We start from the raw sequence: 57,671 nt of genomic DNA, 5'->3' as shown, positions 1-57,671 counted from the left end.
ATCAGATAGAGTAGCATGAACCATTTTTTTTATAAATGGGAACAAAATCAGCTCTTCTTTTTTCATATGTTGTGCCAATTCTCCTGCGCAGCCTTTAAAAAGCTCATTTATTAATAATAGTTCAGGATGTTTTGCGCCATGCACTCTGCTGAGCTTATCTAAAAACTGCAGCAGTATTGGTGTTTTTTCTGATACATATCTGTGATGCGTTTTTTCAATATAATCAGCCAATAAATCAATCGGCCAGGCATTGTAATCAATTCCTGAATCGCTTTTTGATGATAGAACTGTTTCAATTTCCTGTAATAAAACATCTGCAGTCACTGCTTTTTTCTGGCAGGCTTCTTCAATGCTTCTGTTTCCGTTACAGCAAAAATCTATTCCGTATTTTGAGAACAAGGCTGCTGTTCTAAAATCTTTTGCCACGTATTCTCCGATTGTAATTTGTTCTAAAGTTTCCATAATTTTTATTTAGATTATAATTTGTAAATGATTAAACGATGATGATCTTAATAAAAGAGTATTTTGTCTTTTAATTAAACACACTTCATCATTTATTTTGTTATCCAGTTGTCTTATTATTATTTAATGTATTATTTGATATTGTAAAATTCGTATAATTATAAAATGCAGAATATGATTTAAATCATAAGACTGCATTTTTTTAAATATTTTTTTAAAGTGACCTTAACCATTTTTATTTTTAAAGGAAAATAGTCAGCTGTAAATATCTTTTCTTTTGGAGTTTTTTAAAAATAGTGAATATGACAAATATCATAATAAAGGATATTTTTATCCTTTATTTTTACACTATAAATTTCAAACCAAAATAATATGAAAACCAGTGTTAAATTAAACAGACAAATAAGGGGGTTTTTTATAATGTTGCTTGTTTTAGTCGGATTTTTTTCTTGCAAAAGAGGAAGCGATGAAGCAAAAAATTATCAAAATATTGAGGCCAAAGGGCAGCAAACTGCCGAACTCACGGCGCCTCCGTTTGTTCCGAAAGCAGTAGGAGACCGTGAAGCTACAAAATTAGTGGTCAATATGGAAATTAAGGAAATTGAAGGAGAAATGGTAGATGGTGTAAAATATACTTATTGGACTTTTGGGGGTTCTGTTCCCGGAAGTTTTATCAGAACCAGAGTGGGTGATGAAGTAGAATTTCACCTAAAAAACCATCCGGATAACAAAATGCCTCACAATATTGATTTACACGCGGTAACCGGACCAGGAGGAGGAGCAACCTCATCGTTGGTTGCCCCAGGTCACGAAAAAGTGTTTAGTTTCAAAACCTTAAATCCCGGTTTATACGTGTATCATTGTGCTACAGCACCAGTTGGAATGCATATTGCTAACGGAATGTATGGGTTGATTTTGGTTGAACCAGAAGGAGGCTTGCCACCAGTTGATAAAGAATATTACATCATGCAAGGTGATTTTTACACCAAGGGCAGTTATGGGGAACAAGGTTCTCAACCTTTTGATATGGATAAAGCCATTAAGGAACAAGCTGATTATGTGGTCTTCAATGGGAAAGTTGGAGCTCTCGCCGGAGATAAGTCTTTAACGGCCAAAGTTGGTGAAACTGTCCGTATTTATATGGGAAATGGAGGTCCTAATTTGGTCTCATCTTTCCATGTTATTGGAGAAATTTTCGACAAAGTGCATATTGAAGGAGGGGATATGATCAACGAAAACGTACAAACTACCTTAATACCTGCAGGTGGTTCGGCCATTGTGGAGTTTAAAGTAGATGTTCCGGGAACTTTTATACTGGTAGACCACTCGATTTTTAGGGCCTTTAATAAAGGAGCACTTGGAATGCTGAAAGTTGAAGGCGAGGAAAATAAAAAATTGTATTCTGGAACCATACAAGATGGAATTTATTTACCAGAAGGTGGGACAATTCAAGGTATGCCAAAAGGCAAAGCAGTTCCTAAAACTACTGTTGCAAAAACTGTTCCTGAACAAATTAAAGCCGGTAAAGATTTATTTGACCGTACCTGTTATGCCTGTCACCAATCTGAAGGGCAAGGTATTCCGAATGCTTTTCCTCCATTGGCAAAATCAGATTACCTGAATGCGAATCCAGATAGAGCTATTGGCGCGGTATTGCACGGATTAAGTGGAGAGATCACCGTTAATGGCAAGAAATTCAATAACGTGATGACCAGTCAGAACCTAACTGACGAGCAAGCTGCTGATGTTCTGACATACATATACAACAGTTGGGGCAATAATAAAACAGTAATAACTCCGGCAAAAGTAAAAGCTGTTAGAGCCAAACCTGCTCCAAAAGTAGCCCAGGAACATTAGAATAAATCAAAAAAAGTAAAAGATGGCAGTATTTAAAACAATATCAATCCTATTTATATTCTGTGTAAGTTCTCTTTTTGCTCAACAAGAAAAAATGGCATCCATAAAGGGCGGTAGTTTTGTGCCCCTTTATGGTGCTACTTCTGAAAAACCGGTCAACATACCTTCTTTTACTATTGATGTGTATCCAGTTACCAATATACAATTTCTTGCTTTTATCAAAAAATACCCAGAGTATAGTCGCTCTAAAATCAAAGGAATTTTTGCAGATCAAAGTTATCTGGCACAATGGACAAGTGATTTCGATTATGGTTTAAAGAATTTAAACAATGCCCCGGTTACCAATGTTTCCTGGTTTGCTGCCAAAAAATATTGCGAATGTCAAGGCAAAAGACTGCCAACAATGGACGAATGGGAATATGTAGCCATGGCCGATGAAAAACGTATTGATGCACGTTCTAAAAAAGAATTCAATAAATACATTTTGTCGTGGTATGAGAAGCCAAAAACCTATTTAAACCCTGTAGGTCAAACATTCAGGAATTACTGGGGGGTTTATGACATGCACGGTTTGGTGTGGGAATGGACAGGCGATTTCAATAGTATCTTTCTGTCAGGGGAGTCCCGAAAAGATAAAGCTACAGATAAGAATCTTTTTTGCGGCAGCGGATCCGTAAATGCCACCGATTTAATGGATTATGCGGCTTTTATGCGCTATGCTTTCAGAAGCAGCCTGAAAGCAAATTATACAACCAAAAACTTAGGTTTTCGCTGTGCCAAAGATTTAAAATAGATTCTAAACCATTTATATAAAAAAATGAAAAAACTGTTCCTGGGATTAACATTAGTCCTTTTAGTTTTACAGGGATGTAATACTAATAAAAAATCCGAAGATAAACCGGTTTCAGATTTATCCATATACAATCTGCCTTCAAAATGGACCAATCAAAATGGGCAAAATCTTGAAATGAAGGATTTAAAAGGCAAAGTGCTCGTTATGGTAATGATTTATACTTCCTGCAAGGCAGCTTGTCCCAGACTAGTGGCCGATATGCGAAATATAGAATCTCGTTTGTCTGAGAAAATCAAACCCGATGTAAAGTTCCTATTGGTAAGCATAGATCCGGAAGTTGATACTCCGGCACGATTAAAAGAATTTGCTATTGCTAATAAAATGGATGGGGGACAATGGGAATTTTTGAGATCTACAGAAGAAAATACCCGAGAGTTTGCAGCGGTTTTGGCAGTCAACTACAAGAAAATTGCTCCTTTAGATTTTTCGCATTCTAACATAATAAGTGTTTTTAATGCCGAAGGGGAATTAACATTTCAGCAAGAAGGTTTGGGTGTAAATTCTGAGGCAACGATTAAAAAAATCACTGAAGAAGCTACAAAGATAGAGTAAACTTATTCCTTAAAACTTACAAAATGAAAATCTTGAAAATTATTGTTATAACACTTTTACCAGTGTTCAGCAGTATTGCTTTTGCTCAGGAACTGGATGCAAATTTACAGATCAGACCTCGTTACGAGTTTAGAAATGGCTATAAAGCCCCAATTCCTTATGGAGAAACGGCAGCTCAATTTGTTTCATCCAGAACTCGTTTGAATCTGAACTTCAGGCAAGATCAATTTATTACCAGACTTAGTATGCAAAATGTTCGTGTTTGGGGAGATGTGCCCACAAATACCAAATCAGATGTAAACGGGATTCAGTTATATGAAGCCTGGGTGCAATATAACTTTAGTGAAAAATGGAGTGCGCGTTTAGGCCGTCAGGTGATTTCGTATGACAATCAACGCATTTTTGGTGAAGTCGATTGGGCACAACAAGCGCAAAGTCACGATGCTGCGATAACAACTTTTAAAAGTAACAAAAACCATCTGGATGTAGCAATTGCATATAATGCAAATGCTGAAACCGAACTTGCAACACCTTATACGGTACTAAATTACAAATCGATGCAATATGCCTGGTACCATACTGAATTAGGAAAAATAAAGATGAGTTTCTTGTTTTTAAATACAGGTTATGAAAATAAATTAACAGCTCCGGTTCCAACACCAACACCCGAATTGAAAGTAGATTACATGCAGACTTTTGGGACGTATTGGAAAAGCAAAGGAAAATCCTGGGACGGGGATTTATGGTTTTATGGACAAACAGGAAAAAATGCAACTAATACAGTAAATGCTTTTGACGTAGCTCTTAATTTTAATTATAAGCTGACCGATAAGTTTACAGCTGGTTTTGGATACGAATATCTCTCCGGAAAGAGCCAGGAAAATACTAGTTCAGCAATAAAATCCTTTCATCCTGTTTTTGGAACCAATCATGCCTTCAATGGCTATATGGATTATTTCTATGTCGGAAATCATAAAAACTCGGTTGGTTTAAAGGATGCTTTTTTGAAATTTGCATACAATGTCAACAAATGGAAATTTGCGTTATTTCCCCATGTTTTTAATGCTGCGAATACCGTTTTGGATGCTAATGGAAATGAAATGAAAAATTATCTTGGTACGGAAATCGATTTTACATTTGGCTATTCAGCGCATAAATTTGTGAATGTAACGGGAGGTTATTCCCAAATGTTTGCTACCGATGCCATGCAAAGATTGAAAGATGGCCACGTTGATCACGTTAACAATTGGGCGTGGGTAATGATTAATGTAAATCCTCAGATTTTTTCTCATAAAAAATAATTTTTAATTCACTTGAAAGCTGTCTAGAATACTTAATTTTAAAAAGTTTTGCATAACCCCAATGGCTGATTGGATTAGTATTTGTTTTTTTTTATTTTGTGAAATGCTGGGTTTTATAGCTTATTTTTATTACTTTAATCTTTATTTTCTGGTTATTTTGAGTTGAAAACAATAAATGATTTATATCATGTTTTAGGATTACGGACTATTTTATCTTTGTTTAAGAATTAATTAAAGTAAGTATGAGCAATTTATCACAATCACACAGAATATTATTTTTAAACACACTTGCTTTTGCAGTCTGTTTTGCCTGTTGGACTTTAAATGGTGTTTTAGTCACATTTTTAGTGGATCAGGAAATTTTTGATTGGAATGTAGTTCAAATCGGGTGGTTACTGGGAATTCCAATACTTACAGGCTCGCTCATGCGGTTACCAATGGGGATTTTAACAGATAAATATGGAGGTCGCGTGGTCTATTCTGCTTTGCTGATTTTGGCATCTATTCCATTGTTTTTGCTTCCTTTTGCTGCTAATTTTTGGATGTTTGCATTATTGAGCTTTATGTTCGGAATGGTAGGAACAAGTTTTGCTGTTGGTGTGGCCTATACTTCACTATGGTATCCTAAAGAATGGCAAGGACGTGCCTTAGGAATTTTCGGAATGGGTACCGCAGGAGCTTCTATTACTCCCTTTATAGCACCCAGTATGCTGAAATACTTTTCAGAGTCAGATCCCGTAAATGGGTGGAAATATTTGCCTGTTATTTACGGTGTAGTACTGTTGACGATGGGTATTGTTTTTATTCTTTTTTCGAAAACTAAAAAAATAGAAGCCAAAGCAAAAACAGTTAAAGAACTTTTACAACCGCTTAAAGAGGTGCGTGTGTGGCGCTTTGGAACCTATTACTTTTTGCTGTTTGGTTCGTTTGTGTCATTTTCCCAATGGTTGTTGCCTAATTTCATGAATGTTTATCATACAACTTTAATTTTAGGAGGGCTGTTTACTACTTGTTTTAGTTTACCAGCTGGTATTATTCGTGCTTTTGGAGGATTTTTATCCGATAAATTTGGAGCAAGAAAAGTGATGTATTGGGTATTGAGTACTTCGGTAGTGTTGAGTTTTTTACTCTTATTTCCAAAAATGAATATTACTACTTCCGGTAGCGGCTTGATGGCAGCAAAAGCAGGAACGGTTAAACAAGTTTCACCATCTAAAATAGTTATTGGAGAAAAAGAATATTTAGTTACTTCAAAAGATGTTAATGCAGAGCACAATCCGTTTTTTCCATCTAAAAAAACATGGCAGGAAGTTGTTGTAGCAGAAAATCAAAAAGTTCAGAAAAAAGAATTAATTGCAGACGGAATCACGCAAATTCATTTTGAAGCGAATATGTGGGTTTATCTTGTCTTGGTTATTTTAATTGGGACTTGTTGGGGAATTGGTTCGGCAGCAGTTTATAAACACATTCCTGAATATTTTCCAAATCAGGTAGGGGTTATAGGAGGAATGGTTGGAATGATTGGTGGTTTGGGTGGATTTATTGGTCCGATAGTTTTTGGATACCTGCTTGCTTTTACTGGATTTTGGACCAGCTCATGGCTCTTTATCTTTGTTTTATCAATTATTTGTTTGATTTGGATGCACCGTGTAATTGTAAAAGTTACTAAAGAAAAACTACCTGAATTTGCTCAGGATATGGATAGAAAAGACGTTATAGAATAGCCAATGAATAAAATATTTATTAATTTTTATTATAAATTAGAAAGAAATTAATCAATTGATCTTGCAATCGATTAGCTTTTTCCATTTTTTTTGTAAATTAACCGTCTTTAGTAGTACACCATTTTTAAAAGCTGTTTTTATAAATAGTCAGAAAATGAAACCTATTTCATGTATTTGGTTCGGATTGTAATTTGTAAATTAACAGTTATTCTTTAATAATTAAGGTTTAAAAGTGACTTGAAGTAATGATAATTTAAAATGAAAAATAGAAACTACAATATAAAGGCTTTACTAATTGCCGCTTCCATGTCCGTGCTAATGATCATATTAGTATTTTATGGATCCAGAAAACTGCAAAATTTTGATGCGGCATTAATTACGTATTTATTTGGGACAGTATTTGCTTTTTTTGGTATTGTATACCGTTATTCTGTTTGGCTGCAAAGGCCGCCAACGTGGATTTATTTCAAAAGAGGAGTAAGTTACTTGTTTACGGGAAAAGTGTTTTCTCACTTTTGGTTTGCTTCAAAAGAAACAATTGAAAATATTGCTTTCCAGAAATTTATTTATCCCCGGGGCAAATATCGGTGGATGGCGCATTTTATGATTGCCATAGGCTGTACTTCCGCTTTTTTAATTACGATTCCACTGACTTTTGGTTGGATTCATTTTACTATGGCCCCCGATTCAATATCGGTTTACGAAGCACATTTTTTCGGTTTCAAGGTCATGGAATTTAAATTGGGTTCCATTATGGCTTTCCTGACCTTTCATGCCCTGAACTGGTCTTCTTACCTGGTTATATTTGGTTCATTATATTATTTGAGAAGACGTTTGACTAATCCTGGTTTAATTGCTACTCAAACTTTTGAAGGCGATTTATTACCCCTAATTTTATTAATTGCTATTTCCGCTACAGGATTGGGGCTAACCTATTCCTATCAGTTTATGAAAGGTTTTGCATTTGATTTCCTAGCTGTTTTGCATGCAGTAACGGTAATTATGTTCTTAATCTGGATTCCGTTTGGAAAGTTTTTTCATATCATTCAGCGTCCGGCACAGATCGGGGCACACATATATAAAAAGCAGGGAATGAAAATGGGAATGGCAGTTTGTGAGCATACCGGAGAGGAATTCGCTACCAATTTGCATATAAAAGATCTTAAAACGGTAACTAAGGAATTAGGTTTCAATTTTGACAGGCCGGATGGAACATCACATTTAGATTTAAGCCCTGAAGGAAAAAGATCCCGTTTGGCACAAGCCCACTTAAAAGCAAGGCTGGAAGGCGGAAATTTATTTGGCTAATTTTTTTTAGTTGAATTGAAAATTAAAAACAACACTGGCGATTTTTTTATCGCATCGGTTAAAAAATATAAAACATGGCAAAATTACCTGTTTCGGAACAAAACATTATCACGCAATTTGGACCTCATAAAAACTACACACCGAAAGATGGTTATGAGGGCAGGGATGAGCCAGATGAATTGGTAAAAACACATTGTTGTTTTTGTGGAATGCAGTGTGGTATTCAATTGTCGGTTAAAGACAACAAAGTAGTAGGTTTTGAACCCTGGATGGAATTTCCGTTCAACGAAGGCCGATTGTGCCCTAAAGGGGTTCAGCGCTATTTACAGAACAATCATCCGGACCGTCTCTTGTCCCCGCTAAAAAGAGTAGAAGGGCAAGGATTTGTACCAACGTCCTGGGATGATGCGATGGGTAAAACAGTTTCTGAAATTAAAAGGATTCAGGCGCAATATGGAAACGATGCCTTCTCAGTCCTTTCGGGTGTTTCGCTCACCAATGAAAAAAGTTATTTGATGGGTAAGTTCGCCCGTGTCGCTTTAAAAACAAAAAATTTGGATTATAATGGACGCTTGTGTATGGTAAGTGCAGGAGCAGGAAATAAAAAAGCATTTGGTCTGGACCGGGGCTCTAATAACTATTCGGATCTGGAATATGCGGAAGTAATTATTGTGGCTGGTGCCAATGTTAGTGAAACTTTCCCAACATTAACCCACTGGATTTGGAAAGCCAGAGACCGTGGTGCAAAATTGATAGTTATTGACCCAAGAATGATTCCATTAGCCAGAACAGCCGATCTTCATTTGGATGTCCGCCCGGGAACAGATTCGGCTTTGTATGGTGCAATGCTGAAATATTTGGTGGATCATGACATGCTGGATCACGATTTTATTGCCAACCATACCTCAGGTTTTCAGCAGACTATAGATTCCGTAAAAGAGTATACCCTGGAATGGGCAGAGGAAGTTACAGGGATTAAAAAAGAAAAAATTCAACAGGCAGCCGAATTATGGGGCAGAGCCAAAACCAGCTTTTTGCTTCATGCCCGTGGTATTGAGCATCATTCTAAAGGCGTAGATAATGTGTTGGGATGCATTAATTTGGTACTCGCAACAGGAAGAATTGGTAAGCCATATTGCGGTTATGCCACTATTACCGGACAGGGAAATGGGCAAGGCGGTAGAGAGCACGGTCATAAATGCGACCAATTGCCAGGAAATAGGGATATTGAAAATCCGGAACATCGTAAATATATTTCAGAAGTTTGGGGTATTAATGAGAAAGATCTTCCCGGAAAAGGGTTATCGGCTTACGAAATAATCGAAGCCATTCATCGTGGGGAAATCAAAGGGCTATTATCGATTTGTTTTAATCCGTTGGTTTCTTTGCCCAATAGTAATTATGTTCGGGAGGCTTTAGAAAAGTTAGAATTTTATGTTTGCATTGACTTTTTCTTGAACGAAACGGCCCGTCATGCCGATATTGTTTTAGCGGGATCATTACAGGAAGAAGAAGAAGGTACGACCACTTCTGCCGAAGGGCGTGTTATCCGCATCCGTCAGGCAGTAACTCCTCCGGGAGATGCCAGAACCGATACTTCCATTATTTTGGAATTAGCCAAACGCTTAGGCGAAGAGGATAAATTTACCTATGATAGCAGCGAAGCCGTTTTTAACGAATTGCGGGTAGCCTCAAAAGGAGGAACTGCTGATTATTATGGAATTACCTACCAAAGAATTGAAGACGAAATGGGTGTTTTTTGGCCTTGTCCTGAAATAGGACATCCCGGAACACCGCGTTTATGGGAAGATAAAAAATTTAAAACCTCAGATGAAAGGGCTCATTTTAATCCGGCACCGTACAAAGTTCCAGGTGAGGTGCCAGATGCCGATTATCCAATAATTTTGACGACAGGACGTGTGGTTTCTCAATATTTGAGTGGTACACAAACACGAAGAATTGGAAAATTGGTTGATCAGTATCCGGAGCCTTTATTGGAAATTCATCCAAATTTAGCCCAACAATACGGCATCAAACAAAGGGAATTAATAAAAGTTACTACCCGGCGTGGTGAAGGCATTTTTCCTGCAAACATTGTAGAAACGATTCGCGAGGACACGGTTTTTATACCGTACCACTGGTCTGGAAAAAAATCAGCAAACCAATTAACTCCCGGAACATTAGATCCTATTTCTAAAATTCCGGAATTCAAAGTTTGTGCCTGTCATCTGGAACCTTTGCGTGAAATAGCACCACCTTCGAGCGAATCTATGGCTTATGCTAGTGTTTAACAACTAAAAAACAAAAAATGAATTATACCAATTTTAATAAAAATGAAGAGTTTTTTGTAGATATGCAACGTTGCATTGGCTGTAAAGCCTGCGAAATGGCTTGCGCTGAATGCGAAACCAATGGTCAGGAATCTTTAATTCACGTAAATTATGTCGATAGGGCATCAACTGTGCAAACTACTGTACAGGTGTGTATGCATTGTGACGATCCTGTTTGTGCAAATGTATGTCCTGCTGATGCTATTTCAAAAGACGAATTCGGAATTGTTCATACTGCCAATACGGAAAGATGTATTGGTTGTTCGAATTGTGTGATGGCCTGTCCATTTGGCGTGCCTAAAAAAGAAGAGTCCTACGATTTGATGATGAAATGTACGATGTGCTACGACAGAACAAGCGTGGGCAAAAAACCTATGTGTGCTACGGTTTGTCCAAGTGGGGCTTTGTTTTACGGCACCAGAGAGGAAATACAGGAAATGCGTCCAAATAGTTCGCCAGTAAATACTTTCCTTTTTGGAGAAGAGGTAGTGAATACAAAAGTTAATATTATGATGCCAAAAGGCAGTAATCAATTAATAATTTATTAGAATTCATGTCTAAAGAAGATAATTTAAATAAAAACTGGAAAAAAGATTTTCCAATCGAAAAACAACAGGCAACCAATGTGAGCCGCCGTGACTTTGCTAAATTCCTCACACTAGTTTCAGGCGGGTTAATGGTTGGAAGTGGTCTGGTGGCAGCCAAAGCGCACCTATTTCCAAAAGATGACCTGGATGGAGAGCACTTTGTATGTAAAAAAGAAGAGGTGCCTGTAGGGGGTACACGTGCTTTTGTTATCGAAGGAAGTACAATCCCTTATATATTGATTCATCTGGAGACGGGAGAATTCAAAGCGTATGAACAAAAATGCACCCATCTTTCCTGCTCTGTTTTTTATAAGCCTGGCACGGGAGTTATTCATTGTCCTTGTCACGAAGGTTCTTTTGACGCTCAAACCGGAGATGTTATCGCTGGCCCCCCGCCCAGAGCTTTGCCTAAATTGGAAGTGCTTTTTAAAGAGAATGCCATTTATGTAAGAGCATCAGAGAATCTGGAAGAGAAACCAGGATAAATCCCTAAAATAAAAAACCATGAGTACTTTTAGAACTAGTCAGAATCAAGCCAATCCAAATAAATTAAACGCGATACTTTCTACTATTATTTTTATATTAATACTAAATGTGACTATTCAAATTTGGTTATTATATGCCGCCTTGAACAATGCTTTGGATAATAATAAAGAAATCCTTATTCCTGCATTTATAGCTTCATTGATATTATTTCTGATAGGAATCGGTTTGCTTTATTACTTACCAATTGGAAATTTGAAGAATAAACGGTTATAAATTTATTTTAGAGTTTCAAATTAATATTTTCTTTAGATGTGAAGCAAAGTGATGTTGCTTATTATAAAAAATATGGTTTGTGACCGCTGTATTATGGTGGTGCAGAATGAATTGGGAAAGTTAGGCTTAAACCTAAAGAGCATAAAGCTGGGGGAGATTACACTTAGCAGCGAACCTACGACTCAAGAATTATTTAAATTGGAAAAAACGCTGCTTACATTAGGATTTGAAATCATTGACGATAAGAGAAACAGAACTGTAGAAAGAATAAAAATATAATTATTGATTTAGTACATCATCAAAAAAATGGTGTAAAAACCAATCTTTCCGATGTATTAAGCGACAAACTTCAACATGATTACAATTATTTGTCCAACCTGTTTTCCGAAGCGCAAGACACCACCATTGAAAAGTACTTCATCGCCCAAAAAATAGAAAAGATAAAAGAACTATTGGTTTATGACGAATTGTCCCTCAGTGAAATTGCATTTCACCTTAATTACTCCAGTGTTGCTTATCTAAGCAACCAGTTCAAAAAGGTAACCGGGCTTACTCCGAGCTATTTCAAGCAAAGACGGGAGGATAAAAGAAAACCATCGGATAAGGTCTAAGTAAATCTTACAAATCCATTTCATAATTCCACAACGCTTCCCACCCATATTATCCCAATTTTGTATTGTTAATTAAAGCAAAAAAAAATGGCAACAGATAAAAAGAAGCAAGTCATTTATCTTCCCTTGGAAGATGTAGAAAGCGAACATTGTGCACTCATCGTTGAAAAGGGACTGGCAAGATTGAAAAGCATAGAAACACACCAGGTAGAGCTGAACAACCGCAGGGCTGTTATCACGGTTGACAACACACAAGCGGTAGCGGAAGCGATCAAAGCAATCAAGGACTTGGGGTATGGCGTTTCGACCGTAAAAAACACGTTTCCAGTATTGGGCATGACGTGCGCCTCTTGCGCGGGCAGTGCTGAGAGCATTGTTACATACGAGCCAGGAGTGGTAAGCGCTGCTGTAAATTTTGCAACGGGTAATCTTACCGTTGAATACCTGCCCAATATGACCGATGCGGCCAAACTGCAAAAAGCGGTACAATCTATCGGTTACGATTTATTGATTGAGGATGAAACCAAACAACAGGAAACTTTAGAAGTAATCCATGCTCAAAAATTCCAGAATCTAAAAATCAAAACCATTTGGGCAACTATCTTGTCTTTTCCTGTGGTTGTTATTGGGATGTTCTTTATGAATATGCCCTACGCAGACCCTATAATGTGGCTGTTTTCTACACCTGTTGTCTTATGGTTAGGCAAAGATTTTTTCATCAATGCATGGAAACAAGCTATACACCGTTCAGCCAATATGGATACACTGGTGGCACTCAGTACAGGCATTGCATATCTGTTCAGTGTATTCAATATGTTGCTGCCTGAATTTTGGCACAGGCGCGGATTACACGCCCATGTTTATTTTGAAGCGGCGTCTGTTATTATTGCATTCATTCTGCTGGGAAAATTACTGGAAGAAAAAGCCAAAGGGAATACCTCTTCAGCAATTAAAAAGCTGATGGGCCTACAGTCCAAAACCGTCATCGTGATACTACCGGACGGAACCCAAAAACAGACTGCTATTGAAGAGGTAGCTACAGGTGACGTTATTCTTGTAAAGCCGGGCGAAAAAATTGCAGTGGATGGTATAGTAACCTCAGGGAGTTCCTATGTTGATGAGAGTATGCTTAGCGGCGAGCCGATACCAGTACTAAAAAAAGGAAGTGAAAAAGTATTTGCAGGAACGATTAACCAAAAAGGGAGCTTTCAATTTAAGGCCGTTAAAGTAGGAAAAGAAACGATGCTTGCCCAAATTATCAAAACCGTACAGGATGCGCAGGGAAGCAAAGCACCTGTACAGAAATTGGTAGATAAGATTGCCGGTATATTTGTTCCTGTTGTGATAGGAATTGCCATCCTGACATTTATGTTGTGGTTTGTTTTGGATGGCGATAACGGAGTGGTACATGGATTGCTCGCAGCCGTTACGGTATTGGTTATCGCCTGTCCCTGTGCCTTGGGTTTAGCAACACCAACCGCTATTATGGTAGGTGTTGGTAAAGGTGCTGAGAATGGCATCCTGATTAAAGATGCTGAAAGCCTTGAACTGGCAAAGAAAGTTGACGCTATTGTTTTAGACAAAACCGGAACCATTACTGAGGGGCGGCCAGAGGTTACGGGTTTCAAATGGCTGAACAATGATGATGCAGCCAGCAATGTTTTATTGAGCATTGAAAAACAATCGGAGCACCCATTGGCAGAAGCCGTAGTGAAACATTTTGACGGCATACCGACACCCGCATTGTCCGGTTTTGAAAGTATAACCGGTACAGGTGCAAAAGCCGGCCATGACAATGACACCTATTATGTGGGCAATAAAAAGTTATTGGCAGAAAACAATATCATTATTGATGACCAATTACAAATCCAGGCCGAACAATGGGGCAGCCAGTCCAAAACTGTTATTTGGTTTTTAAACAGCAGACAAGCTCTTGCTGTAATTGCAATATCTGACAATATAAAAGAAAAATCAGCACAGGCTATCCAGGAAATGCAGGCTATGGGCATTGACCTTTATATGCTTACCGGAGATAATGAAGCCACTGCGAAAGCCATTGCTGAGCAAACAGGTATCAGACATTATAAGGCAGAGGTGCTGCCCCAGCATAAAGCCGCTTTTATAAAAGAACTCCAGCAACAAGGAAAAATCGTTGCAATGGTGGGCGATGGAATCAATGACAGTACCGCCCTTGCAACTGCCGATGTTAGTATAGCAATGGGTAAAGGAAGTGATATTGCAATGGATGTAGCCAAGATGACCATTATATCATCGGATCTTACCAAAATTCCACAGGCAATAAGATTATCCAAACAGACAGTAGCTACCATAAAACAAAATCTGTTTTGGGCATTTGTCTATAATCTGATTGGTATTCCCATTGCAGCGGGCATTCTCTATCCGATAAACGGCTTTTTGCTTAACCCTATGATTGCAGGCGCTGCAATGGCATTCAGCAGTATAAGTGTGGTAAGTAACAGCTTGCGTTTAAAATGGAAAAAGTAAAACAGTAAATCTCACAAATCAATAAATAAAACAATACATGGGGCATCATACCGAAATTTGTATTTATAAATAACTTTCTAAAAAAGTAAAAAATGGAGAATAATAATCTTCAATTAAACAAATATCAATTGGCTGCTGAGTAGCCCGGATCTTTAAACTAATAAAAATAAAGTGAGATTATAAAAAAAATTGGCGTCAATTGTCTTCAATTGACGCCATTTGGCTTGTTGTGACAGGAACAGGACAAATTTCTATAAAATTTATGGACGATTTAAAGAGATTGGCTTACTACTGGTAGTGGCTGTCTTTCATTGGCTTTATAAATTTGGTTTAGATGTCCTGTTGGGGATTGATGCAAAAAAATATAAAAACTCAATTGGTTTATGGCATTAAAATAATATACAATTCTACAAATATTATGAAGGATTTAAAAAGATTGCTATAGTTAAGGTAGAATTGTCTTTCTTTGGCTCTACGAATTACTGTCTGGGATTTAAAAATAAATTTATTTGATTTTCGGAACTTTTAACAAAATATTTTTTTTTTTGATTAAATAGCCTTACTTAAGTTTTGCAGCAAAAAAATCATAGGAAAATAGTTATTAAAAAAAAAATCGTTTTAACTTTTTGGATGAGAAAAAAGTATGAAGTCAATACTTATTGATTGCTGTTCAAACGGTGTTAAAAAGTGGTTTATTTCTGCTTAGAGACCAGAGATTAAACGGCTAACCTCCGAAGACAAAGCGTAGGGTGCCAAAAACATTTTTCTTTTTTCATTTTTTTCCAAAAATAACTGCCACTCAAGTATTCTATCTTAATTTGCGGCTTTTTTTTGCGGCAAATTGATTTTAATCAAGTTTGGCAATGGGCAGAAATCTGATTTGGGCGCTCTATGCAGGATCATTGGACATTGTGAGCAGGATCATACCCATGGGCATGCTGAAGCCTGTTTTATATCACTTTATGGCAGACCGGTTAAAATTGATTTCTCTTTGAGACAAAAATGAAAGGTCAGTGCATATCTGATCCCATAAATGGTAAACACTATGAAGCGGACGTTTTGTTTCGCAGCTGAAGGATTTAGAGATTTTGCTAAAACATTAAAAATGTTGCCGATACGTTTGTCTTGAAAAATATTTACTTGATTTAAATCAAATTTTTTGCAAAGTATTTAATTGTATTTTAGTCTCTGGAGACTCCTAGAATTGAGTAGCGGCTATTATCAGGATTTTAGTAGGATTTATTTGTTATGGAATTTTAGGGACAGAGATTAGCCGCTAAATCTCGGGTTTTTTATTTGGACAAAATATGATATTGATTTTTTAACATGACTCGGCTATTTTAATTCAGCGCAGTGCCAATATTCGCCAGAAGGTTTTTTTTCAATTGCAGCAAGCTATTTGACTTTCTGTGGATTTACTGTCTGCCGGCATTAAAGGGGGCTGCATTAAACAGATCAAAGAGAGGGTACCATTTTAAAGATGATAGGCTGATCTGGATGGAAGGCAGAAGGATACAACTGTTCAATTTTTCGCAGCTTGCCTATGCTGCTAACTTTTAGTCCGAATAAAGCGGAAGATATCAGAATGTAAATATATATAAGCCTATAACGGTTTTGAATTTTAGAAATATATGAATCAAATGAGTATTGGGAAGGAGCAAGGCAGGTGCGAGTTTTTAGATCAGATTTTGATCGCTCTAGGGCATGCGTATCCCTGCAGTCTGGCTTTTGAAGAAATGGCCGAAATGTATTGTGGCCCTGGCAGCGGTGCGTCTTTATCGGGGAGCAGCATCGAAATTGAGGCAAGAGTCATGGAAGCCTTATTGGAATTGGAAAGTTTAGGCCTTGTGGCTATAGATTCTAATAGCGATGAAAGCTCTCTCAACCTTTTAGGATTGGAGCGGATTGCTGGAAAAAGATTTTTTTAGCGGCTTGTATGATTTTTTTTATCGGTCTGTCTTTCCATCTGTAATGCCTTTCTGAAATGACATGCAGACACAGTACTCTTTTGCATAAGAAAAAGTTGAAATGGAGAATGGGAATGGGAAATATAATGTGGTTTTAATCAAGATGCATATGTGGAGAATGCGTGCAATATAAATATAAGGTGAAGGGTGTGTGGGAATGTCAGTGGGCTTAATAAAGGATAAAGATTTTTATAAGCGAAAACAGAAAAAAAAGCAAAAAAGATCTTAAAGATTCAGGGCAGGAAAAAAGTAATGACTACTATAAGATCCTACTTCATTTTGATTGAGAAGATGCTTTGCGTTTTGGCGCCATAATTTAGGCAGCTCTTATATCGTTCCTGATTTATAATTGAAATCGGAATCCTTTGAACGGAATTCTTGATTTAAATCAAATTTTAGAAAGATATTAATCAGTTAAATATATTGGGACTCTCTATATTTTTACCACCTGTTAAATTATTCCATTTAGCAAGGAAAATTAAGCCAACTGCAGCAAATGCAAAAGTATTTATAAAATGATTTTTGAACATCTCAAGCAAAATAAATCTATTGATGATAACGAGTTTAACCAAGTGTACCCTATTAGGATAAAGAAGCTGGCCTCCCGCCATTGGACCCCCGTAAAAATAGCCAGAAAAGCAGCTGGTTTTTTGGTGGACAAACCCAATAAAAGAGTATTGGATATAGGCTCGGGGGCTGGAAAATTCTGCCTTGTGGGGGCCGCTTTAACAGATGGAATTTTTTATGGGGTGGAACAAAGGGAATCGCTTATAAAATTATCGCGAAAAATTGCCAAAAAATATAAGATTGATAATGTAGAATTCGTACACTCAAATATTATGGAGATATCTTTTTTGGATTATGACGCTTTCTATTTTTTCAATTCATTTCAGGAAAATATAGATCTGACGGCCCGTATTGACAAATTAATTGATCCAAGTGAGGAACTATATAATCTATATACAGCTTATCTTAAAGACCAGCTGGAGAAAACTCCCATTGGCACAAAACTGGTTACCTACTGGAGCAATTGCAGAGAGGTTCCAAAAAGTTTCAGCTTAGAATCCATTTCGCACAGCGGGGTATTAAGCTTCTGGAGAAAAACGGCTTAAATTGGAGCATGAAAATCTATAAGCCTACTGAATAAAATTAATTAAAATATGGACGGTGAAGAATATATGAATTTTAGAATATGTTCTGAGAAGTCTTTAAACTTTATTTATAAATAAAATGAAATTAGAAGAATTACTAAAAAAGAGAAGTGGAAATGTATGTGAATTAAGCGGCAGAAGTGAAAATCTAATAGCTTATGAAGTCCCGCCTGCTCAAAATAAAGGAGCCGACAGCTGGATTTTAATCAATGAAAAATGCTTTAATCAAATTGAAAAGAAAGAGGAGCTGGATGATATTTTCTGGAAAAATTTTCTATTGACATCTATGTGGAGTGAAGTACCGGCCGTACAGGTGGTTTCATGGCGTCTGCTTAACCGTTTTCGTAATGAAAGCTGGGCTGCTGATGCGCTGGATATGATGTATTTAGAGGATGAAAATCTGGAATGGGCAAAAGCAACCGGAGACCATACTGGTGACGGATCTATTAATTTCCATAAAGACAGCAATGGTAATATCCTGCAAAACGGCGATACGGTAACTCTTATCAAAGATTTGGATGTAAAAGGCTCATCTTTAAATGCAAAAGTTGGTACAGCGGTGCGAAATATTCGTTTAGTTCATGACAATCATGAGCAAATTGAAGGAAAAATAGATGGGCAGGCAATAGTAATTCTAACTAAATTTGTGAAGAAATAATATTATTATATGTTTATAGGTTTGCTATAACATAAATGATTATAAACCATTGTATATTAAAATTGTTCTGCATCAGCACTTTTTCATAAGATGATATTAGAATTAATATATAGAAATGGAAAAGGTTTAAGATTTGATTAAAGAATTCATCCCTGTATTAATTAGGAATATTTATTATATAGGGATGAATTTATTTTGGAAGTTTTTATTTTTTTTCGTCTGCAATAATCAATGTTGAAGGAATATCAGATAACCATGAACTTTTTGTATTAACCAAATGTCTCCAGCCTTCTGCGCCTATCAGCATAAGGCTTTGCTGAACCAAAAAATCTTTCTCAATTGTTTGTTTCTTCTTAAATGTAAATTGAGTGGGAGTACTCTGTTCAATCGAATGTATTTTTTCCATGGCTGGTAAATCTGCCATTATTTGTCCTTCCACATCTAAAACTATTATTACTGCACTGCTGTTATAAATAAACTTCTATAAATTACAATCTGATTCCAGTCTTTGGTATCAAATAGTGGAATAAAAATCAGTGAAGTATCTGTAAAATTTTTATCGATAAAAATACCTACCGGTATTTACGATTTGGATATTATTTGTCTTGTGCCTTCATCAAAACGTGAGCTGCCAATTATATTTTCTTTTCCTGTAACTGTATTGATCAGTTTGTCAGGATTGATCATTCGGGTTGTAAATCGTAGTACTTTACCCAATAAACTGCCCTCGTATATAGATTGGCCTAAACCAATCAGAAGTAAATCATAATTACTTTTATTAGCTATATAATTCAGTCAGCTGTCCCATATCCTGATCATTGTAGGTGTTAATATGCTGGTCATTGAGCAGCTTGTCAGTAAGATTAGTGTGTTCTGACTTATTTTTATTTCTCTTCAAAGAGGAAGGGGATACATTACTCATGCTTTCTGTACTGCCTGTAATCACGATGTTTTCTATTCCTGATTGAATCTGTTCAATGCCCAGCATTACAGCTTTCATTCCTGAAGTACAGACTTTGTCAATTTTTATGCAGTTTAATTTACTTGAAATCCCTGAGGATTCGGATGTTTGTCCTGCAGAGGACTCATCAAGATTGACAGAGAATAAATTACCCATATAGACAGAGTCAATATCTCTTGAAGTTAAACTTGTTTCGTTTAGAGCGCCATTAATAGCAATTTGCCCTAGCTGAAAAGCTGAAAAATCGGACAGATTCCCAAGAAATCCTCCGATAGTAGTTCTTTTAGCAGCTACTATAAATACTTCTTCCATAAATTAAAATGTAGCTTGTATATATTTAAAATAAATCAACTGTTAACTGAAAGAAAAGGCACCATTACACATTGTTAATACATTAGGTTTTTTTAACTCAAAAAAAAGAAACCACGGGTACAGATTTAACCAATGAGAGAAACATTATGATTTAATAATGCCTTTTTCTTATTATAAATCGGTTACTTTGAGGTCTAAAAATTCCAATAAAGGATATCTATTTTTTATGTAAATCCTTCGTTTGTCAATTTCAATAATTCCGTCTTCTTTAAATTGTTTAAGGCTTCTTCCCAGACTTTCCTGTGATGTGCCGATAATATTTGCCAAATCATCACGAGTTAAATCAATCCCCTTGGGTTTTTCAGAATTTTGATTGAATCTGTTTTCCAGAAGAAGTAAAAATATTGCTAATCTGGTATTTTGATTTTTTTGTGCCAGTACAGCAATTGTATTGGCAAGAACGCCAAACTCGTGACCAATGTTTTTTATAAAAGTTTGCTGCAGAGAAGGAATATCTTTTAATAATTTTAAAAAATCATCCTTAGCAATGAAGTTTACTTCTAAATCTTCTAATGCCTCACAAGAGTCCTGATATCGCTCTTCACCCAGTAATGCATGGTATCCCAGTACATCGCCATCAGTATAGATGTAAAAAATCTGCTCATCTCCGCTAAAGCCACGTTTAAATTTTTTGGCTTTACCCTTTCTTATTTGGAAAATACCGGTAGGGATTCCCTGTTCGTAAAAAAGCGTATTCCCTTTTTTGATGGTAAGGGGTTCCATAACACTGCATACTGATTTGTTTTCCTCAGGGGTTAATCCTTGGAAAAGCAGGTTGCTCTGAAAATCAAATTGGGCAAAAAAATCTTTCATACGCCAAATGTAATAAATAAAAATAACATATAATAGTATTATTTATAACAAATGTTATATATTTGTTGAAAATATAAAAAGGCTGATTTTATTGAAATTATGATAGAATTGTTTTTTTTACTAGAAGAAAAACTAAAAACGGAAATAGATTAAAAAAGTAACTATATAAGTAAATAAAATTATGACAGAAAATAAGATCAGCATTCAAAATGGAAGATTATATGTCCCATCACATCCTATAATTCCTTTCATTGAAGGAGATGGGATAGGAGCGGACATTTGGAAAGCCTCAAAATTAGTTTTTGATGCAGCCGTAGAGAAGGCTTATGGTGGAGACAGAAGGATTCAATGGAAAGAAATATATGCAGGGGAAAAAGCTTTTGAAAAAACAGGAAGCTGGCTGCCAGATGAAACAATTGAGGATATCAAAGAATATTTAGTAGCTATCAAAGGACCGCTTACAACACCAGTTGGGGGAGGAATGAGATCCCTTAATGTTGCTTTGAGACAAAAACTTGATTTATATGCCTGTGTCAGACCTGTAAGATGGTACCAGGGAGTTCCGTCTCCGGTAAAAGAACCAGAAAAAGTAGATATGATTATTTTCAGGGAAAACACTGAAGATATCTATGCTGGTATAGAATGGATGGCTGGTACACCAGAATTAGAGAAGGTTAAGAATTTTTTAATCAATGAGATGGGGGTTAAGGATATTCGATTCCCTGATACTACTTCAATAGGGATAAAACCAGTTTCAAGAGAAGGTACAGAACGCCTTGTTAGAGAAGCTCTTAAATATGCTGTGGAAAACAAGAAAAACTCTGTAACTATAGTACATAAAGGGAACATCATGAAATTCACTGAAGGTAAATTTAAGGAGTGGGGGTATCAATTGGCCAAAGATGAATTTGGAGCTAAAGATTACGAGGGCGGACCTTGGCAGGTTATTGAAAAATATGGGCATCAAGTAATTGTAAAAGATGTAATAGCCGATGCTTTTCTGCAGCAAATTATTTTAAGGCCCGAGCAGTATGATGTAATAGCTACACTAAATCTTAACGGGGATTATATCTCTGATGCTTTGGCTGCTATAGTTGGGGGAATAGGGATCGCTCCGGGAGCGAACATTAATTACAGAACCGGGGTTTCCATATTTGAAGCTACACACGGAACTGCTCCTAAATATAAAGATCAGGATAAAGTGAATCCTTCTTCGGAAATTCTTTCAGGAGTTATGATGCTGGAATATCTTGGCTGGCAGGATGCTGCTGATTTAATTGTAAAAGGAATTAATGGTGCAATTAATAAAAAGACGGTAACTTATGATTTTGAACGTTTGATGGATGGGGCTACTTTACTTAAATGCTCTGAATTTGGTCAGGCCATTATAAATAATATGTAATGAATTCAAGAATAGAGTTATATTATATATTTAAACTTAAATGTCCCAGATGTCATAACGGGAATTTATTTACTAATCCGGGACTGTTTGTCATGAGAGGATTTTTTAAAATGCCCGAAAGGTGCAAAAAATGTAATCAAGATTTTAGGATAGAACCTGAGTTTTATTCAAGTGCCTTATGGATTGGTTTCCCAATAGTACTGATTGTTTTTGTACCTCTGCTATTTTTCGGGTTATATTTAAATGAGAATTATGAAATTTCTTTAAAGGTAATACTGCCGATTTTCCTGATTTTATGTTTTTTATTACAAATCCCAATAATGCGAATATCCAGAGCAATTTTGCTTCATTTAACTTTTAAATATTTTGGAGGGCACAAAAAAGGATAATTTTACTCAAAAATTGTAAACTATTATATATTACGGGAAAGAGTTCAAAAAGATTATTCAGAAATAAAAGCATCTTTTTGATTAAGAGAACCTATTAAAAAGGATAGGCAGGCAGAGTTAGTGACGCTCAAAAGCAATAAAACAGTTATGTCAGGTAAATATTGGTCAGTTAAACTAAAACGGAGGATTTTATGGTTCTGCTTAAAGTTCCTTCGTCTTTTAAAGAGGTAAGCCTTGCAGGTTTGTTTAGTATATACATAAGTTTTAAAATTAAACCACAGCTCATGCACCTGAGCTTAAAATCGATTATCATTAGATGAAAAAAGGATCTAAATTAAATAGTATTGTAACAGGGAGTTGCCCTAAATGTCAGAATGAGAATATGTATTTGGATAAAAATCTACTGCATTTAGGTTCGGTTTTAAAAATGCACGAGAAATGCAGCCATTGTGGACTAAGATATCAAATAGAGCCTTCTTTCTTTTTTGGCGCAATGTATGTAAGTTATGGATTGAATGTTGGTGTAGGAATTGCAACTTTCATCATTTCATATCTTATTTTTGAGTCCAGTATAAAAACATCGTTTATTGCAATTATTGTAGTACTGATTATTTTATTTCCAGTATTACTAAGATTATCCAGAAATATTTACATTAATATGTTTATCTCCTATGATCCAAAAGCAGCTATAAAAGAGAATTAGTTAAAAAAAACACCTAACTTAGAAAAGGGAGAGTCTTTAATTACTCTTCCCTTTTAAAAATTAGTCATCAGAACATTGGGGGATATTCTTTAGTTTTTTGAATTTATGATAGTGTACTATTGATATTACTCATTGGCAAGTTCTATAACTATTGCACTTGCACCACCTCCTCCATTGCAGATACTTGCTACCCCATATTTACCATTGTTCTGTTTAAGTACATTTATGAGTGTAACTACTATACGTGCACCTGAACAGCCTAATGGATGCCCTAAAGAAACAGCACCTCCATTTACATTTACTTTTTTAGGGTCCAATTTTAATTTTTGAATGTTCACTAATCCAACTGTAGAAAAAGCTTCGTTTAATTCAAAATAATCAATATCTTCTATTTTGAGTCCTGCTTTATGCAGGGCCTTAGTTATGGCCAGGGCGGGAGTGGTAGTGAACCATTCCGGTGCCTGTTCGGCGTCGGCATAAGCGCGTATAATTGCAATTGGTTTAATATTCAATTGTACAGCTTTTTCTTTACTGATCAATAAAAGCGCTGCAGCACCATCGTTCATTGTAGAGGAATTAGCTGCTGTGGCGGTACCTGTTTGGGAAAATGCAGGTTTTAAACCTGCTATTTTATCGAATTTAACATTTTTATATTCTTGGTCTTCCTTAAAAATAATTGAGTCGCCTTTATGCTGTAGTATTTCTACCTGTACGATCTCATCGTCGAATTTTCCATTTTCCCATGCTATTTGAGATCGTTTGTAAGATTCAATGGCAAAGGCATCCTGTTCTTCTCTTGAAATATTGTATTCTTTGGCGCATAAATCGGAAGCATTACCCATAGGGTAATTGTGGTAAACATCGATTAAGCCGTCTTTGGCAATACCATCGGTCATAACCGCGTTTCCATATTTATTTCCCCAGCGGGTATCTGTGGAATAAAAAGGGACCTGGCTCATGTTCTCCATACCGCCGGCAACCACCACATCAGCATCACCACAGAGGATACTTTGTGTGGCTATTGAAATTGCTTTCATTCCAGAGGCACATACTTTGTTGATAGTTGTACATCGTACTGTATTGGACAAGCCAGCGAAAATTGCCGCCTGACGCGCTGGGGCCTGCCCTAAATTGGCTTGCAGAACTGATCCCATATACACCTCCTGTATTTCAGTTGAATCTATACCAGCCCTTGAAACAACTTCCTTTATTGCTATTGCCCCTAATTTAGTGGAATGGACGTCTTTTAATGCTCCGCCAAAACTGCCTATCGGAGTACGGGCGGATGCAGCTATGTATATATCTTTCATTTTAATCTCTATTTTTCAATGAATTTATTCTATTTTGAGTATTGCTAAAATGATCAGGTTATAAAATAATCCAGTTAATTTTCTATTTCCATCCACTCCTCGGTCGGGATACAGGAACAAATCAAATTCCTGTCACCATAAGCATTATCTATTTTACTTACACATGGCCAGAATTTATTATTCTCAACCCATTTTAAAGGAAATGCCGCTTTTTCTCTGCCGTATGGTTTGTTCCACTGATCGTTTAAAAGTACTTTGGAAGTGTGTGGGGCATTTTTAATTACATTGTCAGCTTTATCATATTTCCCTGCAGCAATCTCATTTATTTCTTCTTTGATGGCAATCATGGCCTCACAGAAACGATCCATCTCTGTTTTACTTTCACTTTCGGTAGGTTCCACCATAAGGGTATCGTGTACAGGGAATGCAATGGTCGGGGCATGAAATCCATAATCCATTAATCGCTTGCCGATATCACCTACTTCTACATTTGTTTCTTTTTTAAAGGAAGCACAATCTAAAATCATTTCATGGGCGCAGTACCCATTTTTACCTGTGTATAAAATGGGGTAGTGGCCTTCGAGTTTGGTTTTAATATAATTAGCATTTAAGATAGCAGTTTTAGTTGCCTCAGTGAGGCCTCTGGCCCCAAGCATTTTTATATAACCATAAGAGATCAGAAGAATCAACGCGCTTCCATAAGGTGCTGCTGATACTGCTGTTATTGCTTTTTTGTTCTTGGTTTTTATTTGGGAATGAGAAGGCAGGTAGGGGGCAAGGTGTTTGGCAACTCCTATTGGTCCGACTCCGGGACCTCCGCCTCCGTGGGGTATAGCAAATGTTTTATGCAGATTTAAATGACAGACATCAGCTCCGATTTTCCCCGGACTGGTCAAACCTACCTGTGCATTCATATTTGCACCATCCATATAGACCTGGCCGCCATTATCATGGATAATTTTAGTAAGATTTTTTATTCCTTCCTCGTAAACACCATGAGTTGAAGGATAGGTAACCATCAGACAGGCTAAATTTTGGGTGTGTTCTTCTGCTTTTAACTGCAGGTCGGCGGCATCTATATTTCCATTTTGATCGCATTTGACAATCACAATTTTCATTCCTGCCATAGCTGCAGATGCGGGGTTAGTCCCGTGGGCAGAAGAAGGGATAAGCACTACATTTCTGTGTTTGTTTCCCATTGCAGCATGATATGCGCGGATAACCATCAGTCCTGCATATTCTCCCGAAGCACCTGAATTTGGTTGAAAAGAAAGGGCAGAAAATCCTGTTATTTCACAAAGGTCTTTCTCTAGTTGGTCTATTATCTCGGTATATCCCACGACCTGATCCAATGGAACAAACGGATGAATAGCTGCAAATTCAGGCCAGGTAATTGGCAATAATTCTGATACTGCATTGAGTTTCATTGTACACGAACCGAGCGAAATCATGCTGTGGGTCAGTGAAAGGTCTTTATTTTCAAGACGCTTGATGTAACGCATCATTTCAGTTTCGCTGTGATACTCATTGAAAACCCGATGGGTTAAGTATGTCGAGGTTCTATCAAAGACAGACCTAGAAATTAATATGGAGTCAATTCGATGTATTTTGGTTGTCTGTTTGTCAAATACGAATGTGAAAACATTCAGTATATTTGAGATATCTTTCTCACTAGAGGTTTCATCTAACGAAATGGCTATTTGTTTATCACTTATGTATCTAAAATTAAGCTCATTTTTTTCGGCTATTTTTCGGATAAATTTTGCATCTTCAACCACGACAACGATGGTATCAAAAAATACATTTGTTTTAATTTTAAAACCTGCCTTTTTTAATTCCTGTGCAAGAGAATAGGTGAGATCGTGTATTTGCTGGGCAATTGCTTTTAATCTTTCCGGTCCGTGATAAACGGCATACATACTGGCCATAATAGCTAGTAAAGCCTGCGCCGTACAAATATTTGAGGTCGCTTTTTCTCTCTTAATATGCTGTTCACGGGTCTGCAGTGCCATTCGTAATGCTTTGTTTCCTGTTGCATCGAGAGAAACACCAATAATACGTCCGGGAAGTACCCTTTTATATTCTTCCCTGCAGGCAAAGAATGCGGCATGGGGACCTCCGTAACCCACTGGGACCCCAAAGCGCTGAGAATTCCCAACAACGCAATCCGCACCCCATTCCCCGGGAGGAATTAAAAGGGCTAGGGCCATAAGATCACTTGCTACACAGACCTGTACTTTATAAGATTTGGCCACAGCCATGAAAGAGGAATAATCATTTATTTCTCCATTGGCATCAGGGTATTGAATAAGTGCGCCAAAATAACTTTCGTCAAAATTTACTTTGGTATGGCTGCCAATAATCAGTTCAATATTAAAGGGTTCAGCACGTGTTTTCAAAACATCAATAGTTTGGGGGAAACAGTGTTCTGAAACAAAAAATTTCTTTGCCCTATTGGCTTGTTTCTCTTTACTTCTGCTGCCAAAGAACATTAGCATCGCTTCAGCTGCCGCAGTTGCTTCATCCAGAAGCGAAGCGTTGGCCAGCGGCATTGCGGTTAAGTCTATTACCATGGTCTGAAAATTAAGGAGGGCTTCCAGACGTCCTTGCGAAATTTCAGCCTGGTAGGGCGTATAGGCAGTATACCATCCTGGATTTTCTAAAATGTTTCGCTGAATTACAGGGGGCAGAATTGTATTGTAATAGCCTAAGCCAATATAGGATTGAAATAATTTATTTTTACCTGCAATACTTCTTAAATGCTTTTGGTATTCGTATTCAGATAGTCCGCCTGCAATGTTCAATGGTCTTGCCAAACGAATGTCAGATGGAACTATTTTGTCAATTAATGCTTCGAGTGAAGAAACGCCTATAATATCCAGCATTTCTTTTGAGTCTTTTTTGTTAACACCGCTGTGGCGCGTTATAAATTGATCTGTTTTCATATCTTAAGATTTAAACTGTCGCCTCTTCTTGTTCTTCTTCTTCTTCTTTTTTGTACTGTCCCGAATTCAGACTAGACCTGATTTCTTTAAACACAGTTATGGTTCTTTGAACATCTTCCAAGGTGTGCACTGCAGTGGGGATCAATCGCAGTATAATCATTCCCTTTGGTACAACAGGATATACTACTACTGAACAGAAAACCTGGTGGTTTTCGCGCAGGTCACTGACCAAAGCGGTTGCTTCACCCAGGGTACCATTGAGATAAACAGGAGTGACAGGAGAATCGGTATTGCCGATATCAAAACCTGTATCGGTAAGGCCATTTTGCAGGCTGTGGGTAATCTCCCAAAGCTTTTCCCTGAGTTCGGGTCTGGTGCGCATTAATTCCAATCGTTTTAAAGCTCCAAAAACCATTGGCATTGGCAATGCTTTTGCAAATATTTGTGAGCGCATATTATATTTTAGAAATAATATTGCCTTTTTAGTACTGGCAACAAAAGCGCCAATTCCTGCAAAAGATTTTGCGAATGTTCCAAAATAAAAATCAATACCATCTTGAATCCCTTGTTCTTCACCGGTTCCTGCACCGGTTTTGCCCATACAGCCAATCCCGTGAGCATCATCAACCAGGAGTGAAAAATTATATTTCTCTTTAAGGGCTACAATTTCTTTTAATTTACCCTGATCACCGCGCATACCAAAAACACCTTCTGTTATGACCAGAATTGCGCCTTTAGTTTCTTCCACTATTTTTTTAGCGCGCAGCAGCTGCTTTTCACAATCTTCAATATCATTGTGCTTGAAAACAAAACGTTTGCCCAGATGCAGTCGCATTCCATCAATAATACAGGCATGTGATTCTGCATCATAAACGATAACGTCTTTTCGATCTGCCAGGCTGTCAATGATAGATACCATTCCCTGATAGCCATAGTTTAATAAAAAAGCATCTTCTTTTTGAACATAGTCTGCTATTTTCTGCTCAAACTCTTCGTGCAGTTTAGTATTCCCGCTCATCATGCGGGCCCCCATTGGATAGGCAAGGCCATATAATCTGGTGCCTTCATTATCGGCTTCCCTGACTTCAGGATGATTGGCTAATCCCAAATAGTTGTTCAGGCTCCATACCAATTTTTTCTCACCATTAAAAAGCATTGTATTGCTAATCTCACCTTCTAATCTTGGGTAAGCATAATATCCATGTGCATAATGAGCATGATCGCCTAATGGGCCAAGACGAGTGCTTATTTTATCCATTATATTCATATATTTTTTAGATTGAATTGTTGTATTTTTATTTTAAAAAAATCTTGTTATCTTGCAACTTCTTATGTTTTTTAGTAACCTAAAGGATAATAGCTTTGTTATAGAATAAAATATTTTGTTAAGGAATTTAGATTTTGAAAGCAACATTATTGCTTTGCTTTTTACTGTCAGCGGGTTTATTTGGTTATTGGTTAAGATATCTTCTGCCAAAAAACCAATACACCACCACAAGCCGCATATTCCAGTTTAAAACTATCAGGGATTTCTTCCCAATTGCTCCAATAGGTAGCTAATCGCGTGCCGATTGGTGTTTTCTCAAGCTGTTCTTTTACATATTTAGAGTAGGAATAAAATAATTCTCTCTCTGGAAGTATTGTTTTATCAATTACGCACGAAGAATCAATATTTTCATAAAAAGAATTATAAAAATAGAAGGCCTCATAGTCAGAGAAATTAATTTTATTGATATTGGAATGAATAAATTCTACATTCGTTACATCGTACTTGTCAGCAATTTTTTTTGATAACTTAATAAGCGATTCCCTTTGCTCGACACCATAAAATATACCTTTAGTAGAGGCTGCCCCTACCAGGCAAAATTTACCCACCCCGGAACCGATATCTAATACTTTTTTGTGAGGCTTATCAACTAAAAACTCAGCTGCAAATTTGGCTACTGCAACAGGAGTCCAATGGCGGGCTGCGAGTCTTTTTATCTTGGTGGGATATAGCTCATTGAAGTCATTATCCTCAACGGTTATATTTAATTTAAGGAATTTAAATATCATGGAATAAGTGCTGTATATTCTTCATTGGTTAATAATCCATAAGTGCTGGTAACTGTTGCAACCCTTAATAACCAATGATTGTATGGATCTCGATTGATACTTGAAGGGTTGGTATCTAAAATGATGTTCGTGGCCATAACCTTGCAATCAAAAGGGGCAAGGAGAGAAAAAGTTTGATTAAGGCCATAGATATTTCCCCAAAGTATTTCTTTTTTAATGTGCTGGCCGTTTAATTCCAGTTCAATTAAACTGATTTCACCTATTTCTTTCTGGGCAAAATCAGTGATACCTACAAAATAATCATATAATCCAATCTGTCTTAACCACAAGTGATTTTTAGTATAATATAGTGCTCTGGGAATAAACATATCTCGAAGATTTAGATTTGAACAAAAGGAGTCTGAACAACAGTTGCCTTAATAGGTTTGTTTCTGATATTGATAAAAAATTCACTTCCAGGATTTGATTTTTCAAGAGGAACGTATCCCATTCCTATGGCCTTTTTTAAAGTAGGTGACATAGTACCCGAGGTAACAATACCTATAATTTGCTGGTTTTCATCCCAGATTTCGTAATCATGACGGGGAATACCTTTATCAATCATTTCAAATCCAACTAATTTCCTTGTTACCCCATTCTCTTTTTGAATTTTGAGAAGATCACTCTGAACAAATTTTTTAGTAAATTTTGTAATCCAGCCCAAACCGGCTTCTAATGGCGAAGTCGTGTCATTGATATCGCTGCCATACAAGCAGTAACCCATTTCCAATCGAAGTGTGTCTCTGGCCGCTAGACCAATAGGCTCAATGTTAAACTCTTTTCCTGCTTCGAAAATAGCATCCCATAATAGCTTTGCATACTTGTTCTGTACATATATTTCAAATCCGCCAGCCCCGGTATATCCCGTTGCAGATATGATGGTATTTGGAATACCTGCAAATTCCCCTATTTCAAAAGTGTAATATTTCATATCGGTCAAATTGATGCTTGTCAATTTCTGCAGGGATTTTGCAGCCATTGGCCCCTGAACAGCCAATAATGAAATTGTGTCGGAAATATTGGTTAAGGTAACATTTAAATAATCCAGAGCTATAGCACTTATCCAATCCCAGTCTTTTTGGATATTAGAAGCATTTACCACCAGTAAATAATCATCTTTACTGATCATATAAATCAGTAAATCATCAACAATCCCCCCTGTATGGTTTGGCATACAGCTGTATTGTACCTTTCCCGGGAAAAGCGTTGAGGCATCGTTTGAGCATATCTTCTGAATGAGTGCCAAGGCATCTTTCCCCTGTACCAGAATCTCTCCCATATGGGAAACATCAAAAATACCTACAGCATTTCTAACAGTTTCATGTTCATGGTTTACACCTGCGTATTGGACTGGCATTTCATAACCGGCAAATGGGGTCATTTTCCCGCCAAGGTCATGATGAACTGCATTTAGTGCTGTTTTTTTGATATTTGCGTCTTGAGTTTCCATATCATAAACCTATTAATGATGCATATGCATCAGATTTCAAAAGTGCTTCAATCTCTGTATTGTTTTCAATTTTTATTTTAATCATCCAGCCCTCACCATAAGGGTCGGAATTGACCAATTCAGGATTTGTTTCTAATTTAGGATTCAATTCCAGAATTTCCCCTGTAAGCGGAAGGAAAAGGTCAGAGACTGTTTTTACGGCTTCTACTGTACCAAATACCTCATGCTGGCTTAATTTTTCTCCAAGGGTTTCGATTTCAACATATACAATATCCCCTAATTCATGCTGTGCAAAATCAGTAATTCCAATATAGGCTGTATCATTTTCGATTTTTACCCATTCGTGGTCTTGTGTGTATAAAAGGTTTTTAGGTATTTCCATTTTTTATTGTTTTTTAATTTCGTTTTGTTTTTCCGGACACGGCACATTGCCATACGCGCAATAGATGCAGCATTGCTCTGGCTGGGTTATTTCAAAAACTGCACTGCAGAACACACATCTGCTGCTTAATATTTTACCTTTGAGCGGTATCCTCTCTGTATATTTAGAGCCACATTCTGGACACTGCAGTATGGCTTTAGTGACGATGATACTATTCAATTTCAGCTTGTTTATAAATTATATTGAAGGATAATAGGTGCTCCGCTGCGAATTTCTTCATTGGCAAAATCTTCAAAAGTTTTAAAATTCGCTACAAACTGATCTGCAAGATGCTGTGCCATTGTATCATATGCTGTTTTATCATTCCAGGTATTTTTCGGATTTAAAATCTCAGGAGGAACACCGGGGCAGGAAACAGGCATTTGTAATCCAAATACAGCATGCTCTGCAAAATCTGTTTTCTCGAGTTTTTTTTCCAATACTGCGGTAATCATTGCCCTGGTGTAAGAAAGTTTTATACGCTCGCCAGTCCCATACGCTCCGCCAGACCAGCCAGTATTGATCAGCCAGACATTAACATTGTTTTCTTTTAATTTGCTTCCTAGTAATTCTGCATATTTTGCCGGATGAAGCGGTAAAAAGGGTTTGCCAAAGCATGCCGAAAAAGTGGTTTGGGGTTCGGTTATCCCAGCTTCAGTGCCAGCCACTTTTGCTGTATATCCTGAGATAAAATGATACATGGCCTGGCCAACGGTAAGCTTGGAAATAGGAGGTAAAACCCCAAAGGCATCACAGGTCAGGAAAAAAATATTTTTTGGGATACCACCAATGGAAGGATTTACGGCGTTATCAATAAAATCAATTGGATAAGCGGCTCTGGTATTTTCAGTTACTGATACATTATCATAGTCAACAATATCGGTTGCTTCTAAGAATCTTACGTTTTCAAGAAGTGTTCCAAATCGTACTGCAGAAAAGATTTGAGGTTCTTTTTCCTGACTAAGGTTCACGCATTTAGCATAACACCCACCTTCAAAATTAAATACATTTTCATGATCCCAGCCATGCTCATCATCACCAATTAAGCCACGGGACGGATCAGCTGAGAGTGTAGTTTTTCCCGTTCCTGACAAACCAAAAAATACGGCGGTATCTCCTTGCTTGCCAATATTGGCAGAACAGTGCATGGAAAGTACCTTTTTTTGGTGAGGAAGTATATAATTTAGGACTGTAAAAATTCCCTTTTTTATTTCTCCTGTATAAGCACTGCCCCCGATAAGGATTATTTTTTTAGTAAAGTTAATTATTGTAAAATTATGCTGACGTGTTTTATCGATTATAGGATCAGCTTTAAATTCAGGTGCAGCAAGTATTAACCATTCATGCTCAAAACTTTCCAGTTCTTTTTCGGATGGTCTTAAAAAAAGATTATGGGCAAATAAGCTCTGCCATGGGGTTTGAGTAATTACTCTGGCTTTTAATTGATATTCTTTCTTTGCACAGGCATATACATCCTTTACATATAGCTCTTCACTGGAAAGAAAATCTGTGACACGATTGTAGAGATTATCAAAATCTTCGGGAGCGAAAGGATGGTTTATATCTCCCCACCAAACAGAATCTGCTGTTTTTTCATCTTTTACAATATATTTATCTTTAGGGGAACGCCCTGTAAATTCACCTGTGTCGCAGGCTAATGCACCTGAACTGGTTAAAACTCCCTGCTGTCTGTTTACCGTTTGCGTGACTAATATAAGTTCAGATAAATTCCAGTGGATTTTTTTAGAGGCATTGATACCAATACTCTTGAGTTGTTCTATATGTTTCATAATTCTCATTGATATAAAATTTTATTTTAAATTGTACAAAAGTAGAGAGATTTGAAATCGATTTAGTTGATTAAAATGGTACATAAACTTGATTTAAATCAAGTTTTAAAAAGACATGAGAAAAATATCGTAACTTTGGAATTAGCTATGATTTCAAAATTTATCTTCAATAATCAGTATATTTTAAACGAGTTACCTCAGTGTGATAAGGATCTGCTTGAAAGGGTAATGCAAAGTAAAAAATATGTTAAAAACCAGACTGTATTCACCGAAGGGACATTGCCTACAGGTATTTTTTATATTCAAAGCGGTAAAGTCAAAAAATATAAGGTTGATAATGATGGAAGGGAACAAATCATTTATATCTACAATTCTGGAGAGTTTTTTGGATATACCGCTATACTAAGTGAGGAAGCATATGGCGATACCGCCGTGGTTATTGAAAACTCGGTTATTTCATTTATTGCAAAAGACGACTTTTTTAATGTTCTCAATAATTCGGTAGTATTTTCACGCTTACTTTTAAAATGTCTAAGTCATGAGTTTAGTGTAGTGGCAAACTTGATGGCTGTCTTATCACAGCGTACTGTAAGAGAGCGTGTAGCCCTTAGTTTGTTAATCTTGCACGATAAATATAAAACAAGTGATGACCAAAGAGATATTTTCATTACGCTTTCCAGGGGAGATTTGGCCAAGATGGTAGGTACTGTAAATGAAACTCTGGCAAGGGTGCTTCATGATTTTAAGAATGAAAATCTTATTTGGATGGAGGGACGTAAAATTCAACTAATAAATTTTCAGCAATTAATCCATATAGCCAATTTTTATTGATAAAAATACTTTAAAAATTAGATGATCTGACTTGCAAAAAAGTCAAATTTTATTTGAAGTCCCGGTATGACTTTGTTTGCTAGAAAAACAGTTAAAAGATCAAAAGAAAGGGTACATAATTCATAAAAGAAAGATATTAAGAATATAATGCTTTGGTAGTTAAAGATTATACAAACTTAAAAAAGGATTATTTAGCATGTTCAAACACCAGGGAAAAAAAAGAAACTTAAAACATAATCTAAAAATTGCTTCACTTTTATCGTTTGTTGCTGGGATGGTAAATGTAGCAGGTTTTTTAGCCGTTGCCAGGCTAACGACAAACGTAACGGGGCATTTTGCTTTTTTTGTAGATGAAGTTTTTAAACTTAACTTTAAACAGGGGTTTGTTTATTTTTTATACATTTTTTTCTTTTTTCTTGGGTCTTTTTTTTCAAGTTTGCTGGTAGAATTTCTTTTGCGTAAAAGCGAAAAATATGTTTACGTAATTCCAACAGCTATTGAGAGTCTTATTCTTTTATTAATGGGGCTCTTCGGAGAAAAATTAATGGTAGAAACCCCGGATTTTATAGCCTATTGTCTGCTTTTTGCTATGGGGCTGCAAAATTCGCTGGTAACAAGAATTTCAAATGCTACGGTGAGAACTACCCATCTTACGGGGCTTTTTACGGATCTTGGAATTGAATTGTCACAGTTGTTTTTTTATCGGGAATCCATTTTTAGAAAGAAACTATTTGTTTCGATAAAACTACGAGCCACTATTATTGGCTTTTTTTTTACCGGAGGTATTGTCGGGGGCATTTTTTACGCCAATATCGGATTGCACGTTCTCTTTATAGGAGTTGGGGTTTTGCTATTGGGTTTAATCTATGACACTGTAAAGTTTAGGATGGTGATGCTCCGCAGAAAATACAGGCGGGCTATATAAATAGTGGCCCCTGATGATTGTTTTATGGACAAGAGGTGGGTAGTGGCAATTTACAACAACCATAGGGATCCCTTTGACTTTTGAATATTCTCAAGGTATTACTCAAGGGGACATCGCTATTGCTTTTCTATTATCGCATAACCTTTATACTTGGATCTATTGGTTCTGTCGCATCTGGGAATAACTTTTATCTTCAGAATTTTAAACCCATCGAAAAATGAATACCAAAGGTCATTGTTATCCAAAGTCTATTATGCTGCAGGCAGTATATTTTAAGCTTAGGTTTACTTTAAGTTATCGGGATGTTGAAGAAATAATGAAGATTAGGGGAGTAATTGTGGATCATGCTACGATCGGAGGCTGGGTTCTGTCGCATCTAGCTACGTTTTAACTTTGCCTTTTTTAAATTGTTAAACTCATGAATACGAAAGGTCATTGCTATCCGAAATCTATTATACTGCAGGCCGTATATTTTAAACTTAGGTTTACATTAAGCTACCGGGATGTTGAAGAGATCATGAAAATGCGAGGAGTTCATGTTGATCATGCTACTATTCAGCGCTGGGTTTTTAAGTTTACACCTTTCATTGAGTCAGAGATGAAGAAGAGAAAAGGTAAAGTAGGTACAAGTTGGAGATTGGATGAAACCTATATCAAAGTAAAAGGTATTTGGTGTTATTTATATAGAGCAGTAGATAAACTAGGCAATACAGTAGACTTTCTTTTGACCAGAAGAAGACAAAGAATGAGTGCTCAGTCTTTTCTAATTAAAGCAATTAGTAATAACTGCATACCAAGAGTAATAAACATTGATAAAAGCGGTTCTAATACGGCAGCGATCAAAGTCTATAACAAGCGTTCGTTCTCAAAGATTAAAATTCGGCAGTGTAAATATCTCAACAATATTGTAGAACAGGACCATCGATTTATAAAATGGAGGATACAAAACGGGTTAGGCTTTAAAAGCTTTGAATCAGCAAGACGAACATTGAGTGGAATTGAAGTTGTGCATATGCTGAGAAAGAATCAGATGATTGGACATGGGACAACTATGTTTAAATCATTCTGTAAATTAGCAGGCTAACTTTTAAATTACTTAAATTCTTATATTTGATTCTGAGAGATGCGACAGAACCCTATCTAAAATCAGTAAATCTTTTCTCTAAATCATATAACCATTTTACTCTCTTTTTTTGAGTAACTGATTTTACCATGTTATGGCTGATCCAGTTTAAATTCTTATATCCCATAGTTTTGAAAACACTCCTAAGCATTGCTTTTCTAATCAAATTCCCGATTAGAAGCCAGTACATGATCTTGGGTTTATTCATTGTGGTGATAATAGTTACGCCTTTTAAATTTTTCAATAGCGGTATCAGCCCAAAACCTCTGGGATGATGATCATAAACTATACCGGGCGAGAGAACCCTGTCGATAAATCCTTTGGTCATGGCAGGCATCAGATCCCACCAAATCGGAAAAATGAAAATCAACTGATCTGCGTTTTTTAAACGATTGCTGTAATCTATAACCTGAGGATCAATTGGAGTATGATCCACAAAGGCTTTCAGGTCTTCTTTAGACATTACCGGATTGAAATTATCATTATCCAGATGGATAAGGTCTACATGATGCTTCCCTTTTTGAAGTCCAGTGTTAACTGCTTCTAAAATGGCACTACAGTAACTTTTTTCATAGGGATGATTGAACACAATAACTACTTTCATTTTTTTGAATTGTTTACTATTTACAATGCAAAGATGCGGGAGTAAGAGGTATTGGGACGATAACAATTGTTAAGAAATACAGACAAGGTAAAATCTTGTTAGAATGAATTAAAGCTGGATTACTCCAGTTCAATACAATCAAAATGACAGGACCTCAGAAGACTGATTACTTTTTTGCAAATGTTATTTTTACTTTCAATACGCAGAATTTTATCACAATCTTCAAGGTCAAAATTCCACTTTATGTCCTGGAAGTTTAGATCAAGAACAGGCTTTAATTTTTTGATTTGTGTTTTGTTTTTGACTGATGTTTTAAATACGTGTATCATAGCCTTGCAATTTCCCTGTATGGTGATTCAGCCACAAAGTTGGCAAAACACTCTGCAAACTATCGATAACAATTGTTAAGAAAGATCTTTTGATCGCCTGTTGCGGATCCTGCTAAGGGAGACAGAAGTGATGCCCAAATAGGAAGCTATGTAATGCTGTGGGATGCGTTGTATGATTTCGGGATGCTCTGCCAGCAGCTGCTCATAACGCTGTTGAGGGGTATTTTTTAGATAAGAAAAGAAAACCTGCTGGTTTTTTAGAAGCCTTGAGTATAAGTGCTCGATTATATTATCTTTTAGTTCTGGTGAATTCAGCAGCGTATCCTGAAAATCTTTCTGCGTGATGGTTTGGATAACACAGGGCTCAATGCTTTCAATAGTGTACAGGCTAGGTTTGCCGGTCATAAAGCTTTCAATGGATGACACGCCGCCGCCCTCAAAAAAGAACTGTGTTGTTATGTCTTTACCGTTATTGTTTATCCAGGTTCTCAAACACCCTTTTTCAATGAAAAACATGGTTTTGGAAATGCTGCCTTCTTCCAGCAGGATTGTCCTGGCAGGAACATCTATTGGAGTAAAAAGTGGTTTGAAAATACTCCATCTATCGGGGATGGTTTGTGTTTTTTTTGACATGAATACATTCTTTATTTAACCCAAAAGGATTATTTATACTATTGTTTGCTTACTGCCCGAAGTGGCGGTCAGAGGCACATTTTTAGTATGCCGTAACTATTAGTCTATTTTGTCTTTATGATATCCCTTGAGCCACTGTTCCATTTTCTGGAGCAGCTGGATTTCTTTCGGGTCGCCTGTTGGGTCTAAAAGCCCTGTGATGGTGCGGCTGTAATTGAATTTTTTGTCCTCAAAGCGGCAGGTAAATTTTGGCAGTTCATTATGGGAAACCAGCCAGATCTCTTGATCAATTTTTTTTATATCAAACTTTTTCATATTTCATGCCCTTCAAACCAGCGGCGGCTTTATATCTACTGTGAAAAAGCAAAATTAGTGGTTTTATTTTTATGGCTGTCCGTTTTCGTGTTAAGTCATCTGGGTTTGAAGTGCTATAGGTCTTTATGATGCTGTTTTTTTAGGAGCTTTTTCCCGCTATCCGCTCCACCCGAGCGCCAGCGAACTGGCAAAGCAATCTTTTGTGCCGAACCCCCGGCACAAAAGGATTTCCTCTGCACACGAGCGAAGCTATCGGGGCTAGGGAAGTATCGCAAAATGTTCCGGTATTACAGCTGGTTTGGGACTACATGAAGCTCTGTTTTCGGAATTGCCCAAAATCATTCCACATACAAAACCAGCTTCCCTGCATTATCATCATTTTGGCTAACAAATTCCTCATTTACACTTCATGCTGCAAATCTCAGTTAATGACATTTGCAGTATAAAATTTTAAGAAATGAAAAATACGTTAACATACAAAACAGCATTTTTATCCTGGCTGGCTATTTATCCGGTAATGAACATCGTGTCTTATTTTTTGATGATGTATTGATGCAGGTCCCATTACTCTTCCGTACACTAATACTCTCAGCAATCCTGGTTCCCCTGATGACCTATGTTATAATGCCAATTTATACCGGTTTATTTAAAAAATGGCTGGAGAAACAATAGATTCACTGTACCTGTTATTAATTATTTTTATTTAAATTTAAGCGATGAAAAAGCAAGAAACTACCCACCGCAAAATTGACTCCCTCCATGACTTCCACAGGGCTCTTGGGCTTCCAAGGCCATTACACCCGATGATAAGCATGATCAATCTTGATGATGTAAATGTATTGTCGGACGCGCTGCCTGAAATGATGGTGCTCAATTACTATAAAATTGCCTACAAAACCAATATCGCATCCCAGGTTCGGTATGGTCAGAATCATTATGACTTCAGTGAGGGCGGCTTGATTTTTACGGCCCCAAACCAGTTGTTTGAAAGTCCGGATGAAACTAAAAAATCCGGATATGTGCTGCTGGTCCATCCTGATTTTTTATTAACCTACCCTTTGGCAAAAAAGATAAAGGACTATGGCTATTTTTCCTATTCGGCCAATGAGGCATTACATTTATCGGACAGGGAAAAAACTACCATCCTTTCTATTTTCGGCATTATTCTCGAGGAACTGGAAAGCCGTATTGACGATTTCAGCCAGGATGTAATTATTTCACAGCTCGAATTATTGCTCAATTACTGTAACCGTTTCTACAAACGCCAGTTCATTACAAGAAAAGCTGTAAACAATAGTTTGCTCGAAAAACTCGAAGCCATACTGGAGGATTACTTTAACAATCAAAGGACAGCTACTGAGGGTATCCCGACAGTTCATTATATTGCAGGGCTTTTACACTTGTCACCGAGCTATCTCAGCGATATGCTGCGCTTGCTAACAGGCCAGAATGCCCAGCAGCACATACATACTAAAATGATTCAAAAGGCCAAGGAGTTATTGTCTGGGACAGATCTAACGATTTCAGAAATTGCCTATCAGCTGGGTTTTGAGCATCCGCAATCTTTTAGCAAACTCTTTAAGACCAAGACCAAACTGTCGCCTGTCGATTTCAGGCATTCATTCAATTAGTGGCAAGACAGTAGTTGGTACTGCCAGCGTTATAAAAGAGAAACTAAATTCCAAGTTGGAATTTAGTTTCTCTTTTGCTTTTATAGCAATTTGAATTCAGCTTGAATTGTCTAAATATCCATTCTCGTTTTGACTACGCAAGTCCTCAATTTGGCTACGTGCGGCAGCGGTTATCTATCAACCTTTGTGTATTGTTAAACTAAAACATTTACACGATGAAAAATCAAGATCAAATTTCAGTTATCGGACTCAGCTCCAATCCCGTTATCACGTACAGCCCAATTGTAATGCCTGTTTCTGGCAGGCCGGCAGATATGCACCTAAAAGTATCGGCACCTGTCAGCGGGAACAATCTTCCTATCGTAATCCTGTCACATGGGCATGGCGCCTCGACTTATCTTTCCTCATTAAGGGGACTAGCACCCCTGACCGAGTTCTTCTCTTCCAAAGGCTTCATTGTAATTCAGCCAACCCACCCTGATGCCAAGCTCTTAGGTCTTGACACTACAGGCCCTGAAGGAGGTTTGTTTTTGAAATCAAGGGCCAAAGACATCCATTTTATCCTGGACAACCTGGACCATATCCTGGCCAGAGTTCCGGGCCTGGAGCACCGCGCCGACAAATCGCAGGTATCGGCTATTGGCCATTCCCTTGGCGCGCTTACTGTGGGAATGCTTGCAGGCGCGGAAGTTACCGATACTCTGGGTGAAACAATAAGTTTGGCCGAAACAAGGCTCAAAGCCCTTGTAATGATAGGGGCACCCGGAGGACCAGAAGGCCTTAATGGTGATTTTGCCCTAACCCATTATCCGGTCTTAAAAGGGATCAACTACACATCTATGTCGCTGCCCACACTTGTAATCAATGGCGACAGGGACATTAACCTGAATTTTTCAAACGTTGAGAACTGGCGCGCCGATCCCTACTATCAAAGTCCGGTACAGTCAAGCCTGCTTACCGTATTTGGCGCCGAACATATCTACGGGGGCATTTCGGGATGGGATGTGGCGGAAACCACAGATGAAAGCCCGCAGCTTGTCGCCTTTCTCTGTGAATCTATTCTGGCATACATCCGCTCGGCAATGGATCCGAGTGATAAGAGCTGGGCAGAATTGCAAAAGGATCTTCAGAACGATCCTGATGCAAAAGCGCGCATCGACAACAAATAATACTGGAATCCATACGCTGGATTGTTTATGAATCAAAGGTACTGCCAGCAATAGGGCAGTACCTTTTTTATTTTTCTTCACGATCAATGCATTAAAATTTTTGCTGGGAAGGTTTGGCATAGCCCGGTGCCCCATCCGTTTCATCCCGTGTGCTTTCATCTTCCTGAAGCTCTCATTGCCAAGCTGCCCAATTTCGAATTCCTTCTTTACCGGATTATCCTTTTCGGGTTCAATGGTTTCAAAGGGATCATTTTGAGCCTCATCGCTCTTTTGGGTATCCATATCGGTTTCAGACCCCTCCGAAGGGTCATTCTCTATAAGGTCCTTTTCTATGTACTTCCCGGTTATGTCTTTGGGGTCGCTTTGGGGTTTCTTATAAGGGTTCTGCGGGGCATAGGGGCTGGGTGTTTTTGGCTGCACGTTTTGGGGCTTTGATTTGGTTTTGGGAATTACGGTGGAGCTTGTCGTAATTTCTGGTTGTATGGGAATTTTTTGTTTTATTTTTTGAATTAGATTATTGCTGTTGTTTTTTTTAAAGGGGTGGCGGGGGCAGGTTGGGCGGTATTGCCTTGCTTGTCCGGGTTGTGCTTTGTTGTCAGGCTTGTATGTAAAATTATTTTTAGGGTTTATATTATTATTTTTTTGGAGCTTTTTCCCGCTATACGTTCCAATCTTTTGTGCCGAACAACGGCACAAAAGGATTTCCACTGCACACGAGCGAAGCGAACTGGCGAAGCAATCGGGGCTAGGGCTGTAGCGGTGATCTATTTGAGTATCTTAAAAGAAGTTTTTTTGAGGTCTCCCGCGATTAGATACTTTTTTGGTTATATCAATTTTTACTATTGTTCTCTTGGATATCTATGTCAGGAAGTATGGAGAAGTCAAGTTTAAGAACTTTTATTGACCATTCAATTTTAGAATTAACCTGCTCCTCAGTAAGCATTTGGTAACAGTCAATTCCATTTGCTGTTGCAAAATCTTGAATCCTATTAATATGAAGGGTATATTTTTCAATAAACTTCTCATGTGCGGTGCCGTTATTAAAGATGGGATGATATTCCTTTTTCAATCCCTGAAATCCGTATGAATTTATGACCTCTAATATTTTTTCTTTCGTTTGACTGGCAACTTCAAAATGTCTTGAAAAATGCTGGATCTGAAATTTTAATACCATGCAGGAAATCATATTTTCGATGTATTCATTTGCTCCGTATACTTGGGCCAGCTGGTCAAGTGAGCTGCATAGTTTGGCCAGCATTTCTACCATCTTTTTATTAACTGGCTCCAGCAAATCAAAATTTCTTCTAGTCCAGCAGGAGAGGTAATGAGTATGGAATGCTTTTTTCATAATTCCATTTTACGGATGTTAATGTCAGGTTTCCTACCCCTATATGATAGCCGCATTTATCGGCATAGCCAGCAATATCATTAAGGCGTTACAGGAACTTTTTTTCAAGTTCCAGATTCCAGATATGCCCTGCTTTGAAAGGGGTGCTCCTGCACGACCGATAAAATAGGCGAAATTCATCACCAGATCATGATGCAGGATTACAGACTCAGCATCCATAATTTTATTATAGGCTACAATGCGTACAATCCCGCTTTTTTTATTTTCAATAATTTTGGTCATTGAATCGTAAAACTGTACTATGGAGACAGAAGGCTTGACCCCGTTTGATGAAAGTTCTTCAAAAGCTTTTTCGATTTGAAAAAAGGATCCCATATCCTCAAGAGTGTTTATTTTTTTCCATTTCCAGATCGTATTCTTCTTTGGTTATGATATCCAGCAAGTATCGGGCACTTAGAATAGTGTGTTCGATGATAGCCTGTCCCTGGCGGTATAAGTGTTCGAAACCTCTAAATTATTATATTTGAGTTCTAAAAGGGCTTATGAAACTAGAAGAAGTTTTAGGATATATTCCAAAAGAAGAGTTAGAAGCGTTGTCTGTCCTCTATAACGTTGATCATCAAGTAAAGAAACTTCATTGTATATCTTAACTTATTACTTAGTGACTGTTATTTCGTTGTCAAATAAAAATCATATGAATAAACATTATATGGTAAAAGTTTTTTTGAAAACAAATATGAAATTATGCTTCCCAATAAAATAGGAACAAACAATAAATATCCGTTTGGCAGTAAATTACATATAAGGACTAAAGAAGTGAGGGGGGCAAAAAGTGAAGCAGATAATGTAGCAGCTGCCCCCACTAACGCAAAGTTTAATGGAATTAAATTAGCTCCAAAATAATTATTGCCAATAAAAGCAATAAAGAGTCCTAGAAATGCTCCAGAAACGATACTTGGCGCAAATACACCTCCATCGCCGCCCGCACCAAGTGTTAGAGATGCGGCTAAAGGCTTTAAAATTGCAATAATTAATAAGAAGAGAATTGAAATGTTTGGTGTCGTTATTGATTCGTGTAGTATCTCACGAAGTGCATCGTAACTGTCGCCATATAGGCTTGGAAAAAAGTAAATTAATAATCCGACAATCAAAGCCCCTAAATTCACACGTATAAAATTGTTTGTGATAGTTGCAAAAAGACCTTTTATCCGAGTAACTAAAAGTGTGAAATAGACCGCTAGTATGGCTGCCAAAAGACTTAAGACAATAAAAAAAGGAATGGCATTCCAATTCCAATCTACAACGGTATATAAAAGCAAAGGTCTGTTGTCAAAAAAATAAATAAACAAGTAGCTTACTAATGCTGAAGAAGTACAAGCAATAACAAGTGTTTTGCTTATTTTTCTTGCAATAACTTCCATAGCAAATAACCAACCAGCCAAAGGACTGCAAAATAAAATGGCAACTCCTGCAGTTACCCCAGCGCAAATTAATTCCCTTTTGTATATTTTTGCTATTAAATTCTTTTTGTAAGCAAGGTTTCCAATAGTTGCCGTAGCCACGACCGTCGATACTTCCACACCGGTTGAACCTCCAAATATTACGGTTAGAAAACCATTAATGTAATGAGAAGGTATTTTGAATAAAGGTAAGTGATCTTTGCGCTGGTCTAGTGTTTTATAGATTTCAGTTATTCCTTTGTTTTTTCTATTTTTAAATACATATTTTCTCAAAAAGTAAATAGCTGTAATTCCAATTGTAGGAAATAATATGATCGCTATAGAATAATTACTAACAGCATTAAATAGATACTTTTCAAAAAATTCAGTTAATTTCTTTAGTGAAAATGCTAGCAATGCCCCGCATAGTCCAACAATAAAAGAGATCAATATAAGTTTAAAATAGTTTCGATTAATTATCTTTTGTCTTTCCATTTTAGTAGATTGATAGTGTGTTCATAGAATAACAAAATTAAATGATTAAAAGGGTAAGTTGTAATTTTTTGTTTTTTTATTTTTAAATAAAATACTCATGAATTGCTTTAAAGTTTACTATAGCAAATCACTTTGTCGACAACTAAAAAGATTTAGCTTTTAAATAATAGATTTTTAGTACGAGTTAATTTTCATCAGAATAGAATACACAATCGTGAACAATTCTTGCAGGGGAGGTATACCTATGTTCCTGAGTTTTTCCTATCTCCATAATATGTAATACTGCCCAATGTTTCGCTTTTAGATAATCAGATATCATGGAACGGTGACATCGCCACCAAAGTGCTTCAGAACACATAATAACAGTATTGTTTTCTATGGCAATGTGTTTTAGATCTTCAATGCCATTTTTAAATTCATCAGATTCCATGTAATCAGCATAGCCCCTGAAAGAAGGATTTTCCCAACGGGTATTTTTTGTGTTTTTTTCAGCTTTTCGTCTACCGCCCAAACTGGGCAAATGAATATAGTATATTCCGGCCTTTTCCGCGGCTATTTTTAAATTATCCTGATTGAATTGAGGAAATTTACGAGAACCTGGCATACTTCTGATATCAGCAAGAATTTTAATATTGAACGAATGCAATATTTCCAAAAACTCTGTTAAACTATGAGTTGAATGTCCTATAGTGTAAAGTGTATGTTTAGCTAATTGTTTCAATCTATTTATTTAATGTTAGAATATATTTGTCTATATACAATTGCTTTTCTTTGGATTTGTATTGCTGAATATAGCGCGGGTGCTCAAGGACTGTTATCCTATCAAATAAATTTTCCTCTTTGTTGATCTTTTGGATAAAATTGGCATTTTTCTTTCCAAGCACGAAAACCTCAGAAGTATCCAGCCCTAAACTTATGTGATTTTTTAAGGAAAGAATCATAAAACCCTTGACCATTTCAAAGAGCCTTAGGTCATCGTAGTAATTGGCATTTAGCCATTTGCCTTCTTTGGTTTTACGAATAATAGCTAAAGGAAATGGCGAATTGATATAAAAATCTTGATAGAAATCTTTGACCTCGCCATATTCAGCAATCATTTCATACATAAAAACAGATGATATTTCGTGTGTTTTTGCTGATTGCATTTTAATGCCACAAGCATTTTCCAACCTTTTGGTATCTGTAAATGGAATACCGGTTACTCCAGCGCCATGGCGACTCGGGTTAATTCCGATAATGAATTTTCTTGATTGTAAATCGTTGTAATATTTATTATAAAACTGCTGCATTACCAAGATAGTTTCAGGATTGTCTACATAAGGGTTTAGTACTTTAAAATATTCAGGCAGCGGACCTGAATATTGTAAATTAGTATTGAAATCAATGATTTTATCAGCAACGGTTTTGGACATAATTGTTTAATTCTATATCTTCAATTCTTACGGTATCAAGTTCAGGATCGTTTAATTTGAAAGTATTTGCAATGACTTGCCTTTTGCAGACAAATCTTTTCAACCTTTTTTACCAAGTAATTAATAAAAAAACTAGATTTATTTCAACAAAAGCTTCTGAAACAGCTGTTCAAGTAAATATTTTCAGGTCATTAATTTCATATCGCAACCTGCTTTAATTCCCATTACTTCCAAGCTTAATATTATTCATTACCCTGTTTACTATTGCGTCGCAATATATTAAGTTAAATTCAAAAATATCATTTGGTGAATATGATTTTTCAATCTCTTTTCGCAACATCGTTTTAGCTCTATTCAACCTTACTTTAACATTAGATTCACTAATATTTAAAGCATCAGCCGTTTCTGAAACATTTAGTCCATTAATTTCCCTTAAAGAAAAAACCATTCGATACTCTATTGGAATTTGATTCAATGATGATTCAATAATGTTTCCTAGTTCCCTATTCATTACAATCTTATTTGTATCAGTATGTTGGTGATCTGAAAACATTGGCACGTCATTATTATTTATATCTTTTGAAACCTCATTTTTGAAACTGAACTTCTGTTTCTTTTTATAACAACTGTTTAGCATTATTTTGATTATCCATGTTTTGAAAAGGGCTCGATTTTCAAATTTTTGTAAATTAAAATAAACAGCAATAAAGGTCTCTTGCATTAAATCCTGAGTGTCTTCATGATTATAGTTGTATGACCTGCCTATTTTATAGAGATAAGGATTGTATCTTCTAATCAATATTTCAAATAATCCAAATTCCCCATTAATGATCTTGGTTATAATATCAGCGTCAGAATATTGTTCTTTTATTTTCATGTCCGGGTACAGTAAATACTGAGATATAATTTAAAAAATATTGAGTTTACAAAAAGAAGTAAAGTTGTAAACTCAATATAGTATTTAATTTAAGAAACTATTCGTGCGATTTTAGCCAGTGAAAATGCACCTATAGCCATTACGAAATCCCTTACAGCCACATCGAGATATGTACCACTAAACAGTAAGGTCAATCCAATGAGTGTTAGCCAAGCAGCCACAATGTAACCTCCAATTGCTGGTTTAGTCAAAACTATTATTCCTGCAACAATCTCAATTATTCCAACAAGAATCATAAAAGTGTGTGGAGAAAAAGGAATAATAGCTGCAACTCCCGGATTAAGATAGTTTTCCCATGTTGTCAATAAATTAACGAATTTATCCAGACCTGCAACAATTGGCACGATACCAAATGTTATCTTTAATAAATTGAAAGTTGGCGCAAGCCTCAATCGTAAATTGTTTGTTTCCATTTTCTTTTAAATTTAATTGTTTATTTAGAAGTAGAGGAAATGACATTCCAAAAGGTTACAAAAAAATGAAAAATAACCAAATATTTTTATCGCCAAAAAAAATCATTCCATTCCTCGTTATTTAATTCACGGGAAAAATCTTTTAAGTTCAATATAATTTGATTTGATGGTACAATATTTCTGATTGAAGTAAAAATATTTTTCTCTTCCAAGCGTATTAATATCTCCAGATCTTCTTCAATTCGGCTTAATGACTTTTCGATTTCAATATTTTTTGTAAAATGTTTTTTTAATCGTCGATGTAGCGTTAAGCTTTTTTTTACTAATTGATTTTCCAGTCCTAATAGTGGAAAAATATATTCTTTTTCTATTTCGAAATGCAATGCTAATTCATTGCTATAATACCAATCTGCATAATTTTTAATCCTTTCAGGAACAATTTTCTGTCTAATTCCTTCACGAATTGCTCGGCATAACTCTAATGACAGCTGATTATCTCTATGTAAAGAACTAAGTAATGTTTCTAAGTTTTTTAGATTTTCTTCCTTTATTAGTTTTTTTTCTAAATTCATTATTATTTAAAGTAAAGAGTGACAGATAATAAATTCTATGGAATTTATAAATCCCTAAAGCTACTATCGTTCTTGTTTTTCTATTTCCTGCGAATCAATTTCTAATAACATTGAGCAACTTATTATAATCAATCCTTTGATACAATGTTTTTTCGAGTAAAAGCCATAAAGGATAGCGTCTAATTTAGGGTCGGGATCCCAAAAATGGTAAGCATAATTAACCACAATCTCATTGTAATTAATTTTGCAATTATGATTTCTGGCATTTATAAAATTTTTTTTAGCTATAAAGCTTATATTATATCCTTGACATATTAGACCTTCTAAAGCTTCTGTCAAATTTGTATATGGGTTCATTTTTTATCAGATTTTCATGTCTTTAATATTATATGTAAAGTTTATTTGAATGTATCCTAAAGATAATCATTTAAGCTGTATTGGTTTTTAGCGATATTACAAAGTGGCTAGTGTAAGCAAACATTTGACCCGATAGATTAAAGAGTAAAAATTTATCAGTTAAAAAATTAAACTCTGTAGAATTGGCAGCTTTTCTTCTAGATCTGCGATCATAACCAGAACTATTTTTGAAAATCCAGCACTTTGCATCGTTCTAGACAAACTTGAAGTTTGTATTACTTTTGATTTAATTTTAGAATGCAGGCTTAAGGGTCTTAAAAAGAAATAGTCATAAAGCAAATTATAATTATAATCAGGGTCCAATTTTATTTGTTGTATTTGTTCACCATATAAAGCTAATCTGTCTGCTAAAAGTTTTTCCAGATCTTTAATTTGATTCATTAAATTATGATTCTCAAGATAAAAAATCAATAAGGCAAACAATTGATCCCATAATTCATTCTGTTGCTTGCTGTCACTTTTCTGGAGCGCCACTACACAATTAAAAAAGAGCACTTCAAAAGACCCTTTCTGGCTGATTTTTTGAAAATCATTTATTTTTTCTACCTCGGAAAAAGCAATAACAAATAAAGATTGCGCGACATTGTAAGGAGAATAACCATTTGACAAAATAATTCTCTGTATGGAATGGTTACTTTTATCAACTAATCTTTTTAATATTTGATGATCAAAACCACTATTATTTAAATTTTTAAGATCATTTAGTATATGATTAAAAATGAGGTATTGATTTATGTTATCTAAAAAAATCCATTCTTTTTTTTGACTTGTGTTTTCGATAGTGCTAGATTCTATAATGACGGAAATTATACCGGAGTATTGGGCAAGAAAAATGGCAATAGAACCTCTAATATTCGAAGAGAATAACGTTATTTCATCATTACTGCCATTTTCGACGACTAGTTTTTTATCTAACTTTAGCAATAAGTGGATTAGTATAGAAAACTTTGAGGTTACTTGTGACTTTTTTTTTCTAACGGTATTATAAATGATGCAAGAAAGTATAGTTAAAAAGCCAATACTGTAGATAGTCCACATGATAATAAATTTAAGATTATAATTTGAGGTCAATTAATTTTAAAATGGTGAAGGCTGATTTTTAGACAGCGTTAACACGGTACGGTTTATATAGGGAAATAAAGCAATGACAATAAGGGATATAATAATAACTGCACAAATCATCTCATAATAATCAACAGCGTATCTGATATGATTTTGGGCATTAATTGTATTAATTAATACCTTATTAGTTGCTTTTGCAGCATAAGCGGATGTTGCTCCGTCCTGGATCAATATGTTTTTAATATTACTTACAGATTGCAGGGCGACAGGGTTAAGATTGGAAATTTTATCCTGAAAAGTATTAAAGTGTTTGCTTTTAGCATATAAGTCAAAGTAATTCATTAAACCGATACTAACATAAAAACCTAAGCATCTCATAAACAAACACATTCCTGCTGATGTTACACTTAACCTTTCGGGCACCGAGGAGACCATAAAAATTATAGAAGGTGTCATTAAGGTCCCAACACCTAATCCCTGAATCAAAAGTGGTATATAAAAGTTATTCTCATTGGCTTGCGTGGTAAAAAGAAAGATCATCCACGCATGATACAATAACAATAAAGAGAAACCATAGATCCATAACAAACGTATCGGACGATGCTGCAGAACAAAAACACCTGAAATAATTACACCAATTATGATTCCAAAAACATTAATTAACGTGATCTGACCAACATGAATCGGATCTAACTTTAAAACAGTCAAAAAGTAGGTTGTGGTTATTGAAAAAGCAAAACGACAGACATAAAAAATGACAATTATCAACGCTCCAATTTTAAAATTCCTATATTTAAAAACCTCTAAATCGAAATAAGGGCGTTTTAACCTGGATTGTCTAAGAATGAAAAGTCCACCAAAAATGAAGATCGATATTACACTCCTAAAAATACGCTGATCCTCCAGCCAATAATATTCTTGACCATAAACCATTATATAACCTATAAGGCAAATTGAAATGGCATAAAATGTAAAACTAGCCCAATCCAATTGATATAAAGGAAATTTAACGTCCAGCCTGACATTGTTCATAAATAAGAGCAGTGCTATAAGACTGGGCAAATACGAAAACATTGCACATTTATATACTATATTAAAATCAAATGAATCAATGATTTCAGCAGTTATAAAATTATTAAATGGAATCATGCAAACCAGCATTCCAAAAAATATAGAGTACCCTATAACACGTGCCCGTTCTGTTCTTAAACGCGCATAAATAAGAGCTAATGATAAATTCACAGTCATTGTAAAGGCCATTCCCTGAATAAATCGGAAAATAAATAAAACAGTTATCTCTTTTGTACTATAGCAGATATAGGAGCTTATTATCTGAATAATTGTTATTACGATAAAGTATTCTTTTGCTGCCAGAAATTTAAAAAATCGCCTTTCCAGAGAAAAAAAACTAACATAACCAGCATAAAATAAAGAGACTGAAAAATAGACATCATAGGTTTCACTTCCTGTGTTCCCTGCTGCGGCATTGATATTTGCCATGGGCAAAAAAAACAAAACCAAACTAGGGAGCAATACAATAAAGAGCGTTATTTTAATCAACCACTCCGGAACCCACTTTTTAAATAAAAAACCTTTTGGAAGCATTTTAGTTTTGTTTTTTAGCAATTGAAACATTTACATTCATTCCTGCTTTCAGTAAATCAGCTTCGTTTTTGGGATTTGTAACGCGGATTCTAACAGGAACACGCTGCACAATTTTCACATAATTGCCTGTTGAATTATCGGGAGGCAACAGCGAAAAACTAGAACCTGTAGCTGGCGAAAAAGATATAATTACTCCTTTAAACTTTTTATCCGGATACGCATCAGCTATGAAACAAGCAGTGTCCCCTAATTTCATACATCCTATTTGTGTCTCCTTATAATTCGCAACCACCCATTTATCTGTTTCTGCATTGACGATATAAGCCAATACCTGTCCTGCATCAATCATCTGACCTTTTTCAACAGTTCTTCTTCCCATAAAACCATCATATGATGCAGTAACGGCAGTATAAGTAACATCCAGTTTATGACGATCCAGCAATGCCTCAAGTCGCGCAATTTCAGCCATTACAACTGCTTCTTGCGATTTTGCGTCATTTATTTCAGATAAGGATGCCTGATATTTATCAGTAGTGGCCTGCGATTCGGCTAAAGCTATATTGTAGGCCGCTTCAATAGTTTCTAATTTTTGAGCTGTGGCTGATTCTGCCTGCACTAATTTTTTATATCGGATATAGTCTAAATCTTCTTTCCTTAATTCGGCTTTTGCCACATTGATTTTTGACAAATTTACTTTTGCTATTTTATTAAGAGTTGCCACCTTGCTTTGCCAAACTTCAAGCTGGGCTTTTGCGTTTAAAAGTGCAGCTTCTGTTTGCTGTTGCTGAATATTATATTCCCTGCTGTCGATAATCAAAATGGTATCACCTTTTTTTACAGGCTGGTTTTCTTCAAATTTAATTTCTGTAATAAAACCTCCAGCTCTGGAAATTACCGGATTTATATATTCCTGAACCTGAGCATCATTTGTTTTTTCATTTTGGTAAATGTCCCATAAAGATACAATGCCCCAAATACTTAAAATAAAGGTTATCACTATTGCAATCCAACCTGTTATTTTGGTTATTAATTTGTCTGTAACGGTATACGTGTTTCTGTTTTTCATTTTTATAGTGTTCCTAAAACATTTTGAAGTTGATAGTATTGAATTTGTGCTGCTATTTTTGTTGAAGCGAAATCAAATCTGCTTTGCAATAATTGAATATCTGCATCTAAAAGATCGGTAATAAGTGCCGCTTGATTAAAGTAGTTTTGCTTTACAATTCTTGCATTCTCGGTTGATTGCGCCACATCATTCCTTGCTACATCAATTTTAATGAGAGATTCTTTAAAACGCAGATAGTTTTCATAAACTTGTTGTCGAATTTTATCATCGATATGGTGGTGTTCCACTTCTTCTTTCTCTAAATTTAATTGGGCTACTTTTACTTTTGGCCTGTTGATATAAAGCTCTGATATTGGTATTGAAGCCCTAACGCCAAAAATTCCGAGGGTGTAGTTACTAGGAGAATATGGATAAAGGAAAATTTGGGGATTGGCAAGATAAAATTCACCATACATTCCAATTTTTGGTTTTACATTGGCTTTAGTACTTTTGAGTTCTATTTTCCTTAAATCTACTGTCTTTTCTGAAATATGATAATCATATGATTTTTTCTGAGCTACTTCCAAATAGCTTTCATATGATTGCAATTCAAATAATGCAGGATCTAATTCCTGGTAAGGATTCACCAGTTCCAAATCAGGTAGCCCAATTAAAATGTTGAGTTTTTGATTTGCAATAGCAATATCATTTTCGATTTTAACAAGCATCATTTTTTGATTAGATAATTTGAGTTCTACTCGCAGTACGTCGCTCTTTAATATCACACCATTTTTATAAAGAGCCTTAATTTCCAACAGTTGTTTTTCCTGATTGGCGATATCTTTGATCATGAGTTCTTTAAAAATATGGCTTCGTTGTAAACTCAAATAATAAATAGCTCCTTGCAATTTAATTTCAGAAACCGTCATATCCTTTTGCACTTTGGCAATATCAGATAGCGTTTTTTTCTTATCTATTTTTAAGTTTAATTTATTTCCATTGTAAATATTCAGGTACATATCTGTACTGACCTTATATAGCCAATGGATCACCTCATGCTGGGTCGGTTTACTGAAAAGGCCGTTTTCATACACAGGAATATTTGTGGCATATTCATAATTACCTTTTAAAGTAATTTCAGGAAGCCGTTCAATTTTGATTTCTGAAATTTCTTCTTCAGCGATGGTTGACTCCAAAGTATTCAAATGAATTTTTCTACTGTTATCAATAACGTTTGCCCACATTTGATCTATTGATAAGGGCTTTGATTCGGCGTTTGGAATCAATTTGTTTTGCGCGAAGAGGAAAGAGGTTTGCAGGGTTAAAAGGAGGTAAATTAGTTTCTTTGATTTATCGATAAACATTTTAATTATATTTTTAGACCACAAAGATATAATCCAATTGGCCCTTCCTATTTATGTAAAATAGACGATTATTTAATCATTCCGGTCAATGTTAATTTTAACTTAAATATGACAGTAAACTTCTTTTATTTTTGTTCAGAGAAATTAATGATTTCCAAAATTACCCCACTTACAAATTGCGTTTCGTATCTTTGATTAATCCGTATAAACAATAAAAATATGAGCTTAATTGCTGCCTTACCTGAGATTGACAACTTATCATCTTCTGTTTTTGTGATGCATGAGCGATTTGAGAAATTCATTCCGCACCATAGTCATACTAAAGGACAATTATCATATGTCGAAGGGGGGCTAGCGTATCTGCAGATAAATGACCGTCACTATGTAATTCCTGCACGTCATTATTTCTGGGTACCACAAGGCTTAACACATATCTTAAAAATTGGACATTCAGGAACGGTTTTGCGTTCTTTGTTTTTTTATACCCATGATGATGACAAACATCCTTTTTATTCAGAGGTAGGGATTTATCCTATTAATGAACTTCTCATGGAAATGATCAAATATTCAGAAACCTGGGATGGACATATACTCCCTGGAGAGAGTCGTTACCTTTTTTTATCGGTTATTAAGAATATTCTCCCTGAAATAAGTGCTAAAAGACTACCAATCGCATTGCCTTTTACCGAAAACGAGCGTATGCAGCCCATATTAGAATGGATTCAAAATAATATATCGGCTACTCATACTCTGCGTAGCTTAGGAAGTCAGTTCGGACTGAGTGAAAGGACTTTATCACGTTTGTTTCAGTCTACTTTAAATACTTCTTTTTTGCAATACCTGAAATTACTCCGAATGGTCAAAGCCATTGAATTAATGCTTCAAACGGACTTATCAATGAGTGAAATTGGATATTCTGTAGGCTATGGCAGTCTGCCTGCTTTTAGCAATACCTTTTATCAGTTAACCAATTTTAGGCCATCCGATTTTAAAAAGAATTTTTAAGATGCAAACGATCATTATAAAAAAAGTTTATAACAGCAAAACAGCTGATGGGTCTTATCGGGTTTTGGTCGATAGATTGTGGCCACGCGGAATAAGAAAAATAGATTTGCAGATTGACGAATGGAACAAGGAAATTGCGCCCTCTCTTGCATTAAGAAAATGGTTTACTCACCAAAAAGAGCGCTTTGAAGAATTTTCTAAACTTTATATCCACGAATTAATGGCAAAAACCGATGAATTAAACAGATTGAAAATTATTGCTGGAACTCATGATGTAACTTTATTATATGGAGCAAGGCATCCCCAATATCATGCAATAATTTTAAAGGATTATTTATCGAAGTAGAAAAGGATATCATCTAAAAGATATTATTGAAAATAAAGCATAGAACTAACCTTGAAACACAACCTATTTTGAGCCTAAATAGAAAAATAATACGATTTACTGTTGTTGAAAATAATCAAAAACATCATATTGAAACCTATGTGGGTGAATATCCAAGTTTAATGTTTTTGTTGCGGGACAGGCTCTATTTAGATGGTTTTGGAGAATGTCAGGGAGTTGGAAGATGTGCAACCTGCATCGTACAAGCAAAAGCTATAAAAGGAAATTCAATGATAAAAGAAAGAAATGAACCTTCCACGTTATCCAAAATGGGGTATACCGATGCGGACATTCGGCTTTCATGCCAACTATTTATAACAACAGATTTAGAGGAATCTGAAATTGAAGTTCTTGATATTTAGCCGTAAAAAAAAACAATATTTGACTGTCAGGTCATAATATTTTCCCCATGGGTGATTATTGCCTTTTTATGTTCATGAAACAAAACATCGCCTGTTTTCATTGTATGATAAATTTCCCAAAAAAAAATAACTAAAGACATTCTTTAAAAAACTAAAGATCATTAACATCCTTATTGGAGTGCCAAAAATGCTGCGGTATGGCAATTGTTATAAAGTTTCGAACCCAAATTTTTATAAATCAAATTTTCTATGGAATATCCCATCTGATTATCAAAATTTGATATTTTTTGCCTTCCAAATTCGGCGGACATAGCTTCAAAAAAGCTGGTACAATCCATGATTTAGCCATTCTGATGTGCTTTTCGGATCCTTCTCTTAGTAATGGATAAAATTTAAAATTTACTTCAATTATTTCAGGTGGTAATAAGACGAGTTCAGCTGTATTTATGCGATAGACTGTCAAATACTTTTTGAATTGTTTTTTGTCAGGTGAATATGAATTAAGTGTAATGTATTTTGATGAATTCCTGACAGAGCAAAAAGACAAATGCACTTCTGCTTCCATTTTTCAAAAGGTGGAAAGAATTAGGCAGAGAGGGAAAGGACATTTGACGCAAATTGATGTGACATTGATCATAACATTATTATAATCGCGGCCCTCAGTTAATCGTGAAATCTCGATTTAAGACTATTGGTTTTCTGAATTATTGTGTTGTAAAACAGCCGCTCTGATTATAAACTTTAGGATATTGCTTTCCTGATGCGGCTCAGCGTTTCACGAGATAACCCTAGGTAAGAAGCTATCATGTGGAGCGGTACGCGGCTGAAAATATCCGAATATGTTTTTATAAAATTGGAATATTTTTCCTCAGCGGTATTACTTATATTGCTCATAATACGGTCTTGGCTTACGTCAAAACTCTTTGCTTTTAGATTGTAAATAAAATCTTTAAAATGGGGAATGGTGTCCAGTAAATTATTGAAATCTACTTTTTCAATCATCAGCAGATCACTCTCTTCCAGTGCATCGATATTATTTTTGGAAGGTGTGCCATTATTATAGCTTTCCGGATCGCTTACCCACCAGTTCTCCACTGCAAATCTTAAAATATGCTCACTGCCATCTTCACTGGTACGATAATTTCGTAGGCAGCCTTTGACAACAAAGCAATTGTAGTGACAAACGTCTCCCTCCTGTAACAGGTATTGCCTTTTACGAAGTTTCTTGCTTACGGTTACTATGCGTACTTGAGTCAATTCATCCTCGTTAAGACCCGCTTTTTCTTTTAAATAAGATGAAAAAAATTCAAACATAGCCTTCGCTTTTGAACAAAGCTATAAAAAATTAAGGATAATTAAGCAGATTGGAAATATGTATTTAAGGCAGCCAAACCACCTAATTCATAAATAGGTATATAATGGCTTGTTTAATGGCTATTAGACGCTATCATAAATTCGTTTTGATAATTATAAGCCCGTTGCATGACTAACTGAACTGCTGTTAAAAAATATTTGTACCCAGAATTACTGTGCATTCATCAGCAAAAAGCAAAACTACTACTAATTTCGTTGGTTATACAGTGTGCGACATTAATGCCGCTACCGCTTTATGACTGCCACCGCAAAGAGATGCTGACGGAATGCTTATTTAATAAAAACTCGATAGACCGCGGACTATTTGCTCGTTTGCCTGAGGAACACAGCTGACAATTACTGTGACATTTATCACATTTAAATTCTGTCAAATGCCCTCGTTATTTATAACAAGTTGCCGGAACTTTGGTGGCAAATAAAGAAGAAAYACTATGTATAATAAAACAAATTGGCCGGCGGATCAAAAGCCAGAGATATCTGCGATCTACGCACTGAATGATATCGATATCAAAGCRCCTGCAGAGGTGGTTTGGAAACTTTTAGTTGACGCCGAAAACTGGATGAGCTATTTCCCTGCTGAAAACCAGGTTAAAATTTTAAGCCGCGAGAACGAANTTTTGCATGCTGAAAAGCAATTTATATCAAAGCACCTGCAGAGGTGGTTTGGAAACTTTTAGTTGACGCCGAAAACTGGATGAGCTATTTCCCTGCTGAAAACCAGGTTAAAATTTTAAGCCGCGAGAACGAACTGGCTGCGGGTACTATATGGAGCCGTGTGACTGTCGGCTACCTGATGCACCTGATTGTGACAGAGTTTGAGCCCAATCAAAGGCTGTCCTGGAAAACTACAGTAGACGGTGACCAGACCGGTTCCACCGCTTACCACGGCTGGGTAATCACGCCAACTGATGAAGGTGTTCATGTTCTGACCGAAGAAACACAACAGGGAGAGTGGTTCCTTAATATTTTAGGACACAAGCATCCGGGAGCCCTTTACGCTTACCACCAGGATTGGGTAGAACGACTTAAAATTGCTGCCGAGGCGATTGCAGCAGGTAAATAAATCATTAAAGGAGACGACTTGCCAGAGGTTGCAGTCGACCTCATCTTGAAGCCCTCATTATTAAAAAAAACAATTATTTAATAAAAACAAAATACAAATCATGGATCTACAATTGAAAGAAAAAATTGCCCTTATTACCGGCTCAACTACCGGAATAGGTTTTGCTATAGCAAGTTCACTGGCAGCTGAAGGGGCTAAAGTTATCGTTAACGGGCGCACCMCGGAACGCGTGAATACAGCTGTTGAAAAAATCAAAATAGAAACCGGTAACCAGAATATCTATGGTGCTGTGGCGGATCTCGAACAGGCTGACCAGGTGAATGCCCTTATCCAACAATACCCTGATGTAAATATTCTGGTTAATAACGCCGGAGTTGCCCAGCCGAAAGCATTCAAAGATATTACTGACGAAGAGTGGRTGGATATCTATCAGGTAAATGTTATGAGTGGTGTACGTCTTTCGCGTGCTTACATCGAGCAAATGCTGAAAGCCAATTGGGGGAGGATCATTTTTATCTCCAGCGAATCGGGTGTACAG

Annotated in this window: 57 protein-coding genes and 2 pseudogenes (1 of these 59 running past the window's edge); 29 read left to right on the top strand and 30 right to left on the bottom strand. The window is 36.2% G+C overall.

Translation table 11 applies throughout. From position 1 onward, the window contains the following. A protein-coding gene (gene ric, locus ASD98_RS13520; protein ID WP_056205564.1) for an iron-sulfur cluster repair di-iron protein crosses the window boundary here: on the bottom strand, positions 1-462 show its 5' portion. Its footprint begins 267 nt before the window's first position; only the first 462 of its 729 coding nucleotides appear in the window; it begins with the start codon at positions 460-462; its stop codon lies beyond the left edge, outside the window. A gap of 372 nt (positions 463-834) precedes the next feature. Between ric and nirK the strand changes: the two genes are divergently transcribed. The 15 genes and pseudogenes from nirK to ASD98_RS13450 all read left to right on the top strand — a co-directional run bounded on the left by nirK (position 835) and on the right by ASD98_RS13450 (position 18,625). After that, positions 835-2,319: a copper-containing nitrite reductase gene (gene nirK / locus ASD98_RS13515; protein ID WP_056205561.1), complete on the top strand. Its 1,485-nt coding sequence runs from the start codon at positions 835-837 to the stop codon at positions 2,317-2,319. Positions 2,320-2,413: 94 nt separating this feature from the next. Continuing rightward, positions 2,414-3,112 carry a formylglycine-generating enzyme family protein gene (locus ASD98_RS13510; protein WP_242412112.1) on the top strand — a complete coding sequence of 233 codons (699 nt, stop codon included), beginning with the start codon at positions 2,414-2,416 and terminating at the stop codon, positions 3,110-3,112. 24 nt (positions 3,113-3,136) lie between these two features. Beyond that, positions 3,137-3,724 (top strand): SCO family protein, encoded by a 588-nt coding sequence (locus ASD98_RS13505; RefSeq protein ID WP_056205559.1) that lies wholly within the window; start codon positions 3,137-3,139, stop codon positions 3,722-3,724. 23 nt (positions 3,725-3,747) lie between these two features. Beyond that, positions 3,748-5,025 (top strand): alginate export family protein, encoded by a 1,278-nt coding sequence (locus tag ASD98_RS13500; protein WP_056205557.1) that lies wholly within the window; start codon positions 3,748-3,750, stop codon positions 5,023-5,025. A 242-nt stretch (positions 5,026-5,267) separates the two neighbouring features. Next, on the top strand, positions 5,268-6,749 hold the full coding sequence (locus ASD98_RS13495) for a nitrate/nitrite transporter (RefSeq protein WP_056205555.1): 1,482 nt from the start codon (positions 5,268-5,270) through the stop codon (positions 6,747-6,749). 258 nt (positions 6,750-7,007) lie between these two features. Continuing rightward, the gene (locus ASD98_RS13490) at positions 7,008-8,057 is read left to right on the top strand and encodes a hypothetical protein (protein WP_056205554.1); all 1,050 of its coding nucleotides are present in this window, start codon (positions 7,008-7,010) and stop codon (positions 8,055-8,057) included. A gap of 74 nt (positions 8,058-8,131) precedes the next feature. Then, positions 8,132-10,348 carry a molybdopterin oxidoreductase family protein gene (locus ASD98_RS13485; protein ID WP_056205552.1) on the top strand — a complete coding sequence of 739 codons (2,217 nt, stop codon included), beginning with the start codon at positions 8,132-8,134 and terminating at the stop codon, positions 10,346-10,348. 17 nt (positions 10,349-10,365) lie between these two features. Further along, positions 10,366-10,935, top strand: a complete 570-nt coding sequence (locus tag ASD98_RS13480; protein ID WP_056205550.1) for a 4Fe-4S dicluster domain-containing protein — start codon at positions 10,366-10,368, stop codon at positions 10,933-10,935. A gap of 5 nt (positions 10,936-10,940) precedes the next feature. Beyond that, positions 10,941-11,459 (top strand): Rieske (2Fe-2S) protein, encoded by a 519-nt coding sequence (locus tag ASD98_RS13475; protein WP_056205548.1) that lies wholly within the window; start codon positions 10,941-10,943, stop codon positions 11,457-11,459. A gap of 19 nt (positions 11,460-11,478) precedes the next feature. Beyond that, positions 11,479-11,733, top strand: coding sequence for a DUF6755 family protein (locus ASD98_RS23715; RefSeq protein WP_082577852.1), 255 nt, complete (start codon positions 11,479-11,481; stop codon positions 11,731-11,733). A 48-nt stretch (positions 11,734-11,781) separates the two neighbouring features. Further along, positions 11,782-12,344 (top strand): annotated as a pseudogene (locus ASD98_RS13470) (helix-turn-helix domain-containing protein). 87 nt (positions 12,345-12,431) lie between these two features. Next, complete coding sequence (locus tag ASD98_RS13465) at positions 12,432-14,849, top strand: heavy metal translocating P-type ATPase (RefSeq protein ID WP_056205546.1); 2,418 nt, start codon at positions 12,432-12,434, stop codon at positions 14,847-14,849. A gap of 1,631 nt (positions 14,850-16,480) precedes the next feature. After that, complete coding sequence (locus ASD98_RS13460) at positions 16,481-16,777, top strand: hypothetical protein (protein WP_056205544.1); 297 nt, start codon at positions 16,481-16,483, stop codon at positions 16,775-16,777. A 554-nt stretch (positions 16,778-17,331) separates the two neighbouring features. Next, positions 17,332-17,928, top strand: coding sequence for a methyltransferase domain-containing protein (locus ASD98_RS13455; protein ID WP_056205543.1), 597 nt, complete (start codon positions 17,332-17,334; stop codon positions 17,926-17,928). Between the two features lie 118 nt (positions 17,929-18,046). Beyond that, entirely contained in the window at positions 18,047-18,625 is a 579-nt protein-coding gene (locus ASD98_RS13450; protein WP_056205541.1) for an alkylphosphonate utilization protein, read from the top strand. A 205-nt stretch (positions 18,626-18,830) separates the two neighbouring features. Here the strand turns inward: ASD98_RS13450 and ASD98_RS13445 are convergent, their stop codons facing one another. The 3 genes from ASD98_RS13445 to ASD98_RS13435 form a co-directional block, all read right to left on the bottom strand. Further along, on the bottom strand, positions 18,831-19,064 hold the full coding sequence (locus ASD98_RS13445) for a hypothetical protein (protein WP_206779296.1): 234 nt from the start codon (positions 19,062-19,064) through the stop codon (positions 18,831-18,833). 339 nt (positions 19,065-19,403) lie between these two features. Then, positions 19,404-19,898, bottom strand: coding sequence for a hypothetical protein (locus tag ASD98_RS13440; protein WP_056205537.1), 495 nt, complete (start codon positions 19,896-19,898; stop codon positions 19,404-19,406). A gap of 171 nt (positions 19,899-20,069) precedes the next feature. Further along, positions 20,070-20,771 carry a Crp/Fnr family transcriptional regulator gene (locus ASD98_RS13435; protein WP_056205535.1) on the bottom strand — a complete coding sequence of 234 codons (702 nt, stop codon included), beginning with the start codon at positions 20,769-20,771 and terminating at the stop codon, positions 20,070-20,072. A 181-nt stretch (positions 20,772-20,952) separates the two neighbouring features. On the opposite strand from ASD98_RS13435, the gene icd reads away from it, so the two are divergent. The 3 genes from icd (at position 20,953) to ASD98_RS13420 (ending at position 23,265) form a co-directional block, all read left to right on the top strand. After that, positions 20,953-22,173, top strand: a complete 1,221-nt coding sequence (icd, locus tag ASD98_RS13430) for an NADP-dependent isocitrate dehydrogenase (RefSeq protein WP_082577851.1) — start codon at positions 20,953-20,955, stop codon at positions 22,171-22,173. Continuing rightward, positions 22,173-22,562, top strand: coding sequence for a DUF983 domain-containing protein (locus ASD98_RS13425; RefSeq protein ID WP_056205533.1), 390 nt, complete (start codon positions 22,173-22,175; stop codon positions 22,560-22,562). Before icd ends, ASD98_RS13425 begins: the two co-directional genes overlap by 1 nt. A 316-nt stretch (positions 22,563-22,878) precedes the next feature. After that, entirely contained in the window at positions 22,879-23,265 is a 387-nt protein-coding gene (locus ASD98_RS13420) for a DUF983 domain-containing protein (protein WP_056205531.1), read from the top strand. Positions 23,266-23,390: 125 nt separating this feature from the next. On the opposite strand, the gene ASD98_RS13415 is transcribed toward ASD98_RS13420, so the two are convergent. The 9 genes from ASD98_RS13415 to pckA form a co-directional block, all read right to left on the bottom strand. Continuing rightward, positions 23,391-24,575, bottom strand: a complete 1,185-nt coding sequence (locus tag ASD98_RS13415; RefSeq protein WP_056205529.1) for an acetyl-CoA C-acyltransferase — start codon at positions 24,573-24,575, stop codon at positions 23,391-23,393. A gap of 74 nt (positions 24,576-24,649) precedes the next feature. Continuing rightward, positions 24,650-27,520 (bottom strand): aminomethyl-transferring glycine dehydrogenase, encoded by a 2,871-nt coding sequence (gcvP, locus tag ASD98_RS13410; protein ID WP_056205527.1) that lies wholly within the window; start codon positions 27,518-27,520, stop codon positions 24,650-24,652. A gap of 10 nt (positions 27,521-27,530) precedes the next feature. After that, entirely contained in the window at positions 27,531-28,787 is a 1,257-nt protein-coding gene (locus tag ASD98_RS13405; protein ID WP_056205524.1) for an aminotransferase class I/II-fold pyridoxal phosphate-dependent enzyme, read from the bottom strand. Between the two features lie 191 nt (positions 28,788-28,978). Then, entirely contained in the window at positions 28,979-29,575 is a 597-nt protein-coding gene (locus ASD98_RS13400) for a methyltransferase domain-containing protein (protein WP_056205522.1), read from the bottom strand. After that, entirely contained in the window at positions 29,572-29,943 is a 372-nt protein-coding gene (locus tag ASD98_RS13395) for a glycine cleavage system protein H (protein WP_056205520.1), read from the bottom strand. Before ASD98_RS13395 ends, ASD98_RS13400 begins: the two co-directional genes overlap by 4 nt. Before the next feature lie 11 nt (positions 29,944-29,954). Further along, on the bottom strand, positions 29,955-31,043 hold the full coding sequence (gcvT, locus tag ASD98_RS13390) for a glycine cleavage system aminomethyltransferase GcvT (RefSeq protein ID WP_056206481.1): 1,089 nt from the start codon (positions 31,041-31,043) through the stop codon (positions 29,955-29,957). Between the two features lie 22 nt (positions 31,044-31,065). Then, a complete protein-coding gene (gcvH, locus tag ASD98_RS13385; RefSeq protein ID WP_056205518.1) occupies positions 31,066-31,446 on the bottom strand; it encodes a glycine cleavage system protein GcvH in 381 nt (126 codons plus the stop codon). Between the two features lie 3 nt (positions 31,447-31,449). Continuing rightward, positions 31,450-31,665 carry a GDCCVxC domain-containing (seleno)protein gene (locus tag ASD98_RS24585; protein WP_073411039.1) on the bottom strand — a complete coding sequence of 72 codons (216 nt, stop codon included), beginning with the start codon at positions 31,663-31,665 and terminating at the stop codon, positions 31,450-31,452. A gap of 11 nt (positions 31,666-31,676) precedes the next feature. After that, the gene (gene pckA, locus ASD98_RS13380) at positions 31,677-33,275 is read right to left on the bottom strand and encodes a phosphoenolpyruvate carboxykinase (ATP) (protein ID WP_056206479.1); all 1,599 of its coding nucleotides are present in this window, start codon (positions 33,273-33,275) and stop codon (positions 31,677-31,679) included. A 75-nt stretch (positions 33,276-33,350) separates the two neighbouring features. On the opposite strand from pckA, the gene ASD98_RS13375 reads away from it, so the two are divergent. The 3 genes from ASD98_RS13375 to ASD98_RS13360 all read left to right on the top strand — a co-directional run bounded on the left by ASD98_RS13375 (position 33,351) and on the right by ASD98_RS13360 (position 36,115). Next, positions 33,351-34,106: a Crp/Fnr family transcriptional regulator gene (locus tag ASD98_RS13375; RefSeq protein WP_242412111.1), complete on the top strand. Its 756-nt coding sequence runs from the start codon at positions 33,351-33,353 to the stop codon at positions 34,104-34,106. Positions 34,107-34,302: 196 nt separating this feature from the next. Continuing rightward, entirely contained in the window at positions 34,303-35,031 is a 729-nt protein-coding gene (locus tag ASD98_RS13370) for a YoaK family protein (protein WP_056205516.1), read from the top strand. A gap of 418 nt (positions 35,032-35,449) precedes the next feature. Further along, positions 35,450-36,115 carry an IS6 family transposase gene (locus tag ASD98_RS13360; RefSeq protein WP_056205512.1) on the top strand — a complete coding sequence of 222 codons (666 nt, stop codon included), beginning with the start codon at positions 35,450-35,452 and terminating at the stop codon, positions 36,113-36,115. A gap of 52 nt (positions 36,116-36,167) precedes the next feature. Here ASD98_RS13360 and ASD98_RS13355 read toward each other — a convergent pair whose 3' ends face one another. The 3 genes from ASD98_RS13355 to ASD98_RS13340 form a co-directional block, all read right to left on the bottom strand. Further along, positions 36,168-36,758 (bottom strand): NAD(P)H-dependent oxidoreductase, encoded by a 591-nt coding sequence (locus ASD98_RS13355; RefSeq protein ID WP_056205510.1) that lies wholly within the window; start codon positions 36,756-36,758, stop codon positions 36,168-36,170. Between the two features lie 404 nt (positions 36,759-37,162). Continuing rightward, on the bottom strand, positions 37,163-37,720 hold the full coding sequence (locus ASD98_RS13345; RefSeq protein ID WP_056205507.1) for a Crp/Fnr family transcriptional regulator: 558 nt from the start codon (positions 37,718-37,720) through the stop codon (positions 37,163-37,165). 99 nt (positions 37,721-37,819) lie between these two features. Next, the gene (locus ASD98_RS13340) at positions 37,820-38,035 is read right to left on the bottom strand and encodes a hypothetical protein (RefSeq protein WP_056205504.1); all 216 of its coding nucleotides are present in this window, start codon (positions 38,033-38,035) and stop codon (positions 37,820-37,822) included. A gap of 716 nt (positions 38,036-38,751) precedes the next feature. Here ASD98_RS13340 and ASD98_RS13330 point away from each other — a divergent pair. Beyond that, complete coding sequence (locus tag ASD98_RS13330; protein WP_056205500.1) at positions 38,752-39,666, top strand: AraC family transcriptional regulator; 915 nt, start codon at positions 38,752-38,754, stop codon at positions 39,664-39,666. A gap of 215 nt (positions 39,667-39,881) precedes the next feature. Continuing rightward, on the top strand, positions 39,882-40,835 hold the full coding sequence (locus ASD98_RS13325) for a hypothetical protein (RefSeq protein WP_056205498.1): 954 nt from the start codon (positions 39,882-39,884) through the stop codon (positions 40,833-40,835). Between the two features lie 829 nt (positions 40,836-41,664). Here the strand turns inward: ASD98_RS13325 and ASD98_RS13320 are convergent. From ASD98_RS13320 to ASD98_RS13260, 13 genes are all read right to left on the bottom strand, one after another. Further along, on the bottom strand, positions 41,665-42,183 hold the full coding sequence (locus tag ASD98_RS13320; protein WP_128414839.1) for a hypothetical protein: 519 nt from the start codon (positions 42,181-42,183) through the stop codon (positions 41,665-41,667). A 39-nt stretch (positions 42,184-42,222) separates the two neighbouring features. Next, positions 42,223-42,558 (bottom strand): hypothetical protein, encoded by a 336-nt coding sequence (locus tag ASD98_RS13315; RefSeq protein WP_056205494.1) that lies wholly within the window; start codon positions 42,556-42,558, stop codon positions 42,223-42,225. 293 nt (positions 42,559-42,851) lie between these two features. Beyond that, positions 42,852-44,117 (bottom strand): chloride channel protein, encoded by a 1,266-nt coding sequence (locus ASD98_RS13310; RefSeq protein WP_056205492.1) that lies wholly within the window; start codon positions 44,115-44,117, stop codon positions 42,852-42,854. 184 nt (positions 44,118-44,301) lie between these two features. Beyond that, on the bottom strand, positions 44,302-44,838 hold the full coding sequence (locus ASD98_RS13305; RefSeq protein WP_056205490.1) for a DUF488 family protein: 537 nt from the start codon (positions 44,836-44,838) through the stop codon (positions 44,302-44,304). A 1-nt stretch (position 44,839) separates the two neighbouring features. Continuing rightward, the gene (locus tag ASD98_RS13300; RefSeq protein ID WP_056205488.1) at positions 44,840-45,529 is read right to left on the bottom strand and encodes an SMUG2 DNA glycosylase family protein; all 690 of its coding nucleotides are present in this window, start codon (positions 45,527-45,529) and stop codon (positions 44,840-44,842) included. A gap of 214 nt (positions 45,530-45,743) precedes the next feature. Further along, on the bottom strand, positions 45,744-46,406 hold the full coding sequence (locus tag ASD98_RS13295) for a sigma-70 family RNA polymerase sigma factor (protein ID WP_056205486.1): 663 nt from the start codon (positions 46,404-46,406) through the stop codon (positions 45,744-45,746). An 89-nt stretch (positions 46,407-46,495) separates the two neighbouring features. Further along, on the bottom strand, positions 46,496-46,879 hold the full coding sequence (locus ASD98_RS13290) for a hypothetical protein (RefSeq protein ID WP_056205483.1): 384 nt from the start codon (positions 46,877-46,879) through the stop codon (positions 46,496-46,498). 86 nt (positions 46,880-46,965) lie between these two features. Continuing rightward, positions 46,966-47,451: a hypothetical protein gene (locus ASD98_RS13285; protein ID WP_056205480.1), complete on the bottom strand. Its 486-nt coding sequence runs from the start codon at positions 47,449-47,451 to the stop codon at positions 46,966-46,968. A gap of 63 nt (positions 47,452-47,514) precedes the next feature. Continuing rightward, positions 47,515-47,808: a hypothetical protein gene (locus tag ASD98_RS13280; protein WP_056205478.1), complete on the bottom strand. Its 294-nt coding sequence runs from the start codon at positions 47,806-47,808 to the stop codon at positions 47,515-47,517. 159 nt (positions 47,809-47,967) lie between these two features. Then, the gene (locus tag ASD98_RS13275; protein WP_128414838.1) at positions 47,968-48,906 is read right to left on the bottom strand and encodes a hypothetical protein; all 939 of its coding nucleotides are present in this window, start codon (positions 48,904-48,906) and stop codon (positions 47,968-47,970) included. A 39-nt stretch (positions 48,907-48,945) separates the two neighbouring features. Then, positions 48,946-50,535, bottom strand: coding sequence for an MFS transporter (locus ASD98_RS13270; RefSeq protein WP_056206475.1), 1,590 nt, complete (start codon positions 50,533-50,535; stop codon positions 48,946-48,948). A gap of 1 nt (position 50,536) precedes the next feature. Next, entirely contained in the window at positions 50,537-51,601 is a 1,065-nt protein-coding gene (locus ASD98_RS13265; protein WP_056205474.1) for an HlyD family secretion protein, read from the bottom strand. 2 nt (positions 51,602-51,603) lie between these two features. After that, complete coding sequence (locus tag ASD98_RS13260) at positions 51,604-52,944, bottom strand: TolC family protein (protein ID WP_082577850.1); 1,341 nt, start codon at positions 52,942-52,944, stop codon at positions 51,604-51,606. A gap of 276 nt (positions 52,945-53,220) precedes the next feature. Between ASD98_RS13260 and ASD98_RS13255 the strand changes: the two genes are divergently transcribed. From ASD98_RS13255 to ASD98_RS13245, 3 genes are all read left to right on the top strand, one after another. Further along, positions 53,221-53,949, top strand: a complete 729-nt coding sequence (locus tag ASD98_RS13255) for an AraC family transcriptional regulator (protein WP_230038355.1) — start codon at positions 53,221-53,223, stop codon at positions 53,947-53,949. Position 53,950: 1 nt separating this feature from the next. After that, positions 53,951-54,295: a DUF488 domain-containing protein gene (locus tag ASD98_RS13250; RefSeq protein ID WP_056205467.1), complete on the top strand. Its 345-nt coding sequence runs from the start codon at positions 53,951-53,953 to the stop codon at positions 54,293-54,295. Positions 54,296-54,363: 68 nt separating this feature from the next. Further along, a complete protein-coding gene (locus ASD98_RS13245) occupies positions 54,364-54,696 on the top strand; it encodes a 2Fe-2S iron-sulfur cluster-binding protein (RefSeq protein WP_128414837.1) in 333 nt (110 codons plus the stop codon). A 741-nt stretch (positions 54,697-55,437) separates the two neighbouring features. Here the strand turns inward: ASD98_RS13245 and ASD98_RS13235 are convergent. After that, complete coding sequence (locus ASD98_RS13235; protein ID WP_056205463.1) at positions 55,438-56,010, bottom strand: Crp/Fnr family transcriptional regulator; 573 nt, start codon at positions 56,008-56,010, stop codon at positions 55,438-55,440. 491 nt (positions 56,011-56,501) lie between these two features. On the opposite strand from ASD98_RS13235, the pseudogene ASD98_RS24580 reads away from it, so the two are divergent. The 3 genes and pseudogenes from ASD98_RS24580 to ASD98_RS13220 all read left to right on the top strand — a co-directional run. Beyond that, a pseudogene (locus ASD98_RS24580) lies at positions 56,502-56,684 on the top strand (hypothetical protein); the annotation flags it as partial. A 20-nt stretch (positions 56,685-56,704) separates the two neighbouring features. Continuing rightward, the gene (locus tag ASD98_RS13225) at positions 56,705-57,133 is read left to right on the top strand and encodes an SRPBCC family protein (protein WP_082577849.1); all 429 of its coding nucleotides are present in this window, start codon (positions 56,705-56,707) and stop codon (positions 57,131-57,133) included. A 100-nt stretch (positions 57,134-57,233) separates the two neighbouring features. After that, on the top strand, positions 57,234-57,671 hold a 438-nt coding region (locus ASD98_RS13220), incomplete at its 3' end, for an SDR family NAD(P)-dependent oxidoreductase (RefSeq protein WP_128414836.1).

It is taken from the genome of Flavobacterium sp. Root186, from assembly GCF_001428525.1.
Lineage (GTDB): Bacteria > Bacteroidota > Bacteroidia > Flavobacteriales > Flavobacteriaceae > Flavobacterium.
The sequence above is the reverse complement of the archived record's forward strand: the minus strand, read 5'-3'. Positions and strand labels throughout refer to the sequence as shown.

Bases quoted from the DNA above. Each gene is read 5' to 3' on its own strand.
- nirK (WP_056205561.1), top strand. From the start codon at position 835: ATGAAAACCAGTGTTAAATTAAACAGACAAATAAGGGGGTTTTTTATA.
- ASD98_RS13510 (WP_242412112.1), top strand. From the start codon at position 2,414: ATGGCATCCATAAAGGGCGGTAGTTTTGTGCCCCTTTATGGTGCTACT.
- ASD98_RS13505 (WP_056205559.1), top strand. From the start codon at position 3,137: ATGAAAAAACTGTTCCTGGGATTAACATTAGTCCTTTTAGTTTTACAG.
- ASD98_RS13500 (WP_056205557.1), top strand. From the start codon at position 3,748: ATGAAAATCTTGAAAATTATTGTTATAACACTTTTACCAGTGTTCAGC.
- ASD98_RS13495 (WP_056205555.1), top strand. From the start codon at position 5,268: ATGAGCAATTTATCACAATCACACAGAATATTATTTTTAAACACACTT.
- ASD98_RS13490 (WP_056205554.1), top strand. From the start codon at position 7,008: ATGAAAAATAGAAACTACAATATAAAGGCTTTACTAATTGCCGCTTCC.
- ASD98_RS13485 (WP_056205552.1), top strand. From the start codon at position 8,132: ATGGCAAAATTACCTGTTTCGGAACAAAACATTATCACGCAATTTGGA.
- ASD98_RS13480 (WP_056205550.1), top strand. From the start codon at position 10,366: ATGAATTATACCAATTTTAATAAAAATGAAGAGTTTTTTGTAGATATG.
- ASD98_RS13475 (WP_056205548.1), top strand. From the start codon at position 10,941: ATGTCTAAAGAAGATAATTTAAATAAAAACTGGAAAAAAGATTTTCCA.
- ASD98_RS23715 (WP_082577852.1), top strand. From the start codon at position 11,479: ATGAGTACTTTTAGAACTAGTCAGAATCAAGCCAATCCAAATAAATTA.
- ASD98_RS13465 (WP_056205546.1), top strand. From the start codon at position 12,432: ATGGCAACAGATAAAAAGAAGCAAGTCATTTATCTTCCCTTGGAAGAT.
- ASD98_RS13460 (WP_056205544.1), top strand. From the start codon at position 16,481: ATGAATCAAATGAGTATTGGGAAGGAGCAAGGCAGGTGCGAGTTTTTA.
- ASD98_RS13455 (WP_056205543.1), top strand. From the start codon at position 17,332: ATGATTTTTGAACATCTCAAGCAAAATAAATCTATTGATGATAACGAG.
- ASD98_RS13450 (WP_056205541.1), top strand. From the start codon at position 18,047: ATGAAATTAGAAGAATTACTAAAAAAGAGAAGTGGAAATGTATGTGAA.
- ASD98_RS13440 (WP_056205537.1), bottom strand. From the start codon at position 19,898: ATGGAAGAAGTATTTATAGTAGCTGCTAAAAGAACTACTATCGGAGGA.
- ASD98_RS13435 (WP_056205535.1), bottom strand. From the start codon at position 20,771: ATGAAAGATTTTTTTGCCCAATTTGATTTTCAGAGCAACCTGCTTTTC.
- icd (WP_082577851.1), top strand. From the start codon at position 20,953: ATGACAGAAAATAAGATCAGCATTCAAAATGGAAGATTATATGTCCCA.
- ASD98_RS13425 (WP_056205533.1), top strand. From the start codon at position 22,173: ATGAATTCAAGAATAGAGTTATATTATATATTTAAACTTAAATGTCCC.
- ASD98_RS13420 (WP_056205531.1), top strand. From the start codon at position 22,879: ATGAAAAAAGGATCTAAATTAAATAGTATTGTAACAGGGAGTTGCCCT.
- ASD98_RS13415 (WP_056205529.1), bottom strand. From the start codon at position 24,575: ATGAAAGATATATACATAGCTGCATCCGCCCGTACTCCGATAGGCAGT.
- gcvP (WP_056205527.1), bottom strand. From the start codon at position 27,520: ATGAAAACAGATCAATTTATAACGCGCCACAGCGGTGTTAACAAAAAA.
- ASD98_RS13405 (WP_056205524.1), bottom strand. From the start codon at position 28,787: ATGAATATAATGGATAAAATAAGCACTCGTCTTGGCCCATTAGGCGAT.
- ASD98_RS13400 (WP_056205522.1), bottom strand. From the start codon at position 29,575: ATGATATTTAAATTCCTTAAATTAAATATAACCGTTGAGGATAATGAC.
- ASD98_RS13395 (WP_056205520.1), bottom strand. From the start codon at position 29,943: ATGTTTATTCCCAGAGCACTATATTATACTAAAAATCACTTGTGGTTA.
- gcvH (WP_056205518.1), bottom strand. From the start codon at position 31,446: ATGGAAATACCTAAAAACCTTTTATACACACAAGACCACGAATGGGTA.
- pckA (WP_056206479.1), bottom strand. From the start codon at position 33,275: ATGAAACATATAGAACAACTCAAGAGTATTGGTATCAATGCCTCTAAA.
- ASD98_RS13375 (WP_242412111.1), top strand. From the start codon at position 33,351: ATGGTACATAAACTTGATTTAAATCAAGTTTTAAAAAGACATGAGAAA.
- ASD98_RS13370 (WP_056205516.1), top strand. From the start codon at position 34,303: ATGTTCAAACACCAGGGAAAAAAAAGAAACTTAAAACATAATCTAAAA.
- ASD98_RS13360 (WP_056205512.1), top strand. From the start codon at position 35,450: ATGAATACGAAAGGTCATTGCTATCCGAAATCTATTATACTGCAGGCC.
- ASD98_RS13355 (WP_056205510.1), bottom strand. From the start codon at position 36,758: ATGAAAGTAGTTATTGTGTTCAATCATCCCTATGAAAAAAGTTACTGT.
- ASD98_RS13345 (WP_056205507.1), bottom strand. From the start codon at position 37,720: ATGTCAAAAAAAACACAAACCATCCCCGATAGATGGAGTATTTTCAAA.
- ASD98_RS13340 (WP_056205504.1), bottom strand. From the start codon at position 38,035: ATGAAAAAGTTTGATATAAAAAAAATTGATCAAGAGATCTGGCTGGTT.
- ASD98_RS13330 (WP_056205500.1), top strand. From the start codon at position 38,752: ATGAAAAAGCAAGAAACTACCCACCGCAAAATTGACTCCCTCCATGAC.
- ASD98_RS13325 (WP_056205498.1), top strand. From the start codon at position 39,882: ATGAAAAATCAAGATCAAATTTCAGTTATCGGACTCAGCTCCAATCCC.
- ASD98_RS13320 (WP_128414839.1), bottom strand. From the start codon at position 42,183: ATGAAAAAAGCATTCCATACTCATTACCTCTCCTGCTGGACTAGAAGA.
- ASD98_RS13315 (WP_056205494.1), bottom strand. From the start codon at position 42,558: ATGGGATCCTTTTTTCAAATCGAAAAAGCTTTTGAAGAACTTTCATCA.
- ASD98_RS13310 (WP_056205492.1), bottom strand. From the start codon at position 44,117: ATGGAAAGACAAAAGATAATTAATCGAAACTATTTTAAACTTATATTG.
- ASD98_RS13300 (WP_056205488.1), bottom strand. From the start codon at position 45,529: ATGTCCAAAACCGTTGCTGATAAAATCATTGATTTCAATACTAATTTA.
- ASD98_RS13295 (WP_056205486.1), bottom strand. From the start codon at position 46,406: ATGAAAATAAAAGAACAATATTCTGACGCTGATATTATAACCAAGATC.
- ASD98_RS13290 (WP_056205483.1), bottom strand. From the start codon at position 46,879: ATGGAAACAAACAATTTACGATTGAGGCTTGCGCCAACTTTCAATTTA.
- ASD98_RS13285 (WP_056205480.1), bottom strand. From the start codon at position 47,451: ATGAATTTAGAAAAAAAACTAATAAAGGAAGAAAATCTAAAAAACTTA.
- ASD98_RS13280 (WP_056205478.1), bottom strand. From the start codon at position 47,808: ATGAACCCATATACAAATTTGACAGAAGCTTTAGAAGGTCTAATATGT.
- ASD98_RS13275 (WP_128414838.1), bottom strand. From the start codon at position 48,906: ATGTGGACTATCTACAGTATTGGCTTTTTAACTATACTTTCTTGCATC.
- ASD98_RS13270 (WP_056206475.1), bottom strand. From the start codon at position 50,535: ATGCTTCCAAAAGGTTTTTTATTTAAAAAGTGGGTTCCGGAGTGGTTG.
- ASD98_RS13265 (WP_056205474.1), bottom strand. From the start codon at position 51,601: ATGAAAAACAGAAACACGTATACCGTTACAGACAAATTAATAACCAAA.
- ASD98_RS13260 (WP_082577850.1), bottom strand. From the start codon at position 52,944: ATGTTTATCGATAAATCAAAGAAACTAATTTACCTCCTTTTAACCCTG.
- ASD98_RS13255 (WP_230038355.1), top strand. From the start codon at position 53,221: ATGCATGAGCGATTTGAGAAATTCATTCCGCACCATAGTCATACTAAA.
- ASD98_RS13250 (WP_056205467.1), top strand. From the start codon at position 53,951: ATGCAAACGATCATTATAAAAAAAGTTTATAACAGCAAAACAGCTGAT.
- ASD98_RS13235 (WP_056205463.1), bottom strand. From the start codon at position 56,010: ATGTTTGAATTTTTTTCATCTTATTTAAAAGAAAAAGCGGGTCTTAAC.